Source organism: Nocardia sp. NPDC049149 (genome assembly GCF_043197455.1).
Taxonomy (GTDB): domain Bacteria; phylum Actinomycetota; class Actinomycetes; order Mycobacteriales; family Mycobacteriaceae; genus Nocardia.
This window is the reverse complement of record NZ_JBICTD010000014.1, coordinates 171,767-220,656: the sequence shown is the minus strand read 5'-3', so window position 1 is coordinate 220,656 and position 48,890 is coordinate 171,767. Positions and strand designations below refer to the sequence as shown.

The following is a 48,890-nucleotide window of genomic DNA, read 5'->3' as shown; positions in this document are numbered from 1 at the left end:
CGTTGAACGCCTTCGACATCACCTTCGACGGTCGACTCACCGCCGGACGGAGATAACCCAACCAACCCGAGCTACACCGTTAACTGGACAGACCCGCCTCGCGCGCGCGGCCTCGGGCGGGCGCGGTTTTGGGGGTTGGTGTGGGTTTCCTAGGGCGTGTTGCGTTTGGGGTGGTGGTTTATCCGCGGGTTGACGGTTTCCTGGCGAGCGGGACAGTCTCGGGGTTTGCACTGGATAGCGTGGTGGCGTCGTGTGCCGTACCCGGCTGACCTCCGCTGTCAGGTGCGTGTTCTCTCGCCCCAGGGCGGGTTGCTTGGCTGTGGTCCGGTCCAAAGATCTTTCAGAAGTGATCTCGAGGGAGGTTGACGGGAGTCATATGGTGGCCGTTTTCAGGCGCACGGCAACCATAGGACTCCCGCCAACGACGGTCGGCAACCATTTCACTCCCGTCAACGGGTCAACAACCACTTCACTCCCGTCGATGGAGCTCGGCAACCACTTCTCTCACGCCGATGAAGCCCAGCAACCACTTCTCTCACGCCGATGAAGCCCAGCAACCGCTTCTCTCACGCCGATGGGCTCGGCAACCGCTTCTCTCACGCCGATGAGACTCGGCGACCATTCGACTATCGCCCGATGGGCTCAGCAACCATTTGACTACCGTCGATGGTGCCCGGGTTGAGTGTTGGTGCAGCCATGTCCCGTTCGCGTGGGTGGGGGTTCACGAGTGGTACATGGTGGAGGGGTTTGCGGCGTGTCGCCTCAACCATGTGCCACTCGTGAGAGTCCCTTCTTATCGAACGGGACGGGAGTGTTCGGGTACGACCCCTCGTATGCGGCCCGAACGTGGGATGTGTCCGTTACGGCATTAGCGTTCCGCGTTCGGGGCTTAGCGACCACCCCTGGTTTCGGGGGTTCACGGGGGTGGGGTGGGGACGATACTGGGGGGATGTCGTCGAAGTCGCTGGATGTGCTGACTGCCGGGGTTGAGCGGGCCTGCCGGACCAGTTCGGGAGCGGTGACGTTGCAGCGGGCTGTTGCGGCGACGCTGCGGGAGGCAGTGCCGTTCGATGCGTGGTGTGTGTTGACGGTCGACCCGGCTTCGATGCTGCCGACGGGCGGGTTTCATCGCGAGGGATTGCCGCTCGAGTACATGAATCAGTTCGTCGAGATCGAGGCGAGGGGTGAGGATGCGCTCGCGTTGCCCACGCTCGCGCGCGGCCAGGAGCGGGCGATGAGCTTGAGTGCGGCAACGGGTGGGCGGCCGGAAACCAGTCCGCGGTATCAGGAGATTCTGGTGCCGACGGGCATGCCGCACGAGATGCGGTTGTTGTTCAGCACGAACGCGAAGGTGTGGGGCGCGCTGGTGATGTTCCGCAGTGCGGATGCGGCCGACTTCTCAGCTGCCGAAGCCGAATTGGCCAGCGCCGCGACCGGAATGGTTGCGGAGGCGATCCGGCGGGAAATGGTGCTCACCGAGGTGGCGGCGGCCGAGGATATCGAGGGGCCGGGGCTGCTGTTGCTCGATCCCGACCTCTGCCGGATCAGCGCGACCGCGGCGGCCGCGCATTGGCTGCACCAGGTGGACGACGACATCGATCGGCGTCGCGAATTGCCTTACTGTGTACTGAATCTGGCGCGGCAGGCCTGGTCACGCCCTGGCGCTGCCCGCAGTCGAATCCGCACCAGGGCCGGCCGCTGGCTCACCCTGCATGCCGAACGGTTGACCAGCGCCGACGAGCAACTCTCGATCATCATCGAGGCCACCCGCCCGGTCGAGATCGCCGCGCTGATCGCCGACAGCTACCGGTTGACCGCCCGCGAACGCGAGGTCGTCGGCCTGCTCGCGCGCGGCTACTCGCGCACCGAAATCGCCAGAGTCCTCACGGTTTCCGCGCACACGGTCGACGACCACATCAAACGTCTCTTCGGCAAACTCGATGTCCGCAGCCGTGCCGAACTCACCGCGAAACTCTTCTTCGACCAGCATGTGCCGCGCATCGAGAACGAGATCCCAGTGGGCGGCACCGGCTGGTTTCTTCGCTGATTCAGCGCGACGACACCTAGCTGTGTTCCGGCGGAATGTTCTGGTTCAGGTGAAAGACGTTGTCCGGATCGAATTGTCGCTTCAGCGCCGTCAGCCGCCGCCACGCGGGTTCACCGTAGGCCGCACGCACGCGAGACGGCCCCTCGTCGAAGAGATGATTGACGTAACCGCCACCGGCCGACCACGGCCGCAACGACTCCCATGTCGCCCGCGTCCACTCCCGGTGCGCGGCACCGGGATCGGTCCGATCGGGCCACATCGCGGCCACGGTGAGGATCGCGCCCGCGGCACGGAACCCGAAGGCCGTGTCCTGCGCCGGAACCCGCGCGATCGCACCGCCCGCGATCCGCACCAGTATCTGCGACATCGGCGATGTCATCTGCTCGGCTGCGGAGACCAGTTGCCCGATGGCCGTATCATCCAGCTGCCCAAGCCATTCCGATCGTGCGTAGACCGAGACCCCGGCCGGCGCCGAGTCGTCGACCATCGATTGGAGCGCGGTGTAGGGCATCGGGCCGAACCCGTCCACCAGGGGCGTGCCCGCCGTGCGCAGCGGTCGTAGCGCCGCCTCCCCCGCGGCGAGGTCGCCGGTGTAGCAGCCAGACAACGCGACGATCGGCTTGCCGTGTAACTCCGGCGACAGGAAGGGTGCAGGTGGTGCGCTGATCAGCGCGGCGTTGAGCCCGAGATCGTCGTCGGCGTCGCGAGCCACGTCCAAGAACACCGACAGCGCACCCGCGGCCTCCGCCAGCGGGTACAGCACCGCCCCGGCATACATCGGCACCGGAATCGGATTGAGCCGCAACGTGAACCGGGTGACCACCCCGAAGTTCCCACCGCCACCGCGCAACCCCCACAGCAGCTCGGGGTGCGCGTCTTCGCTGACCTGCATGATCTCACCATCGGCGGTGACCAGCTCGGCCGCAACGAGGTTGTCGCAGGTCAGGCCGTACCGCCGGGACAACCAGCCGATGCCCCCGCCCAGCGTCAATCCCGCGACACCGGTGCTGGAGATCTCGCCGCCTGGCACCGCGAACCCATGGGCTTGGGTCGCCGCGTCGAGTTCACACCACAGCACTCCCGGCCCCACATGCACGAGCCGCTGTTCAGGGTCGATCTCGATCGATTTCATCAGGCTCGCGTCGATCACCAACCCGCCTTCGCACACCGACAGTCCAGGCATGCTGTGCCCACCGCCGCGCACCGCGATGGCGAGATCGTGGCGGACACCGAAAAGCACTGCCAGCGAGACATCTTCGGCCGTAGCGCAGCGCGCGATGAAGGCGGGAAAGCGATCGATACCGCCGTTCCACACCTGTCGCGCCGAGTGATAGTCCGGATCGCCCGGCTGAATGAGCGTGCCGTGAAAGCCGGCCAGGCCGACAGTATGTTTCGTCATGGCACACAGCGTCGCGAATTCGGCAGACCCCAACCATCCCCGATTCCGGGGGATTCACCATTCGCGGCGATAGCTACCTAATCAGCACTGGTGCTTGCAGAGCGTCGATACCCGCGGCACCACCGGCGCCACGGGTATCGACGTCCGACGTGCGGCAAGCTGCTGCTGTACGTCCTGGAGCCGGTCGATGTAGGGCTGCCAGCCGAATCCCGACTTGGCGTAGTGGCCGGTAACCCGGCCGACCAGCACCGCGGCGGCTTCGGCGTCGCCGGTGGCGACGGCGAGCGCCGCGGAGACGGGCCGCGCGGCCAGCCAGTGCAGGCTACCGGGAGCCACCTGCGTGTACACCGAATCGAGCACCGATTTCGCCGCGGTCAGCTCACCCCGGTGAATCAGCACGTCGGCCAAATCTATGTCGGCCATGCTGATTTCGTGCGCGAGATAGGACTGGGCTGTGCGGCAATGTTTTTCCGCGAGTTCGAGCCTGCCTGCGGCCACCTCGGCTGCGGCACGCACTAATTCGTTGCGTGCCAAGACTTTGCGCTCGTCCAACTGCTTGGCGTATGTGTCGGATTCGTCCGCTGCCACCAACGCTTCCGAGTATCGCGCCAATGCGACAAGTGCTCTGGCTCGATTACTGAGTCCGCAGGCGAGGCCGTGCTCGTCACCGCGTTCCCGATCGAGCTGGACCGCTCGATGGAAGCTCTCCAGCCCGTACTCGGCCAGTCCCGCGAACAGTTGCGCGGTGCCGCTCGCCTCCGCGAACGACGCCATTCTGACGACGTCGGCGGTGCGGCGCGCCTGCGTTTCACCGGCTTCCAGGGTGGCGACGGCGGCCCCGAGCTGTCCGCGGGCGATGTCGACTTTCCCACGGCGGTAACGGATGTCGAGGGCGAGCGCGGCGTCGCTGATGCCGTCGGCGAGTTCAGCGGCCGCGGCGAGTGCACGGGCCGATTCGTCGTATCGGCCGAGCATCGAGAGGTGCAAAGCGTAGCTGTACCACGTGTGCGCCCGTTCCGCGACGGTGGCGCCTGCCGCGTCGATCAGCGCCTCGAAGTGCCGGACCGCCTCTTGGTGCCACGCCCTGGCCGCCCACGGTTTGTGCATGGCCGTGGCCAGTTGCAATCCGCGCCGCGCCCACGGCGCGCCGACCGCATGCTCGAGCGCCTCCAAGACATTGGGCCATTCGGCGAACACCGCGGCGATCGACTCGGCGGTCTCGAAGCCGTCGCTCTCCCCCGCGGCACGCACCAGGTCCAGGCACCATGCGACGTGCCGTTGCCGGGCAGGCGCACCCTCGCCGGTCACCGCGAGCATGCTCAGCGCGTAGTCACGCACCGTCTCCAGCAGCGCGAAGCGGCGCTGGCCTGCGCTGAACAGCACGGTGGCCAGCCCTCGGTCCACCAGACCGGCCAATGCCGTTGCGACATCGGTCTTTTCGAGGCGACCGGACGGCACCACCCATTCCGCGGCCTCCAGCACGAACCCGCCCGCGAAGACCGAGATCCGGCGCAGCACCGCCTGTTCCACCGGATCGAGGAGCTCATAGCTCCAGTCCAACGCCGCGCGCAGGCTCGAATGCCGGTCGCTGCCTCCGGTGCGGCGGCCACCCATGAGCAGCCGGATGCGTCCGTCGATCCGTTGGGCGAGTTGGGCAATGGTGAAGGTCTTGGTCAGTCCGGCGGCGAGTTCGATGCCGAGCGGGAGCCAGTCGACCGCCGCGCACACCGCGGCGACGTCGGACTCTTCGGCGGTGATCACCGGGCAGATCGCCCGCTCGCCGAACAACGTGAGCCCGGCGGCGTGGTCGAGCGGGCCGATCCGGATCACCACCTCGCCCGGCAGGCCGAGCACGCGCTGTGACGTCACCAGCACGGTCAGGCCGGGCACCCGCAGCGTCTCGATGATCGAGATGACCTCGCCGAGCACGTGTTCGGCGTTGTCGAGCACCAGCAACGCGCCGGTCAGCGCCGCGTTGACCGCGTCGGGACACCCTTCCGGTGTCGCGTCGACCGCGACGGCGATCGCCTGGTTGATGGTGTCGCTGCGATGCAGGGACGCCAGCTCGACGAACACCACGGACCGTCCGGCCTCGGCCACCCCGCGCGCCGCCTCCAGCGCAAGCCGGGTCTTCCCGCTTCCCGGCCCGCCGACCAGCGTCACCACCGCACGCTGCGACAGGCTGCCGACCACCGCCGCCAGCTCGCGTTCCCTGCCGACGAACCCATCGGCTGCCACCGAACGCACTGTGTCGCTTGCTGTTCGGACCACGTCGGGTAGTCCGCTCGGTGTGCCGAAGACATCACTCTGCACCGATCGCGGCGGCTGCAACGCGGGATCGTGCCGCAGGATCCGCAACTCCAGCTCGGCCGTCTCCGGTGTCGGGTCGACGCCGAGCTCCTCCGCCAGCGCCTTGCGCAGCCGGTGCAGCCGGTCGAGGGCATCGGCCTGGCTCCCGGTGCGGTACAACGTGAGCGCGGACAACCGGGCAAGGGGTTCGTGCAACGGATGCTCGCGCACCAATGTGGTGAGCTCCGTGGATATTTCGGCGCCGGAACCGAGGTACAGCGTCGCGTCCAGCTTGGCGACGAGCAACCCGAGCCGCCACTCGTCGAGCCTGGCCGATTCCACGTGGGCGAATGGCGCGGACATCAGGTCGACCAGCGTCGGTCCACGCCACCAGCCCAGCGCCTCCTCGGCGGCCGACCGGACCGCGGCATACTGTCCGGCACGCTGCGCGGCGTGCACGCGTTCCGCAGCCGCCTCGGCGGCAAGCAGATCCGCGATGGTCGCGGTGGTCCGATATCCCGCAGGTGATCGGGTCACCGCATCGCCGTGCGCGCCGAGCGCCGCCCGTAGTCGCGAAATCAGCACGCGCAGCCGCTGAATCGGCCGGTGCAGGTCGGCGTCACCCCAAAGGTCTTCTGCCAGCCGCTGATCCGGGACCGGAACGCCGCGCGCCAGCGCCAGCCTGACCAGTGCCGCGCGCTCGAGCGGCCGGTCGACGCCCATGTCGCGGTTGCCGTCGCGCACCAGCACCGGGCCGAGGATGTGCACGTCCACTCGATCGTGCCCGAGGCCGCGCTCCGACCGCAGATCCAGGTCGCTTGCCACCTTATGGATCACCATGTCATCCCCCTCGGCGAACAAGCGAGTCGCAGGTTCGAGTTTCGCGTCGGCGTCGGCCGCGCAGCTCGGTGTTCGTTGAACAAACTGTCCCACAACAACTTCAACGATCGCGCCCGTCGTCGTATGTCATTGCGAACTCCTCAGTCGTTTCGTTCCCCCAACCCGCTTTGCAAGACATTGTTACTGTAATGGGAGACACGTCCCATAACAAGAGGAGCGCCCTATGGCAGAGCGTGAGAAGCAGAAGCTGCGCACGCGGCGTGCACTGCTCGAAGCCGCGCGCGAGATCGTCCAGGCGGGCCGCCCGCTGACGATCGCCGAGGTCGCGGACCGGGCGGAGGTCGGCACCTCGACCGTGTACCGGTATTTCTCCACGCCGCAGCAGCTCATCGCCGAGATGCCGCTGCCGCTCGCGGACGATTTCCTGGCCGATCTGCCCGAGGATCCCGCCGGACGGCTGCAGACCATCATCGACCGCGTGTGCGACATGCAGTTCGGGGACCAGACCGTGTGGCGCACGGCGATGATGATGAGCCAGCAGCGATGGCTGGAAAATTTCGACCGCGCCGAGGAGGCCGTCCCGCTCCGGCCCCGCGCCCGAGTCGAGATGACGCGCACCGCCCTCGAGCCGCTGTCGGACGTGCTGCCGCCCGCCGCGCTGCACCGGCTGACCATGGCGATTCTGGTCGTGTACGGCACCGAGGCGATGATCTCCGCATTCGATGTCGGCACACTCAGTCCCGCCGAGGCCCGCGATGTCATGCAGTGGTCCGCGCGGGCGCTGCTGGACGCCGCGCTGGCCGAGCATGCCGCGATGAGCCGCTGACACCGCTCGTCGCCATTCGCCATAGCTTTCAGCATCGCGGGCTGGCGGGAAATCGCCTACCCCCGATTTCAGGGGGTTGCCGCCGAGAATCGCCCTTTGTCGTGCGCATTCGACGCGCAGAACTGGCGCTATACCGACACCTGTGAGACATTTGACGCACTTGCGTCTCACGTCCTGTGGTGGACAGCCACTGAGAAAGCCGGGGCTGGTGAGGCACGAGCGAACTACCGGGTCGCGCAACGTTCCGCTACGCCAAGGAGTTTCGCCGATGAATCTGCTCGAGATTTCCCGCACCGGAGCGGTGCTCACCGCCGCATTGAACAATCCCCCGTTCAACTTCCTCACCAGCGCACTGCTGGACGAACTCCACGAACTACTCGATGAGGCAGACAAGAGTCCGCAGGTCAGAGCCATTGTGCTGACCAGCGCGGTGCCGGAGGCGTTCGTCAGCCACTACGACATCACCGAAATCCTGGAGGGTACGAGCCGGGTCGGACTTGCCGTCGGCCCTCGACTGACCGGCATCGGACTGCGGTTCGTCCACGCGCTCAATCGCGGTACAGCGATGCGCAGGCTACTCGGCCGAACCCCGGCGGCCGGGATTCTCGCGCTGCTCCGCTATCACGACCTGGTCGCCCGGATGCGCCGGTCGGACAAGGTATTCGTCGCCGCGATCGACGGCATGGCGCTCGGCGGCGGCTGCGAACTCGCCCTGTCGTGCGACATCAGGTTGATGGCCGACGGGCCCTACACGATCGGCCAGCCCGAAATCCTGCTCGACCTCATGCCCGGCGGCGGCGGCACGCAAATCCTCACGCGCACAATCGGAGCCGGGCGGACACTCGAGCTCGCACTGGAGGGACGGCCACTGACGCCGACGGAAGCCGCGGAGATCGGGCTGATCCATCGTGTCGTGCCGCCGGAAGCGCTTGCCGCAGAAGCGGCTCTCACCGCCGCGCGACTGTCGACCAGGTCGCCGCGGTCGGTCAAAGCGATCAAAGACGCCGTATATCGTTACGGCACTGGGCCACTCGAGCGCGGGCTGGCATTCGAGCGAGCACAATTCCTTGCGATGGCCAGCCAACCCGGTACCAAAGCCGCACTCGGCGAATACGCTCGGCTGGTTCAGCTGCACGAACAGGACGGCGGCAGCGTCGCCGAGTTCTCGGAACGGTACCTGCCCTCCCTGGTGGCGGGAGAGATACTGCACGCCGCCGCCCAGGCTGTACACACGCGAGGCAGCCAGCGCGCCAACAGCATTCAGTCACCGCGCCGGTTGGACAAGCCAGTCACGGACCCAGGACCTGGCGAGGCGGCGTGATCGTGCCGGGGTCATCCTGGTCGGTTCGGTAAGGACGGCGACCGAGAGTCCGTCCAGCAGAGCGAGGAGTTCGCCTGCGGCATCGCGAGATTCATTGGCGCGGTCCGGATTCGCCGAGGTGAGCGCCGCGGCGAGAATGTCTTCGGTTTCCTGCCACTGCCCGCGGTGGAGCGCGGCGATGCGCGGATCGTGCGCCGCCCTGGCGACCAGCGCCAGCCACATCCGCGCCAGCCTGTCGTCCGCACTCGGCGTGAGCAGCAGCTCGGTGAGGCCGAGGAGCCGCTCCTCGGGGCCGAGCGCGGTGACGCCGGATTCGTGGAAGCGCCTGCCCGCCTGCTCGGCCACGTGATGCCAGGCGGCGATCAGCAGATCCGTTTTGGTGGAGAAGTGATACTGCACGGTGCCGATCGCCACTCCGGCCCGGCCGGCGAGATCGCGAATGCTGACACCCTCGATGCCGCCCTCGGCGATCGCGTCCGCGAGCCGCTCCAGCAATTGGCCACGCCGGTCGGCGACGGCGGAACTCTCGACCATCTGCACTCCTCCGCACGGTTGACGGGCCACGGCTTGCCGCCGTCATCGTCTCATACTTTCGTATGAAGTCTGGTTCTCAGCCCATGTCAAGCCATTATACGACTGTATGGTCGAGGCGTTGCACTGAGCTGCGAGCCGAATGGACACCTCATGCGAACCGACCTGAAAACCCACCCCGCCGCCGACGGATTCCGGATGCCCGCCGAGTGGGACCCGCACGCAGGCTGCTTCCTGGCCTGGCCGGAGAACACCTACTTCTGGCGGCAAGGCGCGAAGCCTGCCCAGGATGTCGTCGCCACGATCGCCGACGCCATCGCCACGACCGGCGAGCAGGTGACGGTCACCGTGTCGGCCCGCCAATACCTGCACGCCCGCCTGCGATTGACCGCCGCGGTCCGGGTGGTCGAGGTGTCGACGGCGAACGCATGGGCGCGCGATGTCGCACCGTCGTTCGTCGTGGACGACACCGGTGGGCTGCGCGGCGTGGACTGGCGATTCAACGGCTACGGCAACCGCTCGCCGTACTGGCACGCCGACGACGCCTACGCCGCGAAACTGCTGGATCTCGAACGCGTCGAACGCTATTCGGGACCGGTGGTGTTCGAGGGCGGCATGCTCGATGTCGACGGGCTCGGCACCGGGCTGGTAGCCGAGGAGTGCCTGCTCGACCCCGCGCGGTACCGAAACCCGGACCGCGACACCATCAATGCCGCCATGCGCGACTTCCTCGGCGTCGACAAGCTCATCTGGCTGCCCTTCGGCTTGGTCGACGACGGCACGGCCGGGCACATGGACAACATGGCGCGCTTCGTCGCGCCCGGCCAGGTGCTGCTCGCGTGGACCGACGACGAAAACGATCCACAGTTCGAACGCAGCGCCGCGGCGTTGGCGCGCCTGACCGGCGCGACCGATGCGACGGGAAATCCGTTGACCGTGCACAAGATTCCCATTCCAGGACCGCTGCACATGACCGAGGAGGAAAGCGCGGGCACCGACATCGGAGCCGCGGTGAACCGGACCGGCGAACGACTTGCCGGGTCCTACGTCAACTTCTACCTCGCCAACGGCGCCGTGCTTGTGCCGCAACTGGATCCGGCGACCGACGCCGAGGCCGTCGCTGTGCTCGGCGCACTGTTTCCGTCGCGCGCGGTGGTGCCGCTGCAGACCAGGGATCTCCTGCTCGGCGGCGGCAATATCCATTGCGCGACAAGGCAGATCCCCGAGCCCGGCGGTGCCCGATGAGACGGGATTACGCCAAAATCGCCTGGCTGGTCTGCGATATCGGGCTGTCGCCCGCCGCGTACTACCTCACCAGGGCACTGGGTTTCGAGATCGTCGCGTCGCTGGTGACGGCGACGGCGGTCGCCGCGCTCTGGCTCGTCGCCGGCATGATCAGGACCCGCAAAGCCGATGGGGTCGCCTTCGTCATGATGGCCACCTACGCGCTGATGCTCGCGATGGCGGCGGCGACCGAGGACGCGCGCCTGATCCTGGTGCGCGATCCGCTGATCAGCATCGCCATCGGCGCGCTCTTCCTGGTCAGTTGCCGCACCTCGCGTCCGGCCACCGCCTACCTCGCTCAACGCTTGCACCAGGAAGAACCGCACGCCGAGCAGGATCCGCGATATCTGCACGGGCATCGGGTGCAGACCGTGGTGTGGGGCGTCACGCTCGTCACCGAATCAGCGGTCCGCATCGGCCTGATCTTCGCCCTCCCCGTCTCGGTGGCGGCGGGCCTGTCACCGGCGGTGGAACTGGGACTGACCGCGTTGCTGATCGGCTGGACCATCTGGTACCGCATCCGCCAGAGTCGCAGGCCCACAACACCTGGCGCACACGACGATTCCTTGACAGCCGCCGCCGAAATCCTGGTCGAGGACGACTCCTACCGGCGCAGTCCGCACGTCGAGGCCTCGTGAAATTCGGTCAGATGGCAGAAGTGCCACGGCGGCCGAACCGCGAGAACGACCAAGGCTGGCCCGTCGACGATTCGGTACCGTGGGTGCCGTGCGGCCGTCACCGGTCGCACGGGTGGGTGCGATCGATCGGGATCGCAATAAGCAAGGGAGGGAATCATGGTCGACACGGAGGCCGAGAGCCGCATCGAACAGGCCGATAAGAACTTCTTCGACGACCCGCACGAGTACTACCGTCGCTGGCGCGAACACGGTCCGGTGCTGAGGGTCCAGTTTCCCGTCGGCGAGCCGGTGTGGGTGGTCATCGGCTACGCCGAAGGGCGCGCGGCACTCGCGCACGCGCGGCTGCGCAAGAGCATGGCGGGCGTCGCCGAGCTGATGCACCGGAAAAACCCTGACGCGCAGCTGGATTCGCAGGCCATAGCGCTGTCGTCGCACATGCTCAACACCGATCCGCCCGAGCACACGCGGCTGCGCAAGATGATCAACAAGGCGTTCACCACGCGCCGGGTTGCGGTGCTGCGACCCAGGATCGAGCAGATCACCGCCGAATTGCTCGACGCGATGGCCGAACACGACGAGGTCGACCTGATCGAGGCGTTCGCGACGCCGCTGCCGGTCACGGTGATCTGCGAGCTGCTGGGTGTGCCTTTCACGGACCGCACGGAGTTCCAGTATTGGACCAAGGTGATCGTCGGGTCGTCCGGCGAGGTGGAAGAACGCAACCGCTGTTACGCCGAAATGGCGAGTTATCTGACAGATCTGGTGCAGGCCAAGCGAACCGACCCCGGCGACGACATCCTCTCCGGCCTGACGCAGACCCGCGAAGACGACGACCAGCTCACCGACCAGGAGCTGGTGGCGATGGCGTTCTTGCTGCTGATCGCCGGGCACGAGACGACGGTGAACCTCATCGCCAACGGCACCTACGCGTTGCTGCGCAACGAATCTCAGTTCGAGGCGCTGCGCAAGGATCCGTCCGCGGTGCCCGCCGCGGTGGAGGAGTTTCTCCGCTTCGAAGGCCCGGTCGACTGGGCGACGGTGCGCTACACCGAGGAACCGGTGACGATCGGCGACACCGAGATTCCCGCAGGGGAATTCATCTACGTCGCCCTGTCCGCCGCCAACCGCGATCCTGCGCGCTACCACGACCCCGACGAACTCGACACCACCGGTGACACTTCCGGCCACCTGGCCTTCGGCCACGGCATCCACTTCTGCGTCGGGGCGCCGCTGGCCCGCGTCGAAGCCGAGATCGCCTTCTCCGCACTGCTGCAACGGTTCCCGGATCTCACGCTTGCGACGTCGTCGGAGGAGCTGACCTGGCAACCGAGCCTGCTCATCCGCGGTCTCGCCGCGCTGCCGGTCAGCCTGCGCTAGGAGACGCGGGGGTCAGCAGGACGAGCGGAATCTCTCGCGTCGTCCTCTCCTGGTACCCGCCGTAGGTCTTGTACGACGCGACCACGCGCGGCCACAGCTTCGCTCGCTCTTCCGGCGTGGCAGGCCTGGCCTTCATCGGCCGGCGTGGTCCGTTGCGCACCGACACCAAGACGTCGGGGTTGTCGCGGAGGTTGTGGTACCACGCCGGGTGGACCGGGTCGCCGCCCCTGGAGGCGACGACGACATAGGTGTCGCCGTCGACAAGCGGGGCGGTCAGCATCACCGCGTGCGGGCGGCCCGATTTGCGTCCGGTCGTGACCAGTTCGATCGACGGCATGCCGCCGAACTCGCTGCCCAACTTTCCACAGCTGACCGCAAGCAAGAGCCGGTGTCCCGTGTTCATGGCTTTCAACGCAATGTTCGGAGGCATGACGTCCTTTCGGTTACCGCTAAAGTATCCGATACCCGCGGTACCAGTCCATCCTCCGTCAGTCGGAGAGCCCGCGCCGGATCAGCAGCGGCTCGATCTCGGGCGCGCGTCCCCGGACCGACTCGAACGCCGCCATCGGGTCCACTGAACCGCCCTTAGCCAGCAGCTCGCGCCGGAACACCTCGCCCTTCTCCCTGATCGACGCGGCGCCGTCGCCGAACCACTCGACCGTGTCGGCGTCGAGCACCTCGCTCCAGATGTAGGAGTAATAGCCCGCCGCGTAGCCGCTGGCGAAGATGTGGGCGAAGTACCCCGTGCGATACCGGGGCGGGATCGTTGCCATCGCGACGCCCGCTTTGCGCAGCGCCTCGTCCTCGAAGGTTTCGGCATCCGTCCCCGCCAAGGCTTCGCCGCCGGAGACCCGATGCCAAGCCCAATCCAGCAGTGCCGCACCGAGATACTCGACGGTCCGGAAGCCCTCACCGAACCGCCTGGCCGCCGCCATCCGTTCGACGAGCTCGGCGGGCATCGGCTCGCCGGTCTCGTAATGCTTGGCATAGTTCGCCAGCACCTCGGGCCGGTCCATCCACATCTCGTTCACCTGCGACGGGAATTCGACGAAGTCCCTCGGCACCTCGGTCCCAGAGAACGAGGGGTACTGGACATCCGAGAACAGCCCGTGCAGTGCGTGGCCGAACTCGTGGAACAGCGTCCGGACGTTGTCCCAGGTGAGCAGAGCAGGCTCGTCGGCAGGGGGTTTCACGATGTTCAGGTTGTTGACGACCACCGGACGCGTCCCCAAAAGACCGGACTGGCTGACCAATTCGTTCATCCACGCGCCACCGCGCTTCGACGGGCGGGTGAAGAAATCACCGAGGAACAACCCCAGCGCGCTGCCGTCGGCGTCGAACACCTCGAAAACTCGCACCTCCGGGTGATAGCCGAGCAGATCATCCCGCTCCAGCACGGTGATCCCGTACACCTGCTCGGCGGCGAAGAAGACCCCGTCACGCAGCACCCGATCGAGCTCGAGATAGGGCCGCAAAGCGTCGACATCCACCGAGAACCGTTCGGCCCGAACCTTTTCCGACCAGAACTGCCAATCCCACGAGCGGAGGTCGGCGTCCTTGCCCTCGGATGCCCGCATCGCCGCCGACAATTCCGCGGCCTCCCGCTCGGCGTTCCCGACCGCAGGCTGGACCAGCCTGCCGAGCATTTCGTCAACCGCCTCAACAGTTTTCGCCGTCTGGTCGGCGACCGAGTACGCCGCATAATCCGGATAGCCGAGCAAGGCGGCCTGCTCTGCGCGCAGCGCGGCGATCCGGACGGCGAGGTCGTTGTTGCCGCTCGCGCCGCGCCCCAGTGACGCCGTCATCACCCGCTGCCGCACGTCCCGATCCGCAAGTTCGGCGAGGACAGGCTGATTGGAGACGTTCTGCAAACTCACCACCCATGCGCCGGCGTGCCCCAGTGCGCCTGCGTTCTCCGCCGCAGCGGCCACCGCCGCGGGCGCAAGCCCGACCAGATCCTCCGCCTTGTCGACGACAAGCGCGGCCGCCTTGGTATCGGTCATGATGTTCTGCCGGAATTCCGTTGCTGCCGTGGCGAGTTCGGCGTTGAGCTCGCGCAACCGCTGCTGCCCTTCGGCATCGAGCCTGGCCCCGGCCCGAACAAACCTGCGGTAGTACTCCTCAACCAGCCGTACCCCCTCCGCATCCAACCCCAGCTCGTCCCGCCGCCGGTACAACGCCTCCACCCGCGCGAACAGGCCCGCGTCCAGATAGATCGCATCCCGATGCGCCGCGAGCCGCGGTGACATCTCCGCGTCGATCGCATCCGTCCCCGCACTGGCATCGGACCCAGAAATATTGAAGAACACGTTCGCGACCCTGGTCAGCAGCTCCCCTGACTGCTCCAGCGCCACAACAGTATTCGCAAACGTAGGCGCCTCCCCATTCCCGACAATCCCCGCAACCTCACCCAACTGCTCCGCCATCCCCCGCTCGAACGCGGGCACATAATGCTCCTCGCGAATCTCCGCAAACGGCGGCAGCTGATACGGCAGCGCACTGCGCTCAAACAACGGATTGCTCATCCCTGCACCCTATGCCGATCCACCGACCCCCAGCCCGGCACGCCCACCCACTCACCGCCGAAATTCGCCACAATCGCCAGGTCAATCGCACATACAGCGCAGGGCTTCTACGCCGCCAGATTCCGTCTAGGCGTTTGACTTGATAGCGTCTAGTGAGTAGACATATGCTGGTGATCAGCCAACAGCCCATCCGGGCAATCGTCAAGGAACTGATCGACGCTGGATGGACGATGAAGCCGAGGCAAAGGTAGCCACAACCTCTGGCAGTGCGGGGCGGGGAAGCACACCGTCACGGTGCCAACTGGCCACGGCTCGATCAGCCCGGGCGTAGTCCGCGCGATTCGCAAGCGAGTTGCGAGCTGTACGTGCTGAAAGGAGCGAAGGCGCAATGAAGTACACAGCTCATGTCACGGGCCGCGATGGGCGTTGGTGGGCGGTATGGATTCCCGCTCTCGGTGAGGATGCTCGAACACAGGCTCGGCGCCTCACTGAGGTCGAGGGTGAGGCGCGCGATTACATCGCAGTGACACTCGACGTCGTGCCGTCGACGGTGGACGTCGAGGTGGTGGTCGACGACTTCGGTGGTGCGCACGATGTTCAGGAGCGCTCGGCGTGGATTCTCGACGTGCGACGGCAGATCGAATTGCTCGAGACCGAGGTCCAGGAGGCTACGAAAGTACTCGCGTTGGAGCTGTCCAACGATGGGGTTCCCATGCGCGACATCGCGACACTGGTTGGCACGACGTTCCAGCGTGTTGGGCAGCTCGTCGCCGAGCACGATTCCAAGGACCTGGACACGATTCGTCAGGACGCTATCCGCCAGATCCAAAGGACCATCGCCGATTTGCACGATCGCGGCAAGAGTGCGCCCCTGTGGGACTTGGCGTTTCCCGCGCCCATCGCTGTTGCGCTACCAAAACGTGCGACTACGGATGAGATGCTCAACCGGGTAGCGGACTCCATGATTCTCGCCTACGGCAGCGGGAAGTCTCGCACGATGGTGCATCAGCTGGCCGCCAGATTGATGAACGCCGACGCTGCGGATCGAGGAGAAGCGGTCGACAGTGTCGATGCTGCGGTACGTCGCGACAAACCGCAGGAATGAACGGTGCGTCTGAAGAGCCCGGATTCGTCGGGTCGAGCCCGGATGGGCTTGCTGAGGGTGTCATTGGGATAGGGACGCAGAGCCGCTCTGGAGGGTTGGTGTCTGTGATCGGGTAGGGCACAGACCGTGCGGGGCCGTGCGGTGGAGGGCGGCGGCGGTGTGGACGAGGGCGGCGGCGGTGTGGACGAGAGCGGCGACTTCCGGGGAGTGGGTGGTTGGGGGCCACGCGATCACTGTGGTGACGTCGGGTGCGTCGATGACGGGGACGGCGATGTGTTCGGGCCACTGCCAGGCGCGGCTGGAGGCGGGGATGACGAGCAGGGTTTTGCCGAGGGCGACTAGCTGGGCGATCTGGGACTGGGTGCGCACCTTCGGTCCGCGGCCGGCCGGGAAGGATCCGTCGAGTCTCGGCCATCGGGCGATCGGCAGGTCCGGCACGTCGGCGACATCCGCCAGCGTGAGCTGTTCGCGTAATGCGAGGGGATGCGTCGCGGGCAGGATCGCGACTTGGCTTTCGACACAGAGGTTTTCGGTGTCGAACCCGGCGAGGTCGTCGTACGGGCGGTGCATGATCGCGACGTCGGCGCGGCCGTCGCGAAGCAATCGTGCCTGCTCGCCGACCTCGCACAGGATGACCTCGATCGGCGCCGCGCCGAGCTCGCTCCTCGGCGCGGCGAGCAGCCGTCGCAACAGTTCGTGGGATGCGCCTGCCTTCGTCGCGAGGACCAACGACCGCTTCGGATTTCCGGCACGTCGCGTCCGGCGCGCTGCGGCCGCGACCGCGTCGAGGGCCGCCCCGGCCTCCCGCAGGAGCACCGCGCCCGCTGCGGTGAGCGCCACCCCGCGACGGTCCCGGTCGAGGAGTTGGACATCGAGCCGCCGCTCCACCTGCCGGATCGCACGGGAGAGCGCAGGCTGGGCGATCCCGAGCCGAACGGCGGCCCGGCCGAAATGCAATTCCTCGGCGACCGCGACGAAGTACCTGAGTTCGCGAGTCTCGAGATCGTCCACGCCGAGCAGCCTACTGACTCGTGATGCCCGGCGATTATCACAGGCAGCTGAAACGGTATTGGACGACGCGTGCGCGCTCGCCGAGCATAGGTCGAGTGAATGACACGAAGATCGCGCTGGTCACCGGCGCGAACAAGGGAATCGGCTTCGCCATCGCGCAGGGGCTCGGGGCGCTCGGCTGCACAGTGGCGGTGGGGGCTCGCGACGAGGTCAGGCGCGAGCAGGCGGTCGAGCGGCTGCGTGCCGCGGGCGTCGACGCGTTCGGGGTTGCCCTCGACGTCACCTCCGATGACAGCGTCGCCGCTGCGGCGGCGACCCTCGAACAGACCGCGGGACGGCTCGATGTGCTCGTCAACAACGCGGGCATCGCAGGCCCGATCGACGGCGGCACACAGGATCCGACCACCCTCGACCTCGATGTTGTCCGGACTGTCCTCGACACCAACGTGTTCGGGGTCGTTCGGGTGACGAACGCGATGCTGCCGCTGCTCACCCGCGCACGCTCGCCGCGCATCGTCAACATGTCGAGCACCATGGGCTCGCTGACACTGCAGCCCGGGCCGGTCCTTGCCGCGTACGCACCGTCGAAGTCGCTGCTCAACAGCGTCACAGCGCAGTACGCCCGCCGCCTCGCGGACACGAACGTCATCGTGAACGCCGCCTGCCCCGGCTTTGTGGCGACCGACTTCACCGGCTTCAACGCACCGCGGACGCCCGAGCAAGGTGCCGCCATCGCAATCCGGCTCGCCACCCTCCCGGACGACGGACCGCGCGGCGGATTCTTCGACGACGCGGGTGTCATCCCCTGGTAAGCCGGGCGAACTCAGCGCTGGACGGGGCGCTTTCGGGAGCCGAGGTGGCGCCGGGAGCGGGCTCGGGCGAGTGCGCCGTCCCAGAGCAGGCGCGGAATGGCGATGCCCTCGCGGAGGACGGTGCGCGGTTCGGCGACGAGGAGGTCGGCGGTTTCGCGGGCGACTACCGCGGCGGCCTTGCGGCGGACCGAGGCGGAGGCCTTGGACATGTGGCCGCTGTCGAAGGGAGGTTGCGGGTCGTATTCGATGAGAAGTTGGATGGCTTCGGCGGTTTCGCGGTTGGCGATCTGCGCGGTCAGCCAGAGGCCGAGGTCGATGCCTGCGGAAACGCCTGCGGCGGTGACGATTTTGCCTTCGCGGACGATGCGGTCGTCGGGGCGTGGGGTCACGCCCAAGGCCGAAAGCGCAGGCAGACCCGCCCAGTGCGAGGTGGCGGACTTGCCCGCCAGCAGACCTGCTCGGGCGAGGATGACCGAACCGGTGCAGACCGACGTGGTCCAGAGGGTGGTCTTGTGGACGCGGCGTAGCCAGTCGGCCAGACCCGCGTCTTCCGCGGCCGTCGCGGTGGCGGGTCCGGAGCCACCGATGAGAACGATGTCAGGAGACGGGGTTTCCTCGAACGAGTGGGTGGCGGCGAGGAGCAGGACGCCGCTGTCGGTGGTGATCGGGCCTGGTTCGTTCCAGACGAACCGGATGTGCACGCCGGGGACCAAGCGGAGGACCTCGTAGGGTCCGATCACATCGAGCGCGGTCATGCCCGGATAGAGAACGATGGCGATCTGCATTGCACCCTCCCGTAGATATGTACGGGACAGTACTACGCGGACCTCTCAGTGTGGAGAGCTACTTTTGTACTCCGACCCAGCGCAACCGATTCGGCGCCCGACTCTCGCTGCAGGTCGGGCGCCGAATCGAATTCACTACCCGACCGCGGCGAACCCGACGCGCAGATCGGCGAGGATGTCGTCGATCCCCTCGATGCCGACCGCGAGCCGGACCAGACCAGGGGTGACGCCGGAGGCAAGCTGCTCCTCCGGGGTCAGCTGAGAGTGCGTGGTCGAGGCCGGATGAATCACCAGCGACCGCACGTCACCGATGTTGGCGACATGACTGTGCAACCGCAGCGCCTCGACGAACCGCTTGCCCGCGTCCACGCCCCCGGCGAGTTCGAAGCCGACCACCGCGCCGGTCCCCTTGGGCGCCAACGTCTGTCCACGCTCGTACCACGGCGAGGACGGCAGCCCCGCGTAGGACACCGACGTGACTTCCGGCCGGTCCCTGAGGAATTCGGCGACCTGCTGCGCATTCGCCACATGCCGTTCGACCCGCAGGCTCAGCGTCTCCAGACCCTGGCTGATCAGGAACGCGTTGAACGGCGACACCGCGGCGCCGAGATCGCGCAGCAACTGCACCCTGGCCTTCAACGCATACGCGGGCGCGCCCAGGTCGGCGTACACCACACCGTGGTAGCTCGGATCCGGCTCGACGAAGCCGGGGAATCGCGGCGCGTCCCCGGCCCGAACGGTCCAGTCGAAGGTGCCGCCGTCGACGATGACACCCGCGATGGCCGCACCGTGTCCGCCGAGGTACTTCGTCGCGGAGTGCACGACGATATCGGCGCCATGGGCCAGCGGCTGAATCAAATACGGTGTGGCGACGGTGTTGTCGACGATGAGCGGAATACCGGCGGCGTGCCCGACCTCCGCGATCCCGGCGATGTCGAAGATGTGGTTCTGCGGGTTGGAGATCGTCTCGCCGTAGAACGCCTTGGTGTTCGGCCGGATCGCGGACTGCCACTGCGCCAGGTCATCCGGATCGTCGACGAACGACACCTCGATACCGAGCCGCGGCAAGGTGTAGTGGAAGAGGTTGTAGGTGCCGCCGTAAAGCCGTGGGCTGGAGACGATGTGGTCACCCGCGCTGGCGAGGTTGAGAATCGCGAGGGTCTCGGCCGCCTGCCCGGACGCGAGCAGCAGCGCGGCGACGCCGCCCTCCAGTGCGGCGATGCGCTGCTCGACCGCGTCCTGGGTCGGGTTCATGATGCGGGTGTAGATGTTGCCCGGCTCGGCCAGGCCGAAAAGCTTTGCCGCGTGGTCGGTGTCGCGGAAGGTGTAGGAGGTGGTCTGGTAGATCGGCAGGGCACGCGCGCTGGTCGTCCCGTCGGGCACCTGGCCTACATGGATCTGCTTGGTCTCGAAGCTCCAGTCGGCGGACGGGTCCTGCGACACAGCGGGTTCGGTCATCTCTGCTCCTGGTTGTCCAAAGGTGATGGTACGCGGCTCAATACGTGATCAGCGTGGTATCGACCGGAGTGCTGCCGGTGGTGAGATCCAGCACCGGGCAATGTGCGTCGACCGCTTGGCGCAATTCGTCGTAGCGTTGCGGCGTCTCCGGGCCGCCGATGCGGACCGTCACCCGCACGGCCTGAAATCCGGGCCGGACGGAGTCGTCGAGACCGAAGAATCCTCGGACATCCAGATCACCCTCGGCATGTACTTCGAGCTCGTCGACGGTGATGCCGAGGCGCTGGGCCCAGAACCGGTAGGTGACCACGTGACACGAGATCAAGGCCGCCAGGTAGACCTCGACCGGGTTGGCCGCGGTGTCCGTGCCGCCGAGGGTCGCAGGCTCGTCCACGCGAATCGTGTGGGTGCGGGTGTTGATCGCGCTGCCCACAGTGCCTTCGGGGGTTCCGGTGGCGTGGAAAACCACCAGCGCGTTCGCAGGGTCGGCCGCGACCGCCCGCGCGGTGGCGTCGCCGATGTCGTTGAGCGGGGTGCTCAGGTCAGTGGTCACGGCAGTGACGCTAGGAACAACAATGCCGGTTGACGATGGTTTCATTCGGACTGAGCCCAAGGGTGGACCTCACCGATGGCAGACTCGTCCTTCATGACGGGTGGGCCGGAAGTGGTGGCGATACGGGCGGGGGCAGGCGTTGCGAAGCCGATCGGTAGTTGGGTGTTGCGCAAGATTCGGCCGGATGTCTCGCGGGCCGCGCTGATCACGCACGCCGACAACCTCGCAGATGCGGTGCTGCGCAGGGAGACGATCCTGCGCGATCAGTTGCGTGTCGGTCCCGATCGGGTGCTGGATCTCGAGTTCCATTCCTCGACAAGCACTGTGCTCGCCCCGGCTGGAGAGGTCGGGAAGCTGTCGGAACTCGGCGCATACTTCCGGAAGACCGCAGCACAGCGGCTGATCGTGCTCGGCAAGCCCGGCGCGGGTAAGACGGTGACGGCGATCCACCTGCTGCTCGATCAGCTCGCCGATCGCACCACCCTTGTCGATGCCGTGCGTGCCGACACACCGGTCGCGGTCCGCGTGAATGCGGCCGGATGGGATGGCAGTCAACGGTTTTCGCGGTGGTTGGCGAACCAGTTGACCATTCATTACGGGGTGCACGGCAGGGTCGCGCAGGCGCTGGTCGATACCGGCCGGATCCTTCCGATCCTCGATGGGCTCGACGAAATGGATCCACCCGACGACACTGCGCCGCGAGCCGCCACCACGCTGGACCGACTCAACGAAGTGCCGTGGCGAAATCGGCCTGTCGTTGTCATGTGCCGCAGTGCAGTTTTCGCTGCGGTCCGAGAGGCTCGCGGCGACAACGGATTACACGGTGCCGTCAGCATTACCCTGCAGCCGCTCACCGCGACCGACATCTACTGCTACCTCGAGGACTACTTCCACCAACTCGGGATCCCCAGGGAGCAGTGGGCTTCGGTCACCGACCACCTGGCTGAGGCGCCGAACGGCCCCCTCGCCGAGGCGTTGCGCAGCCCGTGGCTGCTCGGGCTGGCGGCCGACGCATTACAGCGCGGCACCAAGAACCCACCCGCGGGGATCATGTCGGTCGACCAGCCCGACGAGATCCGCAATGTGCTCCTGGACTCCATGGTTCCGGCGGCGCTGGCGGGGACCGAGCACACCGGCCAGGTCGGCACTTACACCGAGACCGAAGTGCGCATCTGGCTCGGCAACCTTGCGGACCACCTCTACCAAGAGCGCGGCAGCGGGCGCGACGGGGCCGATATAGCGCTCGATCAGATCTGGCAGCTCGCTGGAAAATGGCGTGTTGCCAGTGCCCATATCACCCTCGCCGCGCTGACCTTCGGTCTCGCGGCCGGGCTGGTGACCACATTTCTCCCCAAGATCGAGCCGAAGGTCGTTTTCCTTTTGGCGGCCTCGATGGTGGGGTTGATCGCGAGCCTGTACGCCAGTGAATCGGCCGATGGCATCGTCCCGGGTTTCGGTCTCCGGTCCGAACGGCTCGCCTGGCGCGTCACCGGCCATTCCCGGTGGCGCCGAGGAATGCGCAGCGGACTGACCATCGCACTGTTGCTGACGATCGTCATTGGTGTTGTCCCGGTGTGTAGCTGGTTGCTCGGCACCATGTCGGCGGCGTCAGCCGCAGGCGGGCTGCTGGCATTGTTCGGGTACGCGTCGCAATTCGCCCTGGCTACCGGCCTGGTGGTCGGCTTGAGCACCAGCACCAGCGAACGCCTCGCGCTCGGACAAGACGAGCGGCGGCTCGTTCGGGACGGTTTCGTCTTCGCACTGACCGCGGGGTTGATCTTCGTGGTCGTCCTCGGACTCGGCGGAGTGGTCATCGACGTGCTGACGGCCGGGGATTCAGGCTATTTCCATGGAGCACCGGGCGACGGGATGATCGGAGGACTAGTAGCGGGGTGCTTCATACTGTGGCTCTTCGGGCTCGCCGCGCAACGATATCTGGTGGCGTCCTTGATATTTCGCTGGACCGGAACCTTCCCGGCGCGGCCGGCGGTCTTCCTCGACTGGGCTCGCAACACCGGGTTGTTGCGCGTCACTGGTGTCGCCTATCAGTTCCGCCACGACATGCTCCAGCAGCGGCTGGCGTAACCCGCACATCGAGTCCTCGATCGTCGTAAGGTCCCCCCATGAGATCGCGTTGGGCTCTTGCTGCTGTTGCCTCCCTGTTCGCCGGGCTCGTTGCCGCCGCTCCGGTGCAGGCGGCACCGAATTTCCCGGTCGTCACGTGTGCGTTCACGCCGACCGCACCGGATAATCCGGCCGCGCGGCCGGTGTCGCCGCCGTTGCCGGTGGCTTTGGCGATCGGGACGGCGCGCGTCACGTTCACCACCAACTATGGGCCGATCGAGGTCGAGCTGAACCGGGCCGGTGCTGCGCCGTGCGGGGTGCAGAACATGATCAGCCTGGTGACGCAGCGGTTCTACGACAACAGCGAATGTTGGCGGCTGACGAACTCGGCTCGCCTCGGCGTGCTGCAATGCGGCGACATCTTCGAGGTCGAAAAGGGCGGGCCGGGTTACCAATTCCCCGATGAGGTGGACGGCACCGAAACCTATGAGCGCGGCACGATCGCGATGGGTAATCAGGGAGCCGGGACCAACGGGAGTGAGTTCTTCTTCGTGCACTCCTTCGCCAACATTCCCGCGAACTATTCGGTGCTCGGCAAAGTGGTCCGTGGCATGGACGCGCTCGACCGGATGGTCGCGGCAGGCATCACGCCGAGCGAGCGTGGACCGCTCGACGGTGCGCCCGCCGCGCCGGTGAAGATCGAGTCCGCGTTCGTCAGCTGATCCAGCTCCAGGAAAGGACGTGGGTCGCTGGACCCACGTCCTTTCCCGTTCAGTTGCTGCCCGCGTTCGGGACTCGCTCAGGTGAGATGATCGAAATCCCCACGTACCCAACGGATATAACGGTCAGCCGAGCGGCGAATGGTGGCGCGGGCGTCGGACTGGATCATCTTGCCGAAATTGTCGTAGAGGCGATCGAACTCGAACTCCTCGACTGCCGTGGTGACGCGTTCGACCACGGTGGGTGACAACGGAATTCGGTTGGGATAGCTGCGCATGAAAGCGACCGACTTGCGATCGGGATTGGCCTGGATCGTGTCCGCGCTCATCAACACACCCTTGCCACCCGCGCCCGCCGCCCAGTGCGCGACCGCACTGCCCGCGAAGTGACCGCCCAACTGGCACAAGGTGATTCCCGGCAACAGCTCCTCCCGGCCGGACCATGGGCGAATCACCGGATCTGGCCGCGCGACCCACTCCAGGTCTGCTTCAGCGACCAGCACCGGCACCCCACCCAGCGCCCGGCTCCACTCCACCTGAACGCCATAGTGATGCGGGTGACTCGGCACGATCGCGACCACCTCGCCGAGCTCACGAACCTGACGCACCGCGTCCTCGTCGACGTACCCGGTCAAGTCCCACAGCAGATTCCCCGCGGGTGTCCGCAGCAAATGCGACTCCTGCCCGATGCCGACCTCCGGCTCGACCGTCACCGCGAACAGATCCGGTTCCAACTCACGTACCGCCACCTTGTGCCCCGCAGCGGTCAATTCGTCGAGCGTCGTCCACTGCTGCCCGTCGGCAGGCACCCACTGCCGCTCGTCCGCACAGATGCGACACACCTGCGCCGCCCCCTCATGCTCGACCCCACAGGTTCTACAGATCTTCCACATATCCACCTCTTCCCCTCAGTACACCCACCCTCGTTTCTACCCCCGACCGCCTTCCCCTCACACAGGTTTCGTGACGAGGGGGCACTGGTGGCGGAGGCTTCTCGCACGATGCCGCCACCAGTGCCCCGTGATCAATCGACCAACTCGAGAGCGCCGCGGGCCGGAGGCCTAGGGGTGGGACCTGGCGAAGCGGGCGGGGGTGGTGCCGACTATGCGGCGGAAGTGCCGGGTGAGGTGGGGTTGGTCGTAGAAGCCTGCGGCGAGGGCTACGGCGGCGGGTGGGTGGCCGTCGAGCAGGAGGCGGCGGGCGTGATCGACGCGGCGCGACATCAGGTATTGGTGGGGTGGAATGCCGAAGGTGCGGGTGAAGGCACGGACCAAGTGAGTGGGGTGCGCGTGCACCTGCTTGGCGGCCGCGTCGAGAGTGATACCGCGGACCAGGTTTTCGTCGAGGAGGTCGCGCAGGCCGTGCGCGACGCCGTGGACCGGTGCGACGACGGCGGGTTCGCGGGGGCGTAGGTGCAGTCGGAGACGTTCGGCGATCAGCGCCAGCCTGCTTTCGGCTTCCAGCTCGTCGCCGCGCCGGCCGAGGACGGTGTGCACCTGGCCGACGCGGCGGCGCAGCAGCGGATCGGCGAAGTCGGGGCCATCGGCGGCGGAGCCGATGTAGTCCAGATCGAGGTGGGTGTCGTCGAGGTACAGGACGCGCTTGCGAAAGCCGTGTGGCGTGGCGGGCGACCCGTTGTGCGGAATGTGCGGCGGCAGCAGCGAAACCGTGTCGGCAAGGGTGCCGTGCTCGTGCCGGTTCAGGTCGTAGCGGATGGCGCCGTCGTCGACGATCAACAGAGTCCATGCGTCGTGCACGTGCATCGGATAGGCGTGCTCGGTGAAATGGGCGTGGAACACCTCGACCACACCCGCGACCGGTGGGCGCCACGCCCGCGTCCGCTCGCCGCTCACCATGCAAGAAACGTACAAGACCGGACCTACCCCGCCCAGGCAGCCTGGCGTGATGGGAACCGAGACCACCACAGTCCGCTTCGACACCAAGATCGCCGTGCTGCTGCGCACCGACCTCGCGGTCTGGCAACGCCTGAACGTGACCGCATTCCTGGTCAGCGGCCTCGGCACACACGTGCCCGAGGTGATCGGCGAGCCGTACACCGACGCCGACGCCACCGCCTACCTGCCGATGTTCCGCCAGCCCGTGCTCGTCTTCGAAGGCACCAAAGAAGTCCTGACCGCCGCCCACGACAAGGCGGTGACCCGCGCACTCCCCACCGCTGTCTTCACCGCCGACCTGTTCGCCACCGGAAACGACCACGACAACCGCGCCGCCGTCGCCGCAGTCCCCCGCACCCACCTCGACCTCGTCGGCATCGCCGTCTACGGCCCCAAGAACGCCGTCGATAAAATCCTCAAAGGCGCACACATGCACCCCTAGCCGCGCGGCCCGACGAGTGGCACATGGCTGCGGCAAAACGCGAGTAGACCTCTCCGTGGTGTGCCACTCGTTGGCCGATTCGGTGGGCGAAAGGTTTCGAATGTCTTGTGGGCGGGAATCTTCCACAGCGCCGAGGCTTCTGGTCGTCGTCGGCTGAACGGGAGACAGACGTGGAGGTTCAATCCTGGCACGCTGAAAAGTGCTTGAAGATTTGAACGTTCTACCGAAATGAGATCCGAGGAACCAGCCATGACCAGCGCGAAACATGCCGGACTGCTGCTACTCGAGGCACTTGCCGCCACTGTCGTGTGCCTCGGTGTCGCCACCGCGGGCACACCGGCGATCAGCCAGGCGGCACCCAACACCGGTGCCGTCGACATGAACGACTACTGCAACTGGCGCTACGGGGGCGCCACCGCGCAAGTGCTCGACCCACACAGCGCCTTCAGCTGGAACTGCATGCACGGACCCGCCATCGCGGGCGGCGTCGATGTCGACGTCCAGTGCCGCAGACAGTACGGCACCTTCACGTTCTCTCGCTTCGGCGACACCAGAGACCCGTACAGCTGGTTCTGCCAGTGGACGCGGACAGGTCCCGGATAGCGTCGACCGTTAGCGGCGTGCCGAATCGGGTATTGCGAGCACCGATGTCATGGTGTCCTGCGAGGTCCGGTCGACGAAAGGCAGTGCGCGATGTTCACAGGAGTTGTTCGCAAGTCCGTCGAGTCACTGCTCGATACCGGGTCGCGGGTGCAGGCGCCGCTGGCCACGAAGTACGTCGACTTTCTGCGGAGCAGGCGGCCCGATCAGTCGCCTGCCGAGATCGCGCGGCGGTTGGAGTGGCAGTACCTGACGACCGTGACGACCAGTGGCGTGGTGGTCGGGCTCAGTGCGGCGGTGCCGGGGATCGGCACGCTGATCGGGCTGGCCGCGACCGCCGCGGAGACCGCGTTCTTCCTCGAAGCGTCCACGGTGTACACCTTGGCCACGGCGGCCGCGCACGGTGAGGACCCGGTGCAGAGTCCGCGGCGCCGTGAGCTCGTGCTCGGCGTCGTGCTCGGCGAAGGCAGTGCGGAGGTGTTGGCACGCAGCACCGCGCGCCGCGCCAAGAGTTGGGACACCGCGCTGGCCGACAAGATTCCTGGCCTTCGGAATATGAAAGATTCGGCGTCGAAGCGTTTTCTGGTGCACTTCGCGGCGAAACGCGCAGTCCTGTTGTTCGGGCGCGTCTTGCCCGCGGGCATCGGCGCGGTGGTCGGCGGGGCAGGCAACCGCGCGCTCGGCAAGGCCGTCGTCACGAACGCACGCCGCGAACTCGGGGCCACTCCCCTGGCTTGGCCGTCTTCCGGTGCGGTGTATGACACGGTGTAACCAGGCGAGTGGCCATCAGGTGAGTGCGGCGACGATCTGACTGGTCGCCTCGGCGATGAGCGGTCCGCTCGCTTCGGCTTCGTAGCCGGTGCGGTCGGACATGATCGCGAGGACAAGGGGTGCGGCATTTGGCGGCCAGACGATGGCGACGTCGTTGGCTCGACCCCAATCGCCGGTTCCGGTCTTGTCGGCGACCCGCCAGTCCTTGGGGACGCCTGCTCTGATCCGTTGTCCGCCGGTGAGATTGCGTTCCAGCCAGTCGGTCAGGCGGGCGCGCTGGTCGGCAGGCAGTGCGTCGCCGAGGACGAGCTGACGGTAGCTCAGTCCGCCTGCCGACCGGCGGGCTGCAGCTGCGTCGACCATTTCTCCTCGATGCGCCCGTATCGCCAGATGAGCAGCGCCGCCACCCAGGTGACCACGAACAGGCCGACGATGACATACCCGAGGATGTTGAGGTCGAGTCCGCCGACCCAGTCCCAGAATCCACCGTGCCAGCCGAATTCCTCGGCAAGCAGCGCCAGCAGCTCGACGGTGCCGATGATCAACGCGACCGCCACCGACAACGCGGTGATGGTGATGTTGTAGTACACCTTGCGCACCGGCTTCGAAAACGCCCACCCGTAGGCGAAATTCATGAACGACCCGTCGATGGTGTCGAGCAGGCTCATGCCCGCCGCGAACAGGATCGGCAGGCAGAGAATGGCATACCAGGGCAGCCCGACCGCGGCGCTGGTTCCGGCGAGCACCAGCAGTGCGACCTCGGTCGCGGTGTCGAAACCGAGCCCGAACAGCACACCGATCGGATACATCTGCCACGGCTTGGTGATCGACTTCATGATGCGGCCGAAGAAACGATTCATGAATCCGCGATTGTTCAACTGCTCCTCGAGCGCGGCCTCGTCGTAGTGGCCGGAGCGCATGTCCCGGAACACCCGCAGGATGCCGACCAGGATGACGATGTTGATGATCGCGATGATGTACAGGAACGTGCCGGAGACGGTGGTGCCGATCAGCCCGGTGTAGTGGTGCAGCGCCGAGGAATCGTCTTCGACCGGGCCGACGATCGCCTTCACCCCGACCGAAAGCAGCAGCGCGAGCGCGAACACGACGCTCGAATGGCCGAGCGAGAAATAGAACCCGACCGAGAGCGGACGCTGCCCGTCGTTCATCAACTTTCGGGTGGTGTTGTCGATCGCGGAAATATGGTCGGCGTCGAAAGCGTGCCGCAGGCCGAGGGTGTAAGCGGTGAGGCCGACGCCGATGCCGAAGGTCTTCTCGCCGAGGCTCAGTTGCTGCGGGGCGACGAAGGCGACCAGGGTGACCCAGCCGATGACGTGTAGCGCGATGATCACCCCGACCATGCCCGATATCCCGGCCCATTCCCGTGGGCTCAATGCGGTGCGAATCATGGAGAGACGGGAGGCTTTTCGGTCTACAACCGTTTTCGTCATGGCATGTCCTCTGGAGAGTTCTCGCTGTTCAACCGTAAGCCCGTGCCGTCTCTTGTTGCCATCGATTGGCAAGAAGCTGCCAGGAAAAGGGTAATTGGCACCGACCCGCGTTCGACGGGGACACTGGCTGCATGGCAAGCCGTATCGCGCCGACCCCTGGCTCCGATCCCGCGAACGCCGATCGGGAGTCCCATTTGCGCTCGCTGCTGCGCGAGCACGGATTGCGCTGCACCGCACCGCGTCTGGCGGTGCTCGCGGTGCTCGATGCGCAGACCGTGGCGGGCCACCTCAGCGCGGCCCAGATCCATCAGCGGCTCCTCGAACAGGGCCGCGAAGTGGACGTCACCACGGTGTACCGGACGGTCTCGACGCTCGTCGAGATCGGCATCCTGCACACGCTGACCGTCGACGACCGCGCCACCTACGGCCTGGCCGACACGCCACACCATCACGCGGTCTGCACCCGCTGCGGCAGGTTGATCGAGGTACCGGCCGCGCACGTCAGCACGGCGGCAGTGCAGGCAGGCCTCGGCACTCAGTTCACCCTCTCCGAGCGCACCGCCCTCACCATCCACGGCCGCTGCGCCGACTGCCAGCGCGAAGGCTGACCTGCGAGGTCACCGGAATCATCGGATCGGTCCACGTTTGGTCCTCGATGTGCCGGGCATCCGGCACACGTGCCACCAGCCAGGCACGCCGACCGCAGCGCGGCCACCAGCGGCCCGCGCCGCCCGGCAAAGGAGGAGGAAGATGCCGAATCCGAACTTCACCACCGATGACGCCGGTATTCCGGTACCGAGCGACGAACACTCATTGACCGTCGGCCCCGACGGCCCGATCTTGCTGAACGATGCCTACCTGATCGAGAAGATGGCGGCCTTCAATCGGGAACGCGTCCCGGAACGGCAGCCGCACGCCAAAGGCGGCGGTGCGTTCGGCGCCTTCGAGGTGACCAGCGATGTCAGCGCCTACACCAAGGCCGACGTGTTCCAACCCGGCAAGAAGACCGAAGTGCTCGCCAGGTTCTCGACCGTCGCAGGCGAGCGCGGCAGCCCGGACACCTGGCGGGACCCGCGCGGCTTTGCGCTGAAGTTCTACACCGAGCAGGGCAACTTCGACATGGTCGGCAACAACACGCCCGTCTTCTTCGTCCGTGATCCGATGAAGTTCCAGGACTTCATCCGCTCCCAGAAGCGCCGCGCCGACAACAACCTGCGCGATCACGACATGCAGTGGGATTTCTGGACGCTGTCACCGGAATCCGCGCACCAGGTGACCTGGTTGATGGGCGACCGCGGCATTCCGCGGACCTGGCGGCACATGAACGGCTACTCCAGCCACACCTATCTCTGGTACAACGCGGCGGGCGAACGGTTCTGGGTGAAATACCACTTCAAGACCGATCAAGGCATCGAGTTCTTCACCCAGGACGAAGGCGACCAGATGGCGGCGATCGACACCGACTATCACACGCGCGACCTGTGGGAACACATCGACGGCGGCGAGTTCCCCAGCTGGACGCTGCACATGCAGATCATGCCGTTCGAGGAGGCAAAGACCTACCGCTTCAACCCCTTCGACCTCACGAAGGTGTGGCCGCACGGCGACTACCCGCTGCACGAGGTCGGCAGGATGACGCTCAATCGCAACCCGGCGGACTATCACACCGAGATCGAGCAGGCCGCGTTCGAGCCGAGCAATGCGGTGCCAGGGACCGGCCCGAGTCCGGACAAGATGCTGCTCGGCAGGTGGTTCTCCTATCCGGACGCACACCGCGCCAGGATCGGCGTCAATTACAAAGAGCTGCCGGTCAATTCGGCACACGCCGCCGAGGTTCGGTCGTATTCGAAGGATGGGTTGATGCGGCACCACAACCCGGGCGACCCGGTGTACGTGCCGAATTCGAAGGGCGGCCCGCACGCCGATCCCGCGGTGTCCGGTCCGGTCGTCGGCTGGCACTCCGACGGCGAGATGGTGCGCACCGCTTATGCATTGCGCCGCGACGACGACGATTGGGGCCAGCCGGGCACCATGGTCCGCGAGGTGCTCGACGACGCGGCCCGCGAGCGGCTGGTCGACAACATCGTCGGCCATCTGCTCAACGGCGTCACGGCGCCCGTGCTGTCGCGGGCGTTCGACTACTGGCGCAACGTGGACAAGGACCTAGGCGACCGGATCGAAGCGGGATTCCGGGCCAAAGCCGACGAGCGCGACCCCAAGGCCGAAAAGCAAGCCAACCCCGCTCGCTCTTCGGCCCAGGACAAAGCCTGACGGTTTGCTGACAAACACTCGGGTATCCGATGCACAAGGAGGTGTGACATGCCAGAAGCATGGAGTAACAAGCGAGAACGGCAGTACCAGCACATCGTCGAGTCGGAGAAGGACCAGGGGGCAGGCACTAAGCGCGCGAAGGAGATCGCCGCACGCACGGTCAACAAGAACCGTGCACAGTCCGGCGAATCCAGAACCGCAAGCCGGTCCTCGACCAACGACATGTCGCCACAACGCCGCGGCGGCAAGCGATCTGGCACCAAGGGACCTAAGGGCCCGACGCGCGATCAGCTCTATAACGAAGCGCGCCAACGCAATATCGAGGGCCGCTCGAAGATGACCAAGGGCGAGCTGGAAAAGGCGCTCGGCCGCAAGTAGTTCGGCAGCCGGTTCCGGCTGAACGGCCTACTCCCCCTGGTGTTTCGGGTATGCGCCGGACAGTTGCGCGGCCTCTTCGATGCGGCCTGCCTCGACGAGCTCGCCGAGGAACAGTGCGCGGATGGCGCGTTGCAGGCTGACGCGGTCGACTTCCAGGTTTTCGCGGGTCAGCGCGTGCATCGCGTATCCGTCGACCAGCGCGGCGTAGGACTCGGCCGCGCCTTCGGGATCGGGGGCCCCGACCGCGGTCAGCGCGGTGGTCGCGACCTGGCGCAGCGCGGCGAGCGCATCGGCGACCATCGCGCGGTGTTCGGGCTGCCGACCGGCCTGCAGGTAGGCCTCGAAGATGGCCATGCTCTGCGTGCGGTTGGCTGCCGCTGCACCGGCGAAAAGCCCCGCCATCCCGGCGAAATCGAGCTGCTGCGTCGCGAGCACGGTGTTGAGCGACGACATCACCCGCACCCGCTCGGCGGTGAAGACGCGAAGCGCCTCTGCCGCAAGCTCTTCGATCGACTCGAAGAAATAGCTGATGGTGGCCAGCGGCACGCCCGCCTGCTCGGTCACCGCCCGATGCGTGACACCGGCCCAGCCGCGTTCGGCGACCACCTCGACCGTCGCCGCCAGCAGCGCGTCGCGGCGGGCGGTGCCCGAGGCTCGGTGCCTGCGCGCCCGCGGCGGGGCTGCTTGCTTCGGATCGGGGGCAGGTTCGGCCGACATACCGTCGATCCTAGACACCTCTTCGTCGATCCTAGCTGCAGCTATGCCGCAAGTCTGGAAGATCTTCTAGACTTTGCCAAGTTTGTCGGGCATGCTGAGGACAGCGCGGCACCGCCGCCCTACGCGACGCATCTCGACCGCCTCGCGAAAGTCGAATACATATCCCGGAGCGCGCGGCCTGCCTCTCGCCGCGAAATACCGCATGCGCGTAATGCGCCGACGCTAGGAGTATCGATGCGGATTCATCACCTCAATTGCGGCACTCTGCGACCGCCTTCGCCTCGGTTGGTGAACGGGACTGGATCGCTGTTCGGGCGCGGGAAATGCGTGTGCCATTGCCTGTTGATCGAAACCGACACGAACCTCGTCTTGGTCGACACCGGCATCGGCCTGCGCGACGTCGCGCAGCCGACCAAGACCCTCGGCGCCGATTTCGTGTGGGGCGTCCATCCCGTCCTCGATCCCGACGAGACCGCGATCCGGCAGATCCAGCGGCTCGGCTACCGCGCAAACGACGTCGGGCACATCGTGATGACGCACCTCGACATCGATCACACCGGCGGCCTGCCCGACTTCCCGCACGCGACCGTGCACGTCAACGCGGACGAAATCGCCGCTGCCCGTATGCCGCTCACGTTCATCGAACGCCGGCGCTATGGCGGCGCGTCCTGGGCGCACGGGCCCAAATGGGCCGAACATCGCACCGAAGGCGCCGAATGGTTCGGGTTCCGTGCGGTGCGTGAGCTCCCCGGGCTGCCCGCCGAAATCCTGCTGGTCCCCCTCGATGGTCATACGCGCGGACATACCGGCATCGCGATCGACACCGGCGCGAGCACGGGCCCGCGTTGGCTGTTGCATGCCGGTGACTCCTATGACCATCACAATCAGCTGGCCGCAGACCCGAGCTGCCCACTGGGGTTGAAAGCGTTTCAGTATGCGCTGCAATCCAATAGGTCCAATCGCCTGCACAATGTCGAACGCCTTCGCGAACTCGCCACCACCGGCGAAGTCGATATCTTCTGCGCCCACGACCCGGACGACTTCGACCGTTTCGCGCCGATACGGTCCGCCAAGCAACTCGAATCCGCAGCCCGGCTATGCACGAATTGAGCCTCGTAGCCGCGTTATCGGGCCGAGCACCGATCATCGACTTGCACGCGCACGGCCTGAGCATCATTCCCGGCTGGCTCCGCACCCTCGGCAAGAAGGCGGTCTCGATGCCGTCCGCCCCGCTGTCGGTGCTGCGGGAGGAGCACGTCAACCTGTCCGTGCTCACCGCTGTCGGCGATCCGCTCGGCACCCGATGGCGCGCCCGGTCGCCCTGGTCGGCGGTCGTCGATCAGCTGTCGGCAGCGCGCGCCGAGGCAGCGGCGGCAGGCGTCACCGTGGTGACCGAGGCGGCGTCGATTACGCACGCCAGCGGGCCTGCGGTCATCCTCGGCGTCGAGGGCGCGGATGTCGTTGGCGCCGAGCCGGATCGGTTGATCGAGTTGCACGAGCTCGGCGTGCGCGTGCTCGGCCTGGTGCACTACTCGGACAACAAGCTGGGCACCATCGGCATGTCCGCGTTCGGCGGCCGGGGCACCAGGGCGGTCCGCGGCGGCCGCCGGTCCGCCGGCCTGAGCCGGCTCGGCAAAGAGGTTGTCGCGGAGATGAACCGGCTGGACATGCTGATCGATCTCGCGCACGCGGACTTCGCCACCACGATGTCGGCCTGCGAGCACAGCACCGCACCGGTGGTCAGCTCACACACCGGCGTGACCGGCGCGCAAGACTTTCCGCGGTTCATCAGCGACGCGGAGGTCGAGGCGATCGCCGCGACCGGCGGCGTGATCGGCCTTTCACCGTCGCGCATCGGTTCCTACGCGATGCAGGACCTCGACGACTTCGCCAGGCACGCAGCGCATGTGGCACAACTGGTCGGCGCCGAGCACCTCTGCGTCGGCACGGATATGAACGGTGTCATCGGCTACCTCGACGGATTCGGCGGACCACGAGACCTGCCCATGCTCGCCACGGCGCTGACGCACACCGGCTTCGACGCCGCCGAGGTGCGCGGGATCCTCGGCGACAACGCGCTCCGGGTCTTGAAAACCGTGCTGTCACACGATGGTCAGCCGGTCCCCCAACACAGCACGCCCTAGCCATGCGGTTCGCTGTCGTCGGCGCGGGCAGCGTCGGTTGTTATATCGGCGCCCGGCTCCAGGTCTGCGGCCACACTGTCGTCTACATCGGGCGACGGCCGATCGCCGACGCGGTCGCGACGCACGGTCTCGAAGTGTCCGACTATCGCGGGTGGTCCGCGACGGTGGACCGGGACGACTGCTGGTTCACCGAGGAGATGGCGTTGGCCGCGACGGCCGACGCCGTGTTCGTCACGGTGAAGTCCGGGGCGACCAGAGACGTGGCCGCGCTCCTCGGCCGCGGACTGTCGCGGCATACGTCAGTCATCAGCCTGCAGAACGGAATACGCAACGCGGCCCAGCTGGCCCGCGAATGTCACGGCGTCGCGGCAGGCACGGTCGGCTTCACCGTGGCGCGGGTCGGGCCGACGCATTTCCGGCAGGCCAGCAAGGGCGGGCTCACGATCGGGCCCGCGGCGACGGACGTCGCGGCGGCACTGACCGCGGCAGGCCTGCCGACCGCGACGCGCCGCGAGATGCTCCCACTCCAGTGGGGAAAACTGTTGCTGCACTTGAACAATGCGGTGAACGGGCTGTCCGGGTTGACCCTCGGCGACCAACTGGCCCAGCGCGATTTCCGGCGGGTGTACGCCGCGGCAGTAGCCGAGGGGCTAGGGGTGCTCCGCATCGCAGGCCAGCCGGTCGCTAGCCCGCTCGCCATCCCGCTCGCCGCCGTCCCGCGCATCCTGCGCGCACCCGATTCCCTCTTCGCCCGCGCGGCACAACAATTCGTACCGATGGACCCGACAGCGTGCTCCTCCATGGCCGATGACCTCGCCGCCGACAAACCCACCGAGGTCGACTACCTCAATGGCGAGATCGTCGCCATGGCAGCCCGTTTGGGCACCACCGCACCCGTCAATGCCGCGCTGGTCAAGCTCGTCCACGACACCGAACGCACCCGCAGGCGCCCATGGTCTGCCGACGCGCTGCTCGCCGCCGTCGGCGCGACGGCGCAGTAACCCCTTTGCCGGAAACGCCACCGCGGCCGGTGTCGAAACACCGGCCGCGGTCATCGGATTGGGTCAGCTCAGCGTGAGACGCGCCCCGTGACCAAGCGGACCAGGAACAGCAGGATGACCGCGCCGCCGAGACAGGTGAAGAAGCTGAACCAGAGGCCGCCGCCTTCGACGTTCACGCCGAGCAGCTTCAGTAGGAAACCACCGAGGAGGCCGCCGACCACCCCGACCACGATGTTGAGCAGGATGCCCTGCTGGGCATCCGTCTTCATGACCTTGCTGGCGATCCAGCCGGCGATACCGCCGATGATGATCCATCCGAGGATCCCGAGACCGAGCATGATGTCCTCCACTTGATGTGCTGCCGCGCTCGCGGTGAGCGCGCCGTCCGGGCGAATACCCGTCGACGCGTGCGTCACACAGGTCCCGGCCGAGGTCACACCTCGCGCACCGGGGCTATCGCCACGGCCGATCAGGTGACCCGCGTGAGACGCCGAAAACACGCCCCGAGGTGGGGGCTATCCGGAGTTACCTGCGGTCGGAACATTTCGCCCTAGCCCAAGATTGTTCCCTATTTCCGAGGGCCGAGTCGAGAGTTCGCTGCGGACTGTCGCGCTATCGCGGCTCGTCGGACAGCGCCGTGAGAATCTCGTCCGCGGCGCGCTCGCCCGAGCGGATCGCGCCGTCCATATAGCCCATCCACACTGTCGCGGTCTCGGCACCCGCCCAATGCACCCGGCCGACGGGCATGCGCAGCGCACGGCCGTACGCGGTCCAGGTGTTGGGCGGGAAGAACGCGCCGTAGCAGCCACGGCTCCATTCCTCTGCGGCCCAATCCTTTTCGAGGTATGTGCGTGGTCGCTGCGCCTGCGCGCCGAAGAACCGGACGAAGGCAGCGAGCACCTCGGCTCTGCGGTCGGCCTCGGTGCCACTGGCCAATGCGCGGGCGGTCCGCGCTTCCAGGAAGGCGAGCAGGACGCCGGGGCCGCCTTCGGCGGGCGAGTTGTCGAACACCGCTTTCACCGGGCCCGCGGTCGCGATCACCTGGCCGGACAGACCGTTGTCGCGCCAGAACGGAGCCTCGTACACCGCCATGCATTTGATGACCGACCCGTTCGGTGTGCGCTGGGTCAACAGATCGCGATCGGTGGGCAGCTGCGGCGAATAGGTGAGCCTGCCCGACAACGCCGGATTCATCGCGACGATCACCCGCCGCGCACGCACCGCGACGGTGTCGCCGTGCACGATCACCGAGGACGCGGTCTGCGCGATCCGTCGGATCGGCGTCGCAAGCAGCAGGTCTTCCCGCGGCATCCTGGCCGCCATCGCCACGGCGATCCGCTGCGAGCCGCCGACCACCCTGCTCTCCTGCGCACCGCCGTCGGTATCGATCAACCGATCGATGCCGCCCGCGGCATGGATGTAGGCGAGCAGATGCAGCAACGACACCTCGGCGGGATCGGCCGCCCACACCATTTCACACACGATGGTGATCACCGCACGGCCCGCGGCGCTGAAAACCCCACGCCGCATCCAGGTTTCGACGGTTTGGCCATCCCACTCGCCCGCCCGTGCCGCCTGCCACGGCGCCGCCGCAGGCACCGTGCGCGCCATCCGATCCAGGCGCTTCAGCGCGACGAAGCCTTCGCCGAGCCCCGGCGCCGGGATCAACGGGAACCGGCCACGAAACCGGTGCAGTCGGCCACGATGCTCGAAGAGGTGCCGACCCGCATTGTGGGTGGGATAGATCCCGAGGCCGAGTTCCTCGATCACCGCCAGGATCCGATCCTGACCGGGACCGACCCACTGACCGCCGACTTCGACGACGTGTCCGTCCCCGATCGGATGATTCAGCGTCCGGCCGCCGACCCGGTCCCTCGCCTCGGCGATCACCACCCGTGCACCGTTGTCGCGTAGTCGTCGCGCCGCGCTCAATCCGGCCAGACCGGCACCCACGACCACCACATCGGCTTCCCGCGTCACTGCAGTCATGTGCCGTCCGTCCTCGCCGCCAAGGGGTACCGCTGTCGAGTATCGGCGATGCCACGCCGTCCAGGACAGGTGTTAAGCCGCTCTTGGCAGCTCGGTCGGCACGCTCAGTCCTGTCCGACGCTCGAGGCCTGGTCGAGCAGGGTCACGCCCAGTTCGACGAGGAAGTCGGCATGCACGGTCGACAGGGTTTCGGCCGTCTCGTTGCCGACGAGGATGTAGCTGTCGGGATCGGCCTGACCGGCGATGAACTGTTCCAGCGCCGCGTCGTCCTGCCCGAATTCCCGGAGGCGATCGAGGTCCATGACGACCTCTTTGTGCATCATCGTGCCGCCCCAGACCTTGGTTGCGGTGGTGGTGAGGGTGAAGTCCTTGGTGTCGTCGTGCATGCGCTGATAGCGCGGCCACTCCTCGGCAACGACGGTGAAGCGCATCGGGACGACGTTGTCGCCGATCGCGAAATCCGCTCTCATGCGGTCGCCGAGCCGGAGCGCTCGCTCGACGGTGCCGCGCACTCCGGCACCGGCGGGTGTCCACATTTTCGCCGATCGTTGCGGCGCTTGCCGTTCCCGTATCGCGGCGAGCGGCGCCGAAATGAAATAGTCGACTTCCACTTCTCTGAAATCCGCCATGGCGGCCTTCCTGACGTGCCGACGGTGGACGACTTTCGACGATCGATGTTTCGCAAGTCAGTATTGCCGATCGACGCAGCCGCAAACAGTCGGCTACCACCCGTGTCGCGCGGGCCATGCGCCGTCCGTGCACAAAATGCCCGGATATCGCGGTCATTAAGAACTTAACGTAGTTCTTCGAAAGTCACCTGGATAGCGTGGTAATACGCCGCCTGAGGCGGTAGTCGGGAGTGTGCGCACGGAGAGGCTGCGGTTCGTGATCAAAACTGCGCTGATCAAGTCGGTGGCGTTCCTCGGCGCGATGGCCATGCTATTCGGCGGCGCCGCAGTGGTTTCCGGCTATGTCGTGCAGACAGGCTCGGATCTGGAACGCGATCGCTTCCTCGGCCTGGTGCTCCTGCTCGGCGGTGTCGCGTTGACGACCGCGGGCGTCCTGCTCGATCGCCGGTTCCAACGGATCAGCAGGCAGGTCGAGGCAGGGACCCTGCTGTACCGCGCCGACCTCGCCTGCCGTCGCGGCGAGCTGACCGACGCCGAAATCTGGTACCGCAGAGCCGCCGACCTCGGGAACACCGACGCGATGACCCACCTCGGGCACCTACTGTTCGCCGAGGGTGAGCTGGCCGACGCCGAATTCTGGTACAGCAGGGCCGCCGCGCGCGGCAACGACGATGCGGTGGCAGGCATCCGGCGGGTCATGTATCACCGACATGCCGGGCAGGCATTGCCGCACTGCGGCTGTGTCGAGCATCGGAATAATGGGTGGGTAATAGAGTTTGATCAAGATCGATATTAACGCTGGGAACTTCATATCCAGTTGAACATCCTTGCCGACACCGGACAAACCCTGAATGCTCATCGAAACTTCGAATTGTCCGACTTACCGGGTCGTCTGACGAACGATCCAGAAGGAGTCTGGGGTGTCGCTTTACCGAAAGACGATGATTGTTTCCTTCGCACTACTGTGCGGTCTCGGCGCCGTTTCGGTGCCGACCACAGCGGTCGCCGAACCGGACGCCGCCGCCGTCGATACCGACGGTGACGGATTGCCCGATGCATGGGAGAAGAACGGATACGACGCCGATGGCGACGGGAAGATTGACGTCGATCTCCCGAAGCTGGGCGCGAATCCGAACCACAAGGACATCTTTGTCGAGATGGACTACATGAATGGACGCTTGCCGACCACGGCAGCGCTCGACCGTGTCGTGAATGTCTTCGCCACCGCGCCGGTCACCAACCCGGACAACAAGCCGGGCATCACCATCCACCTGGACGCCGGGAACGCCAGGGGCGCCGCCTACAACCTCGGCGGCGGGAACCAGGTCCCCTACGACGACAATTTGTCGCCGGTGGACTCGCAGGTCGGCGCCATCAAGCGGACCAATTTCAACTCGAAACGCGCCGCCGTCTTCCACTACATGATTTGGGCCGACTCCTACGACAACGGTTGCAGCAGCGGCATTTCGCTCGGCATCCCGGCCGATACCTTCGTCGTCGCGCTCGGACCGAAGTGCGGCTGGAATCCCGGCGACGACGGAAATGTCGGCACGTTCATCCACGAACTCGGCCACAATCTCGGCCTGAAGCACGGCGGCGTCGACCACACCAACTACAAGCCGAACTATCTCAGCGTAATGAACTACAGCTTCCAGTTCGGCGGCGTTCCCAAGACCGAAGGCGGCGCCGACTTCGGTTACTCCCGCGTGAATCCGCCTGCGCTGAACGAGAATTCGCTGCAGGAGCGACAGGGCCTCGGCCCGACCGCCGCCCCGTGGAAGACCACCTACTTCTGCCCGGACGGCACCAGGCGGCGGACTCAGAACGCGGCGTCGCAACCGATCGACTGGGATTGCGACGGCAGCATCGACACCAACGCGGTGCGCTCCAGCATCAACAACGACAACAGCTACGGCACCTTGCAGGCCCAGAACAACTGGAGCTCGCTGGTGTACACCGGCGGCGCGGTCGGGCCCCTCGCGCCGGAGACCAGGGACCTCCCCGAGCGTTCGCCGGAGGAGATGACCAAGACGGAGTTCGACAAGCTGCAGCGGAGTCTGCGCTAGCACGGACACTCCCGAGCCGCGAACGGCGCGACCTCTGTCTGAGGCCGCGCTGTTCGCGATTCTTCGACCATCGCAGATACCGCCCCCGCCCGCCTCGGCGTCGACATCCCGTAATCAGGCTGCGCGGTGATGTTCATCCGATGTTTACGATGTCCGGATGCTTACTCACGACACGCAACACAGCTCACCCGCACCGCCCGAGCGAGTGGATGTTGCGCGCCGCGAGCGGCACTTTCGACCGTTGACCATCTGGGGCGGCATCGCCGCCGCGGTGCTCGTCCTCGTCGCCGGACAGCTGATGTCCGCGCACATCCACGCGCTCGGGCCGCTGACCAGCCTTCTTCGCGACTACGTCGGGTCGCCCAAGTCGGCGACCACCTCGTGGGCAGGCTTCCTGCTCGCGCTGGTCGGCATCACGACCAGGGCGCGGGTGACCGCGCTGGCCGCAGCACTCGGCATCGATCTGATCTTCGTTGTCATCCGGGCGCTGGAGGGCAGGCCGTTCACGGTCGGCAACGGTCCGACCATCGTGCTCACCGCACTCGCGGTGCTCGCGGTCGTGCGCTGGACCGGCGCCAAGCGCGAGACGGCCTTGCGCACCATCGCACTCGGCGCGCTGCTGATCCTCGCGACCAAGGTCGGCGAGATCTGGCTGGACATCACGGCGTGGGCCTGCCCGCTCGTCCTCGATCCCTATACGCAGCTGGCCGATCAGGCGCTCGGCAATCCGTCCTGGGTCGTCGGGCATGCGCTCGACGTGGCGGGACCCGCGGCGTTGGGCCTGGTGCGCTGGGTGTACTTCGAGCTGCCCGTCGCGGCCATCGTGGTTGCCGTCTGGCAGCTGCGCGGGGTTACCGCGGGCCGGTGGCCGCAGCATCATCTGGTGCGCACGTTCCTGGTGATCGGCCTCATCGGCCCGCTCGGGTATGTGCTGTTCCCCGTGGTCGGTCCGGTGCTCGCGTTCGGGCCGGAGGGACACGGCATGGCGCTCGCCGATGTCTGGCCGAATACCCTTCCCGCGCTGCCGTTCCCGGTGGATTCGATGCCGTTCGACGGCATCACCCCGCGCAACTGCATGCCGTCGCTGCACACCGCGTGGGCGCTCGCGCTGTTCATTCATTCCCGGCGCGGGCCGCTCTGGTTGCGTTGGGGCGGTGCGTTCTGGCTGGTGTGCACCCTGATCGCGACCCTCGGCCTCGGCGCCCACTACGGCGTGGATCTCGTTGCGGGCGCGGCATTGTGCCTGACCATCGAGTCCGTGCTGCGTGCTCCGGGCCGAGGCTGGGATCGCGGCCGGATCCAGGTGGTGATCATGGGCATCGCCACCTTCACCTGGGTGCTGCTGTGCACCCGCTACCTCGCCGAATCGATGGCGGCGCATCCGATTCCGTTCGGGATCGCGATCCTCGGCCCGCTTGCCGCGCTGGCGGCGCTGTTCTACGCGACCTGGTTCGGACCGGACCGCGCGGCACCGCGGACGCCCGAATCGCTTGTCCACGAACGCGTCGAGGCCTGACCCGCTCAGCCGGTGACGCTGGCCTGGCCGTTCTCGATGTGCCCGCGGAAGTGGCGCTCGTAGGCCGGGTCCACGTCGACGGTCAGCGAAAGGTCGTACCAGCCCTTGCCATTGCCGAGCGCGTTCCAGGTGTCGGTGGTCGTCTTGCCCGCCGCGATCTTGTAGGTCCACGGACCGTCTTTGCGGTAGCTGTTGGCCTTCACCGTGACGGTGGCCTGCTTGGTGCCCTTGTTCGTCATCGACAGTTGCAGCTTGTTGTCCGGCGTGTAGCCCGCGGTCACCTCCAGCGGTGAGCTCGCGGTGCCTGCCAGCCGCCAGAGGAACCGATTCGGGCCGTGCACCGCGATGGCGTATTTCGTGCCTGGATAGAACTTGATGTTCCAGGTGTCGCTGACCGCGTCGCCTGCCTTCACGTCGTAGCGCCACGGCCCGTCGGTGCGGCCGTCGGCGCGATAGGCGGCCAGCTGGAGGTCGGCCGTGCCGGTGTTGCGGAACGTCGTGGTGAGAGCTCCGCCGGCGGCGAGGATTCCGGTCACCGTCGGGGCGTAGGGCAGCGGCCTGGCCGGCCTGGTGCCCGGTTCCTGGGTCGGCGGCTGCTGGCTGCCCGTTGCGGGTGGTGCGGGCTTCGGCAGTGAGCTCTGGGTCTTATCGGCTTGCGCCCGCAGCGCATTGGCGTCGGGCAGCATCGGGATGGTGGTGTCCGGCTTGGCGAAGTCGAAGCACCCGGTGAGGTCGCCGCAGATCGACCGGCGCCACGCCGAGATATTGGGCTCGGCGACGCCGGTCCACTTCTCCAGGAAACGGATCACCGAGGTGTGGTCGTACACCTGCGAATTCACCCAGCCGCCGCGACTCCACGGCGAGATCACCAGCATCGGCACCCGCGGGCCGAGGCCGATGGGCTGGCCGTTGACGTACTCGCCGGGGGTGCCCTGCGGCGCCATCGGCGGCGGCACGTGATCGAAGAATCCGTCGTTCTCGTCGAAGTTGATCAGCACGGCGGTCGAATCCCACAGTTTCTGATTGCCCCACAACGCCTTCAGCACCGCCTGGGTGTAGGCCGCGCCGTCGCAGGGACGGGCCGCCGGATGCTCGGAGTAGCCATAGGGCGCAACGACCCAGGAAACCTGCGGCAGCCGTCCAGCGGCACAGTCGGCGACGAAATCGGTGAGCACGTGACCGACGTCCTTGCCGCGGCCGGAATCCGGCTTCCAGTTGTTCTCGCCGAATACCTTTGCCCGCGAGGCCAGTTCGGTGTTCTTCGGGTCGTGGTAGGCGTCGAACAGCCACAGCGGATTGTCACCGTAGTCGCCGACGAAGGGGTGGCGGCCCGAGTCGTCGCCGATCTCGTCGTTGGCATACACCTTCCAGCTGATCCCCTTGGCCAGCAGGCGCTCCGGGTAGGTGGTCCAGCGGTAGACCGGCTTGTAGTTCGCCGGGTTACCGGTTGCCGGTCCGCCGAATTGCCCTGCGGCGTCGATGGTTCCGGTCCAGTGGTAGAGCCGGTTCGGTGTGGTCGGCCCGAGCACCGAACAGTAGTAGTGGTCGCAGACGGTGAACGCGTCGGCCATCGCGCGATGGAACGGGATGTCGGCCTGGGTGAAATAACCCATGGCCATCTCGCCTTTCGCCGCGATCCAGCCATCGCTCCAGCCGTCACGGACCGCGCGGTGCTGATCGTCCCAGCCGTGCGGCAGATCGCCGGTGTCCTGGCCGTCGACCACCTTGGTGTCGATGTGGAAGGGCAGCAGATAGCCGCCGTCGGAGCGACCGGAATCCGGCTGGTAGTAGAGGTTTCGGCCGTCGGGCTTGACCAGCGCGCTCGCGTCGGCGAGCCCGCGCACCCCGCGCATCGTGCCGAAATAGTGGTCGAAGGACCGGTTCTCCTGCATCAGGATCACCACGTGCTCGACATCGTTCAATGTGCCGCGCTTGCCAGGCGCGGCGAGCGCTTCGGCCATGCCGGACGGCAAGGCTTGTAAACCGGTGGTCACCGCGGCCGCGCCGAGCGCGCCCCCGATGAATCGTCGCCTAGGAAAACTCGAACCGCTTCGGGGCACCGCATTGCCTCTCGGTCTGACAGCGAACGTGCACAGCAAATGGCGTTGGCGAATCTTCTACCGATTTTCTGGGCCGGAAACAAATGCGCCGTAAACCCCCCATTACGTAAAACCGAATGAGTCGCGACCGATCAGTGCGGGAGAATTCTCGACCGGCACTACGGCGGCCCCGTCGGCGCATTTGTCATGAATTGACGATGGAATGGTACAACGCGACAGAAAGTTTGTCGCGCGCACCACATCCACGACGTTCGAATATCTCGATCAGGCGGCCCGATCGGCGGCCAAGAACGGCAGCACGACGGGCAGCACCGCGGCGGAATCACTCCATGCGGCGACGTGACCGAGCCCAGGTACCGAGGTGAACGGCGTGCCGGTCCGCTCGGCGAAGGTGTGCATGGCGTCGTGCCAGATATCGTCCGAACCCGCGTACATCAGCATCGGCACGTCGACCTCGGCCAACTGGGCATGTAGGCCAGGCTCGGTGGAGAACGCCGCGTAGTTCGCGCGCAGCGCCGCCGGGTGCGCGGCCGCGATCACCGCAGCCAGCGTCGGGTCGCCCGCGGAGCCCTGTTCGATCAGCGGGTACATGTCGGCGTCGGCAGGCAGCCCGAGTTCGCCGCGCATCAGGTGCAGCGCCGAATCGAACCCGGCGATGGGGTCGAACGCGCCGGCAACCAGCCTGGTGAGGCGTTCGGGCGCGTGCACCGCGACGGCGAAGCCGGTCAGCGCGCCGAGCGAGTATCCCCAGTACGCCGCCTTGTCGACGCCGACCTCGTCGAGCACCGCGGTGACGGAGTCGGCCCGCTTGGACAGCGCGTACGCCGCTTTGTCCTGCGGTGCGGCACTGGCGCCGAGGCCGAGCGGATCGACCAGGATCACCGTGTGCGTCGTCGCCAAGACCGAGGTATAGCCTGCCTCCGTCCAATGCGCACCGATCTGAAACATGCCGGGATGCAACACCAGTGGCGGTCCATCTCCGAAGACCTCATAGGCGATCTTCAGTCCGTTGCTACGTGCGATGGGCACTGACCACTCCTTGTCCACTGACGGTCGAACTTCTCGACGAGGGTACCGACCGCGGCACGCGCCAGGACTTCGGCAAGGCGTGCCCGTTGTTCTGAGGGCTTGCCCGGCCGCCGGGCCACCTAGTTGACTGGTCCGAAGAGCCGATGAATCGAATACGTCGATCGTGCGCTCTCCGCTCCCGGCGTGCGCCAACGATCGCCTCATGGGGAGTGCTGTGCCCTTGCGCCGTCCTTCGACGCTGCTGACTGTGCTGAGCGAGCGGGCCGCGCAGACGCCCGACAGACCCGCCTTCACCTATCTATCGGAAGGTGGCGGCGCGGACACGCTCACCTACCACGAGGTGTACGCGGCTGCGGTCGACCTCGCAACGAAGGTGCGCGACATCGGAGCGCCCGGCGACCGAGTGCTCGTCGTCTCGGTGTTCGGGCCGCACTTCCTCGCGTCGTTCTTCGCCTGCCTGCTCGCCGGCCGGATCCCGGTTCCGGTGGCGAATCACCAACCAGGAGCGGCATTCTCGGACCTGGCCGCGCTCGCGACGATGGCGGCCGACTGTGCGGCGACGTCCATCATGGCGCCGCGGGCAACGGTCGAGGCGCTGCGGGCGGCGAGCCTGGACTACCCGCCTTTGCCCGGGCTGGTGTGGGTCACCAACGATGAGCCGACCGGACACGCTCTGGTGCAACCGATTACGGCCGATCCGGGAGATATCGCCTTCCTGCAGTACACCTCCGGTTCGACGAGGACGCCGCGCGGGGTGATGGTGACCCATGCGAATCTGATGCACAATCTCGGCGTCATCGAGCGCACCTTCGGGCATACGCCGGACAGCAAAGGCGTGATCTGGCTGCCCGCGCACCACGACATGGGGCTCATCGGCGGGCTGTTGCAGCCGCTGTATGCGGGTTTTCCGGTGGTGCTGATGTCGCCGGAGGCCTTCGTGCGCGACCCGCTCACCTGGCTGCGCGCTCTGTCCGACCACGGCGGGACGACCAGCGGCGGGCCCAACGTCTGCTACGACTACAGCGTCAAACGGGTGTCTCCCGACGCCGTGGCCGAGCTGGATCTGAGCAGCTGGGATGTTGCGTTCGTGGCCGCCGAACCAATCAATCAGCGTGCGCTGCAACGCTTTGCGGACCATTTCGCGCCCGCCGGGTTCCGCCGCGAAAGCCTGCTTCCCGGATACGGTCTCGCCGAGTCGACCTTGTTCGTCAGCGTGACGGACCGCGGCGCCGGTGTGCGTTCGACCCAGGTATCGGGCCGCGACATCGTCAGCTGTGGCGTGGTCGCGGGCGGTGGCGCCGTCATCGCGGACCTCGACGGCCGACACCGGGTGGCGTCCGGTGAGATCGGCGAGATCTGGTTGACCGGACCGAGCGTCGCCGAGGGGTATTGGGGTCGGCAGGCGGAGACCGAGGCGGCCTTCCACGCCCAGCTGCCCGGCGATCCGGCCACCTACCTGCGCACCGGTGATCTCGGTTTCCTGCGCGACGGCGAGCTGTACGTGACCGGCCGGGTGAAAGAGCTGATCATTGTCCGAGGCCGCAATATCGCGCCGCAGGACGTCGAATGGACCATCGAGACACAGCATCCCGCGCTGCGTCGGGGCCGGTGCGCGGCCGTCAGTGTCGACGTCGCGGGGACGGAAGCGCTCGCGGTGCTGCTCGAGGTCGACGAGGGCAAGCTCGACCAATCCTTGGCGGAACTGGAAACCTCGATCAGGCAGGCGATCTCGCGCGATCATGGGCTCGATATCCACCGTGTCGTCTTCCTCGCCCCCGGCCAGCTACCCAGGACGACCAGCGGCAAGGTGCAGCGGCTGAAGGCCAAGGACGAGTTTCTCGTCGAGAGCGTGGCCGAGCAGCTGACCGGCTGGCTGGCACAGCTGACCGGTGTGGCCCCCTGGGCAGTGAATGCCGAGCGGCCTTTGACAGCAATGGGTTTGAACTCGATCAAAGCCAGCGAGTTCGGTACCTACGTCGAGCGCAAGTTCGGCTATCCGATCGCGCCGGAGCGGCTCTTCGAGGGGCTGACGATCAACCGGCTTGCGGCCGACATCGAGGCACGTGCCGCCGCCGCGGATCAGCAGATCGACCCGCCGGACCTCACCGAACCGCTGCCGCTGGTGCCGGCGCCGGTGCCGGCGCCGGTGCCGGTGCCGGAAACCCGCAGTGCCCCAGTCGAGTTCAGCCTGTTCTTCTTCGCCAGCGATGCGGAGCCCGACAACCAGGATCGGTACGGCCTGTTCCTCGACTGCGCCGAATTCGCCGATGTCAACGACTTCCGCGCGGTCTGGCTGCCGGAGCGGCACTTTCACCGCTTCGGCGGGCTGTTCCCGAACCCGGCCGTGCTCGGCGGCGTGCTGGCGCGCACGACCGAGCGGATCCGGATCCGCGCAGGCAGCGTCGTGCTGCCGCTGCACGATCCGGTGCGCGTCGCCGAGGAGTGGTCCGTCGTCGACAACCTCTCCGGCGGCCGGGTCGACATCGCGTTCGCGACCGGATGGAATCCGGACGACTTCGTGCTCGCCACCGACGACTACGCCGACCGCGAGCAGGTCATGCTCGCAGGCGCCGACCAGGTGCGGCGACTGTGGCGCGGCGAGGCGATCACCCGGCCGAACGGCAAGGGCGAGCAGATCGAGGTGCGTACCTTCCCACCACCGGTCCAACCCGAATTGCCGATGTGGCTCACCTGTAGCGGCGGGATCGGCCGGTTCGAACAGGCCGGCGAGCTCGGCGCGAATGTCTTGACCGCGTTGCTGTTCCAGGATGTCGACGAGCTGCGCACGAAGATCGCCGCGTACCGCAAAGCCAGGGCGGCGCACGGCCACGATCCGCACGGCGGGCACGTCACGCTGATGCTGCACACCTTCCTCGATCCCGACGAAGACTACGCCAGGCAAGTGGTCGAACAGCCGTTCAAGGAGTATCTGCGCGACTCGGTCGATCTGTGGCGCCGCGGCGCGGAGCCGCTGAACAACTTGAGCGAGGCCGAACAGGGTCAGGTCCTCGACTACGCCTTCGCGCGCTACTTCCACACGAGTGCGCTGCTCGGCACCCCCGACCATGCCGTGCGGCTGATCGACGAGCTGGTGTCGGCCGGTGTCGACGAGATCGCCTGTCTGGTGGACTTCGGCGTCGACCGGGCGCGGGTCCTCGACAGCTTGCGGCATCTGGCGGACCTGCGCGACCGTTGGCCGACCACTGCGGCGCCGACGCCGCCCGCCGACGCGGATCTCGGGGTGTCCCTGCGCAATCGGCAGGCGCTTGCGCTCCGCACCAGCGGCGGAGTGCTGGCGAAGGCCAGGGACTTCGATCTGGCCACCCGGTTGCGCGCGGCCGATCTGCTGCCGTTCTATCCGGATCTGAGCGAATCCGACGGCGCCACCTGTCAATACGAGGGCAGGGAGCTGATCATGTTGGGCTCCAACAACTATTTGGGGCTCACCGCGGACCGCAGGGTCCGTGAAGCGACCGCGGCGGCGGCGCTGCGGGACGGACCGAGCGTCACCGGATCCCGGCTGATGAACGGGTCCACCCCCGCGCACGGCGAGCTGGAGCGCATGCTGGCACGCTTCGTCGATCGACCGGACGCGCTGTTGTTCGCCACGGGATATCAGGCGAATCTCGGCCTGTTGTCGGCCTTTATGGGTCCGGGCACTGCGCTGCTCGTCGACGAGGAATGCCACGCCTCGATCTACGACGGTGCGGCGATCGGCGGCTGCCGGCTGATCCAGTTCCGGCACAACGACAGTGCCGATCTCGACCGCAGGCTCCGCAACGAGGCGGCAGGGCTGCCCGCCATGGTCATGGTGGACGGCGTGTATTCGATGTCCGGCGATATCGCCAGGCTGGCCGAGATCCGCGCGGTGTGCGATCGGCACCAGGTGCCGTTGGCGGTGGACGACGCGCACGGTCTCGGCACGATCGGCGCGACCGGACGCGGCGTCGAGGAGGAACTGAGCATGGTCGGCGCGGCCGATCTGCTCAGCGGCACCTTCTCCAAGAGTTTGGCCTCGGTCGGCGGCTGGCTGGCGGGCCCGCACGACCTGCTCGATTGGGTGCGGTATTACGGTCGATCCCAACTGTTTTCGGCGGCGATTTCGCCGCCCGCCATTGCCGCGGCAACGGCGGCACTAGAGATCCTCGAAGCGGAACCCGATCGGGTCATGACACTGCGCGGGCTGTCCTGGTACTGGCGTAATGGCCTGTCGGAGTTGGGCTTCGACACCGGCACCGCGGGCACCACCATCGTTCCGGTGTTCCTCGGTGACGAAGTGCTGTGCCTCCGGTTCGCCAAACGCCTGGTCGACGAAGGCGTTTACGCCAACTGTCTGATCGCGCCCGC

General features: G+C 66.8%; 41 protein-coding genes and 1 pseudogene (1 of these 42 cut by a window edge). 23 read left to right on the top strand and 19 right to left on the bottom strand.

The window, feature by feature from the left end:
* Positions 1-949: 949 nt before the first annotated feature.
* Positions 950-2,047: a response regulator transcription factor gene (locus tag ACGFNJ_RS39965; protein ID WP_393461100.1), complete on the top strand. Its 1,098-nt coding sequence runs from the start codon at positions 950-952 to the stop codon at positions 2,045-2,047.
* Between the two features lie 16 nt (positions 2,048-2,063).
* Here ACGFNJ_RS39965 and ACGFNJ_RS39960 read toward each other — a convergent pair whose 3' ends face one another.
* Positions 2,064-3,446, bottom strand: a complete 1,383-nt coding sequence (locus ACGFNJ_RS39960; RefSeq protein ID WP_393461098.1) for an FAD-binding oxidoreductase — start codon at positions 3,444-3,446, stop codon at positions 2,064-2,066.
* Between the two features lie 81 nt (positions 3,447-3,527).
* Complete coding sequence (locus tag ACGFNJ_RS39955; RefSeq protein WP_393461096.1) at positions 3,528-6,575, bottom strand: BTAD domain-containing putative transcriptional regulator; 3,048 nt, start codon at positions 6,573-6,575, stop codon at positions 3,528-3,530.
* A gap of 223 nt (positions 6,576-6,798) precedes the next feature.
* Between ACGFNJ_RS39955 and ACGFNJ_RS39950 the strand changes: the two genes are divergently transcribed.
* Both ACGFNJ_RS39950 and ACGFNJ_RS39945 read left to right on the top strand, forming a co-directional pair.
* Entirely contained in the window at positions 6,799-7,401 is a 603-nt protein-coding gene (locus ACGFNJ_RS39950; RefSeq protein ID WP_393461094.1) for a TetR/AcrR family transcriptional regulator, read from the top strand.
* A gap of 268 nt (positions 7,402-7,669) precedes the next feature.
* Positions 7,670-8,722 (top strand): enoyl-CoA hydratase/isomerase family protein, encoded by a 1,053-nt coding sequence (locus ACGFNJ_RS39945; RefSeq protein ID WP_393461092.1) that lies wholly within the window; start codon positions 7,670-7,672, stop codon positions 8,720-8,722.
* On the opposite strand, the gene ACGFNJ_RS39940 is transcribed toward ACGFNJ_RS39945, so the two are convergent.
* The gene (locus tag ACGFNJ_RS39940; RefSeq protein WP_393461090.1) at positions 8,666-9,256 is read right to left on the bottom strand and encodes a TetR/AcrR family transcriptional regulator; all 591 of its coding nucleotides are present in this window, start codon (positions 9,254-9,256) and stop codon (positions 8,666-8,668) included. The two genes, ACGFNJ_RS39945 and ACGFNJ_RS39940, sit on opposite strands and share 57 nt — an antisense overlap.
* A 150-nt stretch (positions 9,257-9,406) precedes the next feature.
* Here ACGFNJ_RS39940 and aguA point away from each other — a divergent pair, with 150 nt between their 5' ends.
* The 3 genes from aguA to ACGFNJ_RS39925 all read left to right on the top strand — a co-directional run bounded on the left by aguA (position 9,407) and on the right by ACGFNJ_RS39925 (position 12,552).
* Positions 9,407-10,498 carry an agmatine deiminase gene (gene aguA / locus ACGFNJ_RS39935; RefSeq protein WP_393461088.1) on the top strand — a complete coding sequence of 364 codons (1,092 nt, stop codon included), beginning with the start codon at positions 9,407-9,409 and terminating at the stop codon, positions 10,496-10,498.
* Positions 10,495-11,175 (top strand): VC0807 family protein, encoded by a 681-nt coding sequence (locus tag ACGFNJ_RS39930; protein WP_393461086.1) that lies wholly within the window; start codon positions 10,495-10,497, stop codon positions 11,173-11,175. Before aguA ends, ACGFNJ_RS39930 begins: the two co-directional genes overlap by 4 nt.
* Before the next feature lie 156 nt (positions 11,176-11,331).
* On the top strand, positions 11,332-12,552 hold the full coding sequence (locus ACGFNJ_RS39925) for a cytochrome P450 (protein WP_393461084.1): 1,221 nt from the start codon (positions 11,332-11,334) through the stop codon (positions 12,550-12,552).
* On the opposite strand, the gene ACGFNJ_RS39920 is transcribed toward ACGFNJ_RS39925, so the two are convergent.
* Together ACGFNJ_RS39920 and ACGFNJ_RS39915 are read right to left on the bottom strand one after the other, a co-directional pair.
* A complete protein-coding gene (locus ACGFNJ_RS39920) occupies positions 12,539-12,982 on the bottom strand; it encodes a nitroreductase/quinone reductase family protein (RefSeq protein WP_393461082.1) in 444 nt (147 codons plus the stop codon). The genes ACGFNJ_RS39925 and ACGFNJ_RS39920 overlap by 14 nt on opposite strands.
* A 58-nt stretch (positions 12,983-13,040) precedes the next feature.
* Positions 13,041-15,077 carry a M3 family metallopeptidase gene (locus ACGFNJ_RS39915; protein WP_393461080.1) on the bottom strand — a complete coding sequence of 679 codons (2,037 nt, stop codon included), beginning with the start codon at positions 15,075-15,077 and terminating at the stop codon, positions 13,041-13,043.
* 538 nt (positions 15,078-15,615) lie between these two features.
* Here ACGFNJ_RS39915 and ACGFNJ_RS39910 point away from each other — a divergent pair.
* Complete coding sequence (locus ACGFNJ_RS39910; protein WP_393461078.1) at positions 15,616-16,182, top strand: hypothetical protein; 567 nt, start codon at positions 15,616-15,618, stop codon at positions 16,180-16,182.
* Between the two features lie 60 nt (positions 16,183-16,242).
* Here ACGFNJ_RS39910 and ACGFNJ_RS39905 read toward each other — a convergent pair whose 3' ends face one another.
* Positions 16,243-17,193 carry a LysR family transcriptional regulator gene (locus ACGFNJ_RS39905; protein ID WP_393461077.1) on the bottom strand — a complete coding sequence of 317 codons (951 nt, stop codon included), beginning with the start codon at positions 17,191-17,193 and terminating at the stop codon, positions 16,243-16,245.
* Between the two features lie 95 nt (positions 17,194-17,288).
* Between ACGFNJ_RS39905 and ACGFNJ_RS39900 the strand changes: the two genes are divergently transcribed.
* Entirely contained in the window at positions 17,289-18,005 is a 717-nt protein-coding gene (locus ACGFNJ_RS39900) for an SDR family oxidoreductase (protein WP_393461075.1), read from the top strand.
* An 11-nt stretch (positions 18,006-18,016) separates the two neighbouring features.
* On the opposite strand, the gene ACGFNJ_RS39895 is transcribed toward ACGFNJ_RS39900, so the two are convergent.
* The 3 genes from ACGFNJ_RS39895 to ACGFNJ_RS39885 all read right to left on the bottom strand — a co-directional run bounded on the left by ACGFNJ_RS39895 (position 18,017) and on the right by ACGFNJ_RS39885 (position 20,846).
* Complete coding sequence (locus ACGFNJ_RS39895) at positions 18,017-18,790, bottom strand: DJ-1/PfpI family protein (RefSeq protein WP_393461073.1); 774 nt, start codon at positions 18,788-18,790, stop codon at positions 18,017-18,019.
* Between the two features lie 135 nt (positions 18,791-18,925).
* Entirely contained in the window at positions 18,926-20,248 is a 1,323-nt protein-coding gene (locus tag ACGFNJ_RS39890; protein ID WP_393461071.1) for a bifunctional o-acetylhomoserine/o-acetylserine sulfhydrylase, read from the bottom strand.
* Positions 20,249-20,285: 37 nt separating this feature from the next.
* Entirely contained in the window at positions 20,286-20,846 is a 561-nt protein-coding gene (locus ACGFNJ_RS39885) for an OsmC family protein (RefSeq protein ID WP_393461069.1), read from the bottom strand.
* Between the two features lie 30 nt (positions 20,847-20,876).
* Between ACGFNJ_RS39885 and ACGFNJ_RS39880 the strand changes: the two genes are divergently transcribed.
* Both ACGFNJ_RS39880 and ACGFNJ_RS39875 read left to right on the top strand, forming a co-directional pair.
* Positions 20,877-22,886, top strand: coding sequence for an NACHT domain-containing protein (locus ACGFNJ_RS39880; protein ID WP_393461067.1), 2,010 nt, complete (start codon positions 20,877-20,879; stop codon positions 22,884-22,886).
* Between the two features lie 38 nt (positions 22,887-22,924).
* On the top strand, positions 22,925-23,587 hold the full coding sequence (locus ACGFNJ_RS39875) for a peptidylprolyl isomerase (RefSeq protein WP_393461065.1): 663 nt from the start codon (positions 22,925-22,927) through the stop codon (positions 23,585-23,587).
* A gap of 77 nt (positions 23,588-23,664) precedes the next feature.
* Here the strand turns inward: ACGFNJ_RS39875 and ACGFNJ_RS39870 are convergent, their stop codons facing one another.
* Positions 23,665-24,477: a hydrolase gene (locus ACGFNJ_RS39870; protein ID WP_393461122.1), complete on the bottom strand. Its 813-nt coding sequence runs from the start codon at positions 24,475-24,477 to the stop codon at positions 23,665-23,667.
* A gap of 168 nt (positions 24,478-24,645) precedes the next feature.
* Positions 24,646-25,440, bottom strand: a complete 795-nt coding sequence (locus tag ACGFNJ_RS39865) for an AraC family transcriptional regulator (protein ID WP_393461063.1) — start codon at positions 25,438-25,440, stop codon at positions 24,646-24,648.
* A 49-nt stretch (positions 25,441-25,489) separates the two neighbouring features.
* On the opposite strand from ACGFNJ_RS39865, the gene ACGFNJ_RS39860 reads away from it, so the two are divergent.
* The 3 genes from ACGFNJ_RS39860 to ACGFNJ_RS39850 all read left to right on the top strand — a co-directional run bounded on the left by ACGFNJ_RS39860 (position 25,490) and on the right by ACGFNJ_RS39850 (position 27,292).
* Positions 25,490-25,921, top strand: a complete 432-nt coding sequence (locus ACGFNJ_RS39860; RefSeq protein WP_393461061.1) for a DUF2000 family protein — start codon at positions 25,490-25,492, stop codon at positions 25,919-25,921.
* 249 nt (positions 25,922-26,170) lie between these two features.
* Positions 26,171-26,524, top strand: coding sequence for a hypothetical protein (locus ACGFNJ_RS39855; RefSeq protein ID WP_393461059.1), 354 nt, complete (start codon positions 26,171-26,173; stop codon positions 26,522-26,524).
* 90 nt (positions 26,525-26,614) lie between these two features.
* Positions 26,615-27,292 (top strand): hypothetical protein, encoded by a 678-nt coding sequence (locus ACGFNJ_RS39850; RefSeq protein WP_393461057.1) that lies wholly within the window; start codon positions 26,615-26,617, stop codon positions 27,290-27,292.
* A gap of 15 nt (positions 27,293-27,307) precedes the next feature.
* On the opposite strand, the pseudogene ACGFNJ_RS39845 reads toward ACGFNJ_RS39850, so the two are convergent.
* Both ACGFNJ_RS39845 and ACGFNJ_RS39840 read right to left on the bottom strand, forming a co-directional pair.
* Positions 27,308-27,616 (bottom strand): annotated as a pseudogene (locus tag ACGFNJ_RS39845) (serine hydrolase); the annotation flags it as partial.
* Entirely contained in the window at positions 27,613-28,743 is a 1,131-nt protein-coding gene (locus ACGFNJ_RS39840; RefSeq protein WP_393461055.1) for a HoxN/HupN/NixA family nickel/cobalt transporter, read from the bottom strand. The pseudogene ACGFNJ_RS39845 and the gene ACGFNJ_RS39840, both read right to left, overlap by 4 nt.
* 131 nt (positions 28,744-28,874) lie before the next feature.
* On the opposite strand from ACGFNJ_RS39840, the gene ACGFNJ_RS39835 reads away from it, so the two are divergent.
* From ACGFNJ_RS39835 to ACGFNJ_RS39825, 3 genes are all read left to right on the top strand, one after another.
* On the top strand, positions 28,875-29,351 hold the full coding sequence (locus ACGFNJ_RS39835) for a Fur family transcriptional regulator (RefSeq protein WP_393461053.1): 477 nt from the start codon (positions 28,875-28,877) through the stop codon (positions 29,349-29,351).
* Positions 29,352-29,493: 142 nt separating this feature from the next.
* Positions 29,494-31,014 (top strand): catalase, encoded by a 1,521-nt coding sequence (locus ACGFNJ_RS39830; protein WP_393461051.1) that lies wholly within the window; start codon positions 29,494-29,496, stop codon positions 31,012-31,014.
* A gap of 48 nt (positions 31,015-31,062) precedes the next feature.
* The gene (locus tag ACGFNJ_RS39825; RefSeq protein ID WP_393461049.1) at positions 31,063-31,392 is read left to right on the top strand and encodes a plasmid stabilization protein; all 330 of its coding nucleotides are present in this window, start codon (positions 31,063-31,065) and stop codon (positions 31,390-31,392) included.
* A gap of 27 nt (positions 31,393-31,419) precedes the next feature.
* Here ACGFNJ_RS39825 and ACGFNJ_RS39820 read toward each other — a convergent pair whose 3' ends face one another.
* Positions 31,420-32,109 carry a TetR/AcrR family transcriptional regulator gene (locus ACGFNJ_RS39820; protein WP_393461047.1) on the bottom strand — a complete coding sequence of 230 codons (690 nt, stop codon included), beginning with the start codon at positions 32,107-32,109 and terminating at the stop codon, positions 31,420-31,422.
* Positions 32,110-32,451: 342 nt separating this feature from the next.
* Here ACGFNJ_RS39820 and ACGFNJ_RS39815 point away from each other — a divergent pair, with 342 nt between their 5' ends.
* The 3 genes from ACGFNJ_RS39815 to ACGFNJ_RS39805 are packed head-to-tail and all read left to right on the top strand — an operon-like array spanning position 32,452 to position 35,254.
* Positions 32,452-33,219, top strand: coding sequence for an MBL fold metallo-hydrolase (locus ACGFNJ_RS39815; RefSeq protein ID WP_393461045.1), 768 nt, complete (start codon positions 32,452-32,454; stop codon positions 33,217-33,219).
* Positions 33,207-34,253: a dipeptidase gene (locus ACGFNJ_RS39810; protein WP_393461043.1), complete on the top strand. Its 1,047-nt coding sequence runs from the start codon at positions 33,207-33,209 to the stop codon at positions 34,251-34,253. Before ACGFNJ_RS39815 ends, ACGFNJ_RS39810 begins: the two co-directional genes overlap by 13 nt.
* 2 nt (positions 34,254-34,255) lie before the next feature.
* Positions 34,256-35,254: a 2-dehydropantoate 2-reductase gene (locus tag ACGFNJ_RS39805; RefSeq protein ID WP_393461041.1), complete on the top strand. Its 999-nt coding sequence runs from the start codon at positions 34,256-34,258 to the stop codon at positions 35,252-35,254.
* Between the two features lie 68 nt (positions 35,255-35,322).
* On the opposite strand, the gene ACGFNJ_RS39800 is transcribed toward ACGFNJ_RS39805, so the two are convergent.
* The 3 genes from ACGFNJ_RS39800 to ACGFNJ_RS39790 form a co-directional block, all read right to left on the bottom strand.
* Positions 35,323-35,592 carry a GlsB/YeaQ/YmgE family stress response membrane protein gene (locus ACGFNJ_RS39800; protein WP_393461120.1) on the bottom strand — a complete coding sequence of 90 codons (270 nt, stop codon included), beginning with the start codon at positions 35,590-35,592 and terminating at the stop codon, positions 35,323-35,325.
* A 274-nt stretch (positions 35,593-35,866) separates the two neighbouring features.
* Complete coding sequence (locus tag ACGFNJ_RS39795) at positions 35,867-37,243, bottom strand: flavin monoamine oxidase family protein (protein ID WP_393461039.1); 1,377 nt, start codon at positions 37,241-37,243, stop codon at positions 35,867-35,869.
* Positions 37,244-37,347: 104 nt separating this feature from the next.
* Entirely contained in the window at positions 37,348-37,872 is a 525-nt protein-coding gene (locus ACGFNJ_RS39790; RefSeq protein ID WP_393461036.1) for a hypothetical protein, read from the bottom strand.
* A gap of 256 nt (positions 37,873-38,128) precedes the next feature.
* On the opposite strand from ACGFNJ_RS39790, the gene ACGFNJ_RS39785 reads away from it, so the two are divergent.
* The 3 genes from ACGFNJ_RS39785 to ACGFNJ_RS39775 all read left to right on the top strand — a co-directional run bounded on the left by ACGFNJ_RS39785 (position 38,129) and on the right by ACGFNJ_RS39775 (position 41,454).
* Positions 38,129-38,668, top strand: a complete 540-nt coding sequence (locus ACGFNJ_RS39785) for a hypothetical protein (protein ID WP_393461033.1) — start codon at positions 38,129-38,131, stop codon at positions 38,666-38,668.
* Between the two features lie 124 nt (positions 38,669-38,792).
* Positions 38,793-39,938 (top strand): hypothetical protein, encoded by a 1,146-nt coding sequence (locus ACGFNJ_RS39780; protein WP_393461030.1) that lies wholly within the window; start codon positions 38,793-38,795, stop codon positions 39,936-39,938.
* 298 nt (positions 39,939-40,236) lie between these two features.
* A complete protein-coding gene (locus ACGFNJ_RS39775) occupies positions 40,237-41,454 on the top strand; it encodes a DUF5933 domain-containing protein (RefSeq protein WP_393461118.1) in 1,218 nt (405 codons plus the stop codon).
* A 5-nt stretch (positions 41,455-41,459) separates the two neighbouring features.
* On the opposite strand, the gene ACGFNJ_RS39770 is transcribed toward ACGFNJ_RS39775, so the two are convergent.
* Together ACGFNJ_RS39770 and ACGFNJ_RS39765 are read right to left on the bottom strand one after the other, a co-directional pair.
* Positions 41,460-43,514: a phosphocholine-specific phospholipase C gene (locus ACGFNJ_RS39770; RefSeq protein WP_393461027.1), complete on the bottom strand. Its 2,055-nt coding sequence runs from the start codon at positions 43,512-43,514 to the stop codon at positions 41,460-41,462.
* Between the two features lie 264 nt (positions 43,515-43,778).
* Entirely contained in the window at positions 43,779-44,543 is a 765-nt protein-coding gene (locus tag ACGFNJ_RS39765) for an alpha/beta fold hydrolase (protein ID WP_393461024.1), read from the bottom strand.
* A gap of 202 nt (positions 44,544-44,745) precedes the next feature.
* Between ACGFNJ_RS39765 and ACGFNJ_RS39760 the strand changes: the two genes are divergently transcribed.
* A protein-coding gene (locus ACGFNJ_RS39760; RefSeq protein ID WP_393461021.1) for a MupA/Atu3671 family FMN-dependent luciferase-like monooxygenase crosses the window boundary here: on the top strand, positions 44,746-48,890 show its 5' portion. 124 nt of this gene lie beyond the right edge of the window; the window shows 4,145 of its 4,269 coding nt (coding positions 1-4,145); it begins with the start codon at positions 44,746-44,748; the stop codon falls past the right edge of the window.

Bases quoted from the DNA above. Each gene is read 5' to 3' on its own strand.
- ACGFNJ_RS39880 (WP_393461067.1), top strand. From the start codon at position 20,877: ATGGCAGACTCGTCCTTCATGACGGGTGGGCCGGAAGTGGTGGCGATA.
- ACGFNJ_RS39795 (WP_393461039.1), bottom strand. From the start codon at position 37,243: ATGACTGCAGTGACGCGGGAAGCCGATGTGGTGGTCGTGGGTGCCGGT.
- ACGFNJ_RS39805 (WP_393461041.1), top strand. From the start codon at position 34,256: ATGCGGTTCGCTGTCGTCGGCGCGGGCAGCGTCGGTTGTTATATCGGC.
- ACGFNJ_RS39870 (WP_393461122.1), bottom strand. From the start codon at position 24,477: ATGTGGAAGATCTGTAGAACCTGTGGGGTCGAGCATGAGGGGGCGGCG.
- ACGFNJ_RS39865 (WP_393461063.1), bottom strand. From the start codon at position 25,440: ATGGTGAGCGGCGAGCGGACGCGGGCGTGGCGCCCACCGGTCGCGGGT.
- ACGFNJ_RS39875 (WP_393461065.1), top strand. From the start codon at position 22,925: ATGAGATCGCGTTGGGCTCTTGCTGCTGTTGCCTCCCTGTTCGCCGGG.
- ACGFNJ_RS39835 (WP_393461053.1), top strand. From the start codon at position 28,875: ATGGCAAGCCGTATCGCGCCGACCCCTGGCTCCGATCCCGCGAACGCC.
- ACGFNJ_RS39810 (WP_393461043.1), top strand. From the start codon at position 33,207: ATGCACGAATTGAGCCTCGTAGCCGCGTTATCGGGCCGAGCACCGATC.
- ACGFNJ_RS39950 (WP_393461094.1), top strand. From the start codon at position 6,799: ATGGCAGAGCGTGAGAAGCAGAAGCTGCGCACGCGGCGTGCACTGCTC.
- ACGFNJ_RS39925 (WP_393461084.1), top strand. From the start codon at position 11,332: ATGGTCGACACGGAGGCCGAGAGCCGCATCGAACAGGCCGATAAGAAC.
- ACGFNJ_RS39930 (WP_393461086.1), top strand. From the start codon at position 10,495: ATGAGACGGGATTACGCCAAAATCGCCTGGCTGGTCTGCGATATCGGG.
- ACGFNJ_RS39830 (WP_393461051.1), top strand. From the start codon at position 29,494: ATGCCGAATCCGAACTTCACCACCGATGACGCCGGTATTCCGGTACCG.
- ACGFNJ_RS39890 (WP_393461071.1), bottom strand. From the start codon at position 20,248: ATGACCGAACCCGCTGTGTCGCAGGACCCGTCCGCCGACTGGAGCTTC.
- ACGFNJ_RS39920 (WP_393461082.1), bottom strand. From the start codon at position 12,982: ATGCCTCCGAACATTGCGTTGAAAGCCATGAACACGGGACACCGGCTC.
- ACGFNJ_RS39775 (WP_393461118.1), top strand. From the start codon at position 40,237: ATGTCCGCGCACATCCACGCGCTCGGGCCGCTGACCAGCCTTCTTCGC.
- ACGFNJ_RS39960 (WP_393461098.1), bottom strand. From the start codon at position 3,446: ATGACGAAACATACTGTCGGCCTGGCCGGCTTTCACGGCACGCTCATT.
- ACGFNJ_RS39825 (WP_393461049.1), top strand. From the start codon at position 31,063: ATGCCAGAAGCATGGAGTAACAAGCGAGAACGGCAGTACCAGCACATC.
- ACGFNJ_RS39820 (WP_393461047.1), bottom strand. From the start codon at position 32,109: ATGTCGGCCGAACCTGCCCCCGATCCGAAGCAAGCAGCCCCGCCGCGG.
- ACGFNJ_RS39940 (WP_393461090.1), bottom strand. From the start codon at position 9,256: ATGGTCGAGAGTTCCGCCGTCGCCGACCGGCGTGGCCAATTGCTGGAG.
- ACGFNJ_RS39840 (WP_393461055.1), bottom strand. From the start codon at position 28,743: ATGACGAAAACGGTTGTAGACCGAAAAGCCTCCCGTCTCTCCATGATT.
- ACGFNJ_RS39945 (WP_393461092.1), top strand. From the start codon at position 7,670: ATGAATCTGCTCGAGATTTCCCGCACCGGAGCGGTGCTCACCGCCGCA.
- ACGFNJ_RS39855 (WP_393461059.1), top strand. From the start codon at position 26,171: ATGACCAGCGCGAAACATGCCGGACTGCTGCTACTCGAGGCACTTGCC.
- ACGFNJ_RS39790 (WP_393461036.1), bottom strand. From the start codon at position 37,872: ATGGCGGATTTCAGAGAAGTGGAAGTCGACTATTTCATTTCGGCGCCG.
- ACGFNJ_RS39965 (WP_393461100.1), top strand. From the start codon at position 950: ATGTCGTCGAAGTCGCTGGATGTGCTGACTGCCGGGGTTGAGCGGGCC.
- ACGFNJ_RS39800 (WP_393461120.1), bottom strand. From the start codon at position 35,592: ATGCTCGGTCTCGGGATCCTCGGATGGATCATCATCGGCGGTATCGCC.
- ACGFNJ_RS39915 (WP_393461080.1), bottom strand. From the start codon at position 15,077: ATGAGCAATCCGTTGTTTGAGCGCAGTGCGCTGCCGTATCAGCTGCCG.
- ACGFNJ_RS39885 (WP_393461069.1), bottom strand. From the start codon at position 20,846: ATGAAACCATCGTCAACCGGCATTGTTGTTCCTAGCGTCACTGCCGTG.
- ACGFNJ_RS39895 (WP_393461073.1), bottom strand. From the start codon at position 18,790: ATGCAGATCGCCATCGTTCTCTATCCGGGCATGACCGCGCTCGATGTG.
- ACGFNJ_RS39860 (WP_393461061.1), top strand. From the start codon at position 25,490: ATGGGAACCGAGACCACCACAGTCCGCTTCGACACCAAGATCGCCGTG.
- aguA (WP_393461088.1), top strand. From the start codon at position 9,407: ATGCGAACCGACCTGAAAACCCACCCCGCCGCCGACGGATTCCGGATG.
- ACGFNJ_RS39850 (WP_393461057.1), top strand. From the start codon at position 26,615: ATGTTCACAGGAGTTGTTCGCAAGTCCGTCGAGTCACTGCTCGATACC.
- ACGFNJ_RS39955 (WP_393461096.1), bottom strand. From the start codon at position 6,575: ATGGTGATCCATAAGGTGGCAAGCGACCTGGATCTGCGGTCGGAGCGC.